General features: G+C 72.1%; 52 protein-coding genes and 1 pseudogene (1 of these 53 cut by a window edge). 23 read left to right on the top strand and 30 right to left on the bottom strand.

All coding sequences use genetic code 11. The features are described from left to right. Together ACGF0J_RS09610 and ACGF0J_RS09605 are read left to right on the top strand one after the other, a co-directional pair. Positions 1-84, top strand: the final stretch of a protein-coding gene (locus ACGF0J_RS09610) for a histidine kinase (protein ID WP_393143796.1). It extends 936 nt beyond the left edge of the window; only the last 84 of its 1,020 coding nucleotides appear in the window; its start codon lies off the left edge, out of view; the stop codon is at positions 82-84. A 3-nt stretch (positions 85-87) separates the two neighbouring features. Beyond that, positions 88-750, top strand: a complete 663-nt coding sequence (locus ACGF0J_RS09605) for a response regulator (RefSeq protein WP_393143794.1) — start codon at positions 88-90, stop codon at positions 748-750. 21 nt (positions 751-771) lie between these two features. Here the strand turns inward: ACGF0J_RS09605 and ACGF0J_RS09600 are convergent, their stop codons facing one another. Then, the gene (locus ACGF0J_RS09600) at positions 772-1,635 is read right to left on the bottom strand and encodes a universal stress protein (RefSeq protein WP_393143792.1); all 864 of its coding nucleotides are present in this window, start codon (positions 1,633-1,635) and stop codon (positions 772-774) included. A 184-nt stretch (positions 1,636-1,819) separates the two neighbouring features. Between ACGF0J_RS09600 and ACGF0J_RS09595 the strand changes: the two genes are divergently transcribed. The 7 genes and pseudogenes from ACGF0J_RS09595 (at position 1,820) to ACGF0J_RS09565 (ending at position 8,607) form a co-directional block, all read left to right on the top strand. Continuing rightward, entirely contained in the window at positions 1,820-3,037 is a 1,218-nt protein-coding gene (locus tag ACGF0J_RS09595) for an MFS transporter (protein ID WP_393143790.1), read from the top strand. 114 nt (positions 3,038-3,151) lie between these two features. Beyond that, on the top strand, positions 3,152-3,787 hold the full coding sequence (locus tag ACGF0J_RS09590; protein ID WP_393143789.1) for a TetR/AcrR family transcriptional regulator: 636 nt from the start codon (positions 3,152-3,154) through the stop codon (positions 3,785-3,787). 196 nt (positions 3,788-3,983) lie between these two features. Continuing rightward, the gene (locus tag ACGF0J_RS09585) at positions 3,984-4,355 is read left to right on the top strand and encodes a class I SAM-dependent methyltransferase (RefSeq protein ID WP_393143788.1); all 372 of its coding nucleotides are present in this window, start codon (positions 3,984-3,986) and stop codon (positions 4,353-4,355) included. Further along, positions 4,276-5,223 (top strand): annotated as a pseudogene (locus ACGF0J_RS09580) (Tn3 family transposase). The gene ACGF0J_RS09585 and the pseudogene ACGF0J_RS09580 overlap by 80 nt, the downstream one beginning before the upstream one ends. A 123-nt stretch (positions 5,224-5,346) precedes the next feature. Further along, complete coding sequence (locus ACGF0J_RS09575) at positions 5,347-6,744, top strand: S1 family peptidase (RefSeq protein WP_393143787.1); 1,398 nt, start codon at positions 5,347-5,349, stop codon at positions 6,742-6,744. A gap of 92 nt (positions 6,745-6,836) precedes the next feature. Next, positions 6,837-7,262, top strand: coding sequence for a hypothetical protein (locus tag ACGF0J_RS09570; RefSeq protein WP_393143786.1), 426 nt, complete (start codon positions 6,837-6,839; stop codon positions 7,260-7,262). Positions 7,263-7,608: 346 nt separating this feature from the next. Next, complete coding sequence (locus ACGF0J_RS09565) at positions 7,609-8,607, top strand: sigma-70 family RNA polymerase sigma factor (RefSeq protein ID WP_393143785.1); 999 nt, start codon at positions 7,609-7,611, stop codon at positions 8,605-8,607. A 408-nt stretch (positions 8,608-9,015) separates the two neighbouring features. Here the strand turns inward: ACGF0J_RS09565 and ACGF0J_RS09560 are convergent, their stop codons facing one another. Beyond that, on the bottom strand, positions 9,016-9,378 hold the full coding sequence (locus ACGF0J_RS09560) for a nuclear transport factor 2 family protein (protein WP_393143784.1): 363 nt from the start codon (positions 9,376-9,378) through the stop codon (positions 9,016-9,018). Between the two features lie 180 nt (positions 9,379-9,558). Beyond that, positions 9,559-10,605 (bottom strand): class I SAM-dependent methyltransferase, encoded by a 1,047-nt coding sequence (locus ACGF0J_RS09555; RefSeq protein ID WP_393143782.1) that lies wholly within the window; start codon positions 10,603-10,605, stop codon positions 9,559-9,561. A gap of 150 nt (positions 10,606-10,755) precedes the next feature. Between ACGF0J_RS09555 and ACGF0J_RS09550 the strand changes: the two genes are divergently transcribed. Next, positions 10,756-13,695 carry a BTAD domain-containing putative transcriptional regulator gene (locus ACGF0J_RS09550; RefSeq protein WP_393143780.1) on the top strand — a complete coding sequence of 980 codons (2,940 nt, stop codon included), beginning with the start codon at positions 10,756-10,758 and terminating at the stop codon, positions 13,693-13,695. 19 nt (positions 13,696-13,714) lie between these two features. Here ACGF0J_RS09550 and ACGF0J_RS09545 read toward each other — a convergent pair whose 3' ends face one another. From ACGF0J_RS09545 to ACGF0J_RS09530, 4 genes are all read right to left on the bottom strand, one after another. Further along, positions 13,715-14,509: a PIG-L deacetylase family protein gene (locus ACGF0J_RS09545; protein WP_393143778.1), complete on the bottom strand. Its 795-nt coding sequence runs from the start codon at positions 14,507-14,509 to the stop codon at positions 13,715-13,717. Continuing rightward, positions 14,506-15,837, bottom strand: coding sequence for an MFS transporter (locus tag ACGF0J_RS09540; protein ID WP_393143776.1), 1,332 nt, complete (start codon positions 15,835-15,837; stop codon positions 14,506-14,508). Before ACGF0J_RS09540 ends, ACGF0J_RS09545 begins: the two co-directional genes overlap by 4 nt. Positions 15,838-16,385: 548 nt before the next feature. After that, the gene (locus tag ACGF0J_RS09535) at positions 16,386-16,793 is read right to left on the bottom strand and encodes a hypothetical protein (RefSeq protein ID WP_393143774.1); all 408 of its coding nucleotides are present in this window, start codon (positions 16,791-16,793) and stop codon (positions 16,386-16,388) included. Between the two features lie 108 nt (positions 16,794-16,901). After that, positions 16,902-18,203 (bottom strand): MFS transporter, encoded by a 1,302-nt coding sequence (locus ACGF0J_RS09530; protein ID WP_393143772.1) that lies wholly within the window; start codon positions 18,201-18,203, stop codon positions 16,902-16,904. Between the two features lie 37 nt (positions 18,204-18,240). Here ACGF0J_RS09530 and ACGF0J_RS09525 point away from each other — a divergent pair, with 37 nt between their 5' ends. Continuing rightward, the gene (locus ACGF0J_RS09525; RefSeq protein ID WP_393143770.1) at positions 18,241-19,251 is read left to right on the top strand and encodes a DUF5937 family protein; all 1,011 of its coding nucleotides are present in this window, start codon (positions 18,241-18,243) and stop codon (positions 19,249-19,251) included. 38 nt (positions 19,252-19,289) lie between these two features. On the opposite strand, the gene ACGF0J_RS09520 is transcribed toward ACGF0J_RS09525, so the two are convergent. Beyond that, the gene (locus ACGF0J_RS09520; RefSeq protein ID WP_393143768.1) at positions 19,290-20,000 is read right to left on the bottom strand and encodes a 2-phosphosulfolactate phosphatase; all 711 of its coding nucleotides are present in this window, start codon (positions 19,998-20,000) and stop codon (positions 19,290-19,292) included. A gap of 184 nt (positions 20,001-20,184) precedes the next feature. On the opposite strand from ACGF0J_RS09520, the gene purB reads away from it, so the two are divergent. Continuing rightward, positions 20,185-21,615, top strand: a complete 1,431-nt coding sequence (purB, locus tag ACGF0J_RS09515; protein WP_393143765.1) for an adenylosuccinate lyase — start codon at positions 20,185-20,187, stop codon at positions 21,613-21,615. Positions 21,616-21,677: 62 nt separating this feature from the next. Next, positions 21,678-22,511 (top strand): GNAT family N-acetyltransferase, encoded by an 834-nt coding sequence (locus tag ACGF0J_RS09510; RefSeq protein ID WP_393143763.1) that lies wholly within the window; start codon positions 21,678-21,680, stop codon positions 22,509-22,511. A 78-nt stretch (positions 22,512-22,589) separates the two neighbouring features. Here the strand turns inward: ACGF0J_RS09510 and ACGF0J_RS09505 are convergent, their stop codons facing one another. Then, entirely contained in the window at positions 22,590-23,012 is a 423-nt protein-coding gene (locus tag ACGF0J_RS09505; protein ID WP_393143761.1) for a winged helix-turn-helix transcriptional regulator, read from the bottom strand. 89 nt (positions 23,013-23,101) lie between these two features. Between ACGF0J_RS09505 and ACGF0J_RS09500 the strand changes: the two genes are divergently transcribed. After that, positions 23,102-23,920 carry an NAD(P)H-binding protein gene (locus ACGF0J_RS09500; RefSeq protein WP_393143759.1) on the top strand — a complete coding sequence of 273 codons (819 nt, stop codon included), beginning with the start codon at positions 23,102-23,104 and terminating at the stop codon, positions 23,918-23,920. Between the two features lie 40 nt (positions 23,921-23,960). Here ACGF0J_RS09500 and ACGF0J_RS09495 read toward each other — a convergent pair whose 3' ends face one another. After that, complete coding sequence (locus ACGF0J_RS09495) at positions 23,961-24,386, bottom strand: hypothetical protein (protein WP_393143757.1); 426 nt, start codon at positions 24,384-24,386, stop codon at positions 23,961-23,963. 150 nt (positions 24,387-24,536) lie between these two features. Here ACGF0J_RS09495 and ACGF0J_RS09490 point away from each other — a divergent pair, with 150 nt between their 5' ends. Genes ACGF0J_RS09490 through ACGF0J_RS09480 form a run of 3 tightly spaced genes read left to right on the top strand, consistent with a single transcriptional unit; the run spans position 24,537 to position 26,918 of the window. Beyond that, positions 24,537-25,193 (top strand): DUF998 domain-containing protein, encoded by a 657-nt coding sequence (locus tag ACGF0J_RS09490; RefSeq protein WP_393143755.1) that lies wholly within the window; start codon positions 24,537-24,539, stop codon positions 25,191-25,193. A 46-nt stretch (positions 25,194-25,239) separates the two neighbouring features. Continuing rightward, positions 25,240-25,611: a YciI family protein gene (locus ACGF0J_RS09485; RefSeq protein ID WP_393143753.1), complete on the top strand. Its 372-nt coding sequence runs from the start codon at positions 25,240-25,242 to the stop codon at positions 25,609-25,611. After that, positions 25,608-26,918, top strand: coding sequence for an RNA polymerase sigma factor (locus tag ACGF0J_RS09480; protein WP_393143751.1), 1,311 nt, complete (start codon positions 25,608-25,610; stop codon positions 26,916-26,918). The genes ACGF0J_RS09485 and ACGF0J_RS09480 overlap by 4 nt, the downstream gene beginning before the upstream one ends. A gap of 54 nt (positions 26,919-26,972) precedes the next feature. Here ACGF0J_RS09480 and ACGF0J_RS09475 read toward each other — a convergent pair whose 3' ends face one another. Continuing rightward, on the bottom strand, positions 26,973-28,253 hold the full coding sequence (locus tag ACGF0J_RS09475) for an MFS transporter (protein ID WP_393143749.1): 1,281 nt from the start codon (positions 28,251-28,253) through the stop codon (positions 26,973-26,975). 11 nt (positions 28,254-28,264) lie between these two features. Next, on the bottom strand, positions 28,265-28,882 hold the full coding sequence (locus tag ACGF0J_RS09470) for an ArsR/SmtB family transcription factor (protein ID WP_393143747.1): 618 nt from the start codon (positions 28,880-28,882) through the stop codon (positions 28,265-28,267). A gap of 104 nt (positions 28,883-28,986) precedes the next feature. On the opposite strand from ACGF0J_RS09470, the gene ACGF0J_RS09465 reads away from it, so the two are divergent. Further along, a complete protein-coding gene (locus ACGF0J_RS09465) occupies positions 28,987-29,994 on the top strand; it encodes a DUF4037 domain-containing protein (protein ID WP_393143745.1) in 1,008 nt (335 codons plus the stop codon). Positions 29,995-30,067: 73 nt separating this feature from the next. Here ACGF0J_RS09465 and ACGF0J_RS09460 read toward each other — a convergent pair whose 3' ends face one another. The 6 genes from ACGF0J_RS09460 to ACGF0J_RS09435 all read right to left on the bottom strand — a co-directional run bounded on the left by ACGF0J_RS09460 (position 30,068) and on the right by ACGF0J_RS09435 (position 36,965). Then, complete coding sequence (locus ACGF0J_RS09460; protein WP_393143743.1) at positions 30,068-30,859, bottom strand: SRPBCC family protein; 792 nt, start codon at positions 30,857-30,859, stop codon at positions 30,068-30,070. Beyond that, a complete protein-coding gene (locus ACGF0J_RS09455; protein ID WP_393143741.1) occupies positions 30,856-31,278 on the bottom strand; it encodes a metalloregulator ArsR/SmtB family transcription factor in 423 nt (140 codons plus the stop codon). The genes ACGF0J_RS09460 and ACGF0J_RS09455 overlap by 4 nt, the downstream gene beginning before the upstream one ends. Before the next feature lie 97 nt (positions 31,279-31,375). Further along, on the bottom strand, positions 31,376-33,085 hold the full coding sequence (locus tag ACGF0J_RS09450) for an ABC transporter family substrate-binding protein (protein WP_393143739.1): 1,710 nt from the start codon (positions 33,083-33,085) through the stop codon (positions 31,376-31,378). Beyond that, complete coding sequence (locus ACGF0J_RS09445; protein WP_393143737.1) at positions 33,082-35,151, bottom strand: dipeptide ABC transporter ATP-binding protein; 2,070 nt, start codon at positions 35,149-35,151, stop codon at positions 33,082-33,084. The genes ACGF0J_RS09450 and ACGF0J_RS09445 overlap by 4 nt, the downstream gene beginning before the upstream one ends. Then, a complete protein-coding gene (locus tag ACGF0J_RS09440; RefSeq protein WP_393143735.1) occupies positions 35,148-35,987 on the bottom strand; it encodes an ABC transporter permease in 840 nt (279 codons plus the stop codon). The genes ACGF0J_RS09445 and ACGF0J_RS09440 overlap by 4 nt, the downstream gene beginning before the upstream one ends. After that, positions 35,988-36,965, bottom strand: coding sequence for an ABC transporter permease (locus ACGF0J_RS09435; protein WP_393143733.1), 978 nt, complete (start codon positions 36,963-36,965; stop codon positions 35,988-35,990). It lies immediately after the preceding gene. A gap of 546 nt (positions 36,966-37,511) precedes the next feature. Between ACGF0J_RS09435 and ACGF0J_RS09430 the strand changes: the two genes are divergently transcribed. Beyond that, positions 37,512-38,387, top strand: a complete 876-nt coding sequence (locus tag ACGF0J_RS09430; RefSeq protein ID WP_393143731.1) for an alpha/beta fold hydrolase — start codon at positions 37,512-37,514, stop codon at positions 38,385-38,387. Between the two features lie 30 nt (positions 38,388-38,417). Here ACGF0J_RS09430 and ACGF0J_RS09425 read toward each other — a convergent pair whose 3' ends face one another. Beyond that, positions 38,418-39,623, bottom strand: a complete 1,206-nt coding sequence (locus ACGF0J_RS09425) for an erythromycin esterase family protein (protein WP_393143729.1) — start codon at positions 39,621-39,623, stop codon at positions 38,418-38,420. A 794-nt stretch (positions 39,624-40,417) separates the two neighbouring features. Here ACGF0J_RS09425 and ACGF0J_RS09420 point away from each other — a divergent pair. Then, positions 40,418-41,329, top strand: coding sequence for a MerR family transcriptional regulator (locus ACGF0J_RS09420; protein ID WP_393143727.1), 912 nt, complete (start codon positions 40,418-40,420; stop codon positions 41,327-41,329). A gap of 135 nt (positions 41,330-41,464) precedes the next feature. Here the strand turns inward: ACGF0J_RS09420 and ACGF0J_RS09415 are convergent, their stop codons facing one another. From ACGF0J_RS09415 to ACGF0J_RS09400, 4 genes are read right to left on the bottom strand one after another with little or no spacing between them, the layout of a single operon-like run. Further along, positions 41,465-42,304: an NAD(P)H-binding protein gene (locus tag ACGF0J_RS09415; RefSeq protein WP_393143725.1), complete on the bottom strand. Its 840-nt coding sequence runs from the start codon at positions 42,302-42,304 to the stop codon at positions 41,465-41,467. Continuing rightward, a complete protein-coding gene (locus tag ACGF0J_RS09410) occupies positions 42,301-43,179 on the bottom strand; it encodes an alpha/beta hydrolase (RefSeq protein ID WP_393143723.1) in 879 nt (292 codons plus the stop codon). The genes ACGF0J_RS09415 and ACGF0J_RS09410 overlap by 4 nt, the downstream gene beginning before the upstream one ends. Continuing rightward, on the bottom strand, positions 43,176-43,628 hold the full coding sequence (locus ACGF0J_RS09405) for a nuclear transport factor 2 family protein (RefSeq protein WP_393143721.1): 453 nt from the start codon (positions 43,626-43,628) through the stop codon (positions 43,176-43,178). Before ACGF0J_RS09405 ends, ACGF0J_RS09410 begins: the two co-directional genes overlap by 4 nt. Beyond that, entirely contained in the window at positions 43,625-44,038 is a 414-nt protein-coding gene (locus ACGF0J_RS09400) for a nuclear transport factor 2 family protein (protein ID WP_393143719.1), read from the bottom strand. Before ACGF0J_RS09400 ends, ACGF0J_RS09405 begins: the two co-directional genes overlap by 4 nt. Positions 44,039-44,545: 507 nt before the next feature. Between ACGF0J_RS09400 and ACGF0J_RS09395 the strand changes: the two genes are divergently transcribed. Then, the gene (locus tag ACGF0J_RS09395) at positions 44,546-44,815 is read left to right on the top strand and encodes a helix-turn-helix domain-containing protein (protein WP_393143717.1); all 270 of its coding nucleotides are present in this window, start codon (positions 44,546-44,548) and stop codon (positions 44,813-44,815) included. Between the two features lie 209 nt (positions 44,816-45,024). Here ACGF0J_RS09395 and ACGF0J_RS09390 read toward each other — a convergent pair whose 3' ends face one another. Together ACGF0J_RS09390 and ACGF0J_RS09385 are read right to left on the bottom strand one after the other, a co-directional pair. Continuing rightward, a complete protein-coding gene (locus tag ACGF0J_RS09390; protein ID WP_393143715.1) occupies positions 45,025-45,798 on the bottom strand; it encodes an SDR family oxidoreductase in 774 nt (257 codons plus the stop codon). Positions 45,799-45,992: 194 nt separating this feature from the next. Next, a complete protein-coding gene (locus ACGF0J_RS09385) occupies positions 45,993-46,253 on the bottom strand; it encodes a hypothetical protein (RefSeq protein WP_393143713.1) in 261 nt (86 codons plus the stop codon). 112 nt (positions 46,254-46,365) lie between these two features. Here ACGF0J_RS09385 and ACGF0J_RS09380 point away from each other — a divergent pair, with 112 nt between their 5' ends. Then, positions 46,366-46,710 carry a hypothetical protein gene (locus tag ACGF0J_RS09380; RefSeq protein WP_393143711.1) on the top strand — a complete coding sequence of 115 codons (345 nt, stop codon included), beginning with the start codon at positions 46,366-46,368 and terminating at the stop codon, positions 46,708-46,710. A gap of 29 nt (positions 46,711-46,739) precedes the next feature. On the opposite strand, the gene ACGF0J_RS09375 is transcribed toward ACGF0J_RS09380, so the two are convergent. Next, entirely contained in the window at positions 46,740-47,138 is a 399-nt protein-coding gene (locus tag ACGF0J_RS09375) for an ACT domain-containing protein (RefSeq protein WP_393143709.1), read from the bottom strand. A 155-nt stretch (positions 47,139-47,293) separates the two neighbouring features. Further along, positions 47,294-49,456: a BTAD domain-containing putative transcriptional regulator gene (locus ACGF0J_RS09370; RefSeq protein WP_393143707.1), complete on the bottom strand. Its 2,163-nt coding sequence runs from the start codon at positions 49,454-49,456 to the stop codon at positions 47,294-47,296. A 250-nt stretch (positions 49,457-49,706) separates the two neighbouring features. Here ACGF0J_RS09370 and ACGF0J_RS09365 point away from each other — a divergent pair, with 250 nt between their 5' ends. Continuing rightward, positions 49,707-50,585: an alpha/beta fold hydrolase gene (locus tag ACGF0J_RS09365; protein WP_393143705.1), complete on the top strand. Its 879-nt coding sequence runs from the start codon at positions 49,707-49,709 to the stop codon at positions 50,583-50,585. 40 nt (positions 50,586-50,625) lie between these two features. Here the strand turns inward: ACGF0J_RS09365 and ACGF0J_RS09360 are convergent, their stop codons facing one another. From ACGF0J_RS09360 to ACGF0J_RS09350, 3 genes are all read right to left on the bottom strand, one after another. Next, the gene (locus ACGF0J_RS09360; protein WP_393143703.1) at positions 50,626-51,780 is read right to left on the bottom strand and encodes a tyrosine-type recombinase/integrase; all 1,155 of its coding nucleotides are present in this window, start codon (positions 51,778-51,780) and stop codon (positions 50,626-50,628) included. Positions 51,781-51,880: 100 nt separating this feature from the next. Next, on the bottom strand, positions 51,881-53,377 hold the full coding sequence (locus tag ACGF0J_RS09355) for a UDP-N-acetylglucosamine 1-carboxyvinyltransferase (protein WP_393143701.1): 1,497 nt from the start codon (positions 53,375-53,377) through the stop codon (positions 51,881-51,883). Positions 53,378-53,426: 49 nt separating this feature from the next. Next, positions 53,427-55,130, bottom strand: a complete 1,704-nt coding sequence (locus tag ACGF0J_RS09350) for an enoyl-CoA hydratase-related protein (protein ID WP_393143699.1) — start codon at positions 55,128-55,130, stop codon at positions 53,427-53,429. Positions 55,131-55,208 lie beyond the last annotated feature (78 nt).

Here is a 55,208-nt window from a genome sequence, read left to right as displayed (position 1 = left end):
GGCGCCGACCTCGGCATCGACAGCGCGCCCGCCGAGGGCACCCGAGTGTGCCTGACCGTACCCATCGCCGACCCACGAGAGTGACGCATGCACGCGCAGCCGACCCGGATCCTGCTCGCCGACGACCACGCACTGGTACGCCACGGGCTCCGACTCATCCTGGACGCCGAGCCCGACCTGAGCGTCGTGGCCGAGGCGGGAGACGGCGCCGAGGCCGTCGATCTGGCCACGGCCGCCGACGCCGACATCGATCTGGCCATCCTCGACATCGCCATGCCGCGGATGACCGGCATCCAGGCCGCCCGGGAGATCTCCCGTCGCGCGCCCGGCGTCCGGCTGCTGATGCTGTCGATGTACGACAACGAGCAGTACTTCTTCGAGTCGCTCAAGGTCGGCGCCAGCGGTTACGTGCTCAAGTCGGTGGCCGACCGCGACCTGCTGGAGGCCTGCCGCGCGGCCATGCGCGGCGAGCCGTTCCTCTACCCGGGGGCGATCACCGCGCTCATCCGCGACTACCTGCAACGCCACCGGGAGGGCGAGCCGGTCCCCGAAACCCTGCTCACGCCGAGGGAGGAGGAGATCGTCAAACTCATCGCGGAGGGTCACTCCTCCAAGGACATCGCCGACATCCTGGTCATCAGCGTCAAGACCGTCGAGCGGCACCGCGCCAACGTCCTGGCCAAGCTCGGCCTGCGCGACCGGCTGGAGCTCACCCGGCACGCCATCCGGGCGGGCCTGGTCGAACCCTGACGGGCGACGACGCCTCCGGCCTCACCCGCTCCGGACCACGACGACGGGGGTGCGCGCGTGGTGGAGGACGGCGTGAGCCGTTCCCCCCAGCGCCAGTGTGCGCGGCCCGCCGTGCCTGCTCCCCACGACGACGAGATCGGCCCGCGTGGACGCGTCGGCCAGCGCCTTGGCCGGATGGCCGTGCGCGACGTGCTGGACGAGCTCGACGTCCGGGAACCTGTCGCTCCACCCGGCGAGCGCCTGTGCCAGCAGCAGCGCCTCGTCCTGCCCCACGGCCTCGACGTCGTACACCACGGGCTCCACCACGAAGGGCGTCACGGTGCCGGGATGCGTCCAGGCGTGCACGGCGTGCAGCACCGAGCGTCTCAGTTCGGCCTCGTGGAAGGCGAACTCCAGGACGGCGTCCTGGCCGCGCCGCCCCGACACGCCCACCACGATCGTGCGGAAGTCGCCGTGTTGCGGCTCCCTGATGACGGCCACCGGGCACGGCGCGACGCCGGCGACACGGTGGCTCACCGAACCGAGGACCAGCTCGGCGAAGCCGCCCCGGCCCCGGCTGCCCACGACCAGCAGTTGCGCACCTTCGGCGGCGTGGAGGAGCACGTCCGCCGGCGACCCCGTGCCGACCTCCGTCGCCACCTGCAGGCGCGGCCTGCCCGCCCGGGCGCGGACCGCGGCCTGTTCGAGCTGTCGGCGCAGGGCGGCCTTCGCCTCGGTCTCCCACGCGGCCGGCTCCGGGACGAGCAGCTCGGCGGGCGACCAGCCGGGCGCGGCATGGACGACGCGGAGCGGGGCGTCACGGACCTCGGCCTCCTGCCCGGCCCAGGTCACGGCCTGCAGCGAGGACGCTGATCCGTCGAACCCGACGACGATCGGCTGGGTCATGGTCGTCACCTCGCACCTTCCCGTGCTTCCCCCGGCACGTGAGCCCTGACCTGGATATCGCCGTTCTGGGCCGACTTAGACGTGGGGCGTCGGCCTGCACCGGAGGCGCGGCGCTTGAATAGACGCGACGTTGAGTCTAGTCTTTGGTCGTCCATTCGAGAAAAGACACGAACGAGGTCTCCTCATGCCCGAGTTCCCCCCTGACGTCGCCGAGGCGGATGCCGCGACGCGCGGCCGCCGGACCACGAGAGCCGTGGTGACGGTGGCCTTCACCTTCTGGACCACCATGGCGGGGACGACCGCGCCGACGCCGTTGTATCCGCTGTACGGGCAGACCTTCGGGTTCTCGCCGTTCACCGTCACGGTGGTGTTCGCCGTCTACGCCCTCGGGGTCGTCGCAGGACTCCTGCTGTTCGGGCGGCTGTCGGACCAGATCGGCCGGCGTCCCACCCTCCTGATCGCCGCTGCGTTGTCGCTGTCCGCGGCCGCGATCTTCCTGATGGCGCAGAACGTCGCGGCGTTGCTGTTCGCCCGTGTGGTGTCGGGGTTGTCGGCGGCGTTGGTCACCGGTGCCGCCACGGCCGCGCTCACCGAACTGATCGGGCCCAACGCCCGGATCCGCCCCGCCACCCTGGCCCTGTTCGCCAACATGGGCGGCCTGGCCTGCGGCACCCTGCTCGCCGGGATCCTCGCGGACCTGGCGCCCGCGCCGCTCCGCACTCCATGGTGGGTCATCGGCGTCCTGGCGCTGCTGGGCCTGCTGGGGGTGGCCACGATCGGGGAGAGCGCCACCCGTCTGCCCGGCTTCACCTGGCAGGTGCAACCGCTCCACATCCCCGCCGAGATCCGGGCCGGGTTCCTGCGCTCCGCAATGGCGGCGGGAGCCGGCTTCGCCGTGCTGGGCGTGCTGACCGCCGTGACCGGGCTGTTCCTGGGCGCGCTGCACCAGTCCAGCCACACGCTGACCGGCCTGGTGGTCTTCGTCGCGTTCGCCTGCACAGCCCTGGGGCAACTGCTGGTCCGTGCCGTCAGGGCCGCCGTCGCCCTGCCCGCCGCATGCCTGGGCCTGGTCGTCGCGGCCGCTCTGATCGCCGCCGCCCTGGCCACGACCTGGCTGCTCCCGCTGCTGATCGGCGCGGCGGTCACCGGCGTGGCGACCGGGGTGGCCATCGGGTACGGCGTCGGCGCGATCGTCACCAGCGGCGCGCCGCAGTATCGCGGCGCGTCGGTATCGACGTTCTTCGCGATCCTCTACACCATGCTGGCGGTGCCGGCCATCGGGGTGGGAGTCCTCATCCGGGCCTGGAGTCTGCGCCCGGCCGGACAGCTTTTCAGCCTGGCGGTGGCGGTGCTGGCCGCGGGCGTGCTGCTCAGCCTGCTCGGCAGCCGGAGAAGGAGCTGATCGCGGCCCCGCGCCACGCCTGTGCCAGAATCGTGCCGCCGGGACGAATCCGAGAGGAGCACGACCATCCCCGCCGATCACGCACCCCAGCCCGCCACGGACGGGTCGGCCGTGGTGAGCCGGACAGGCCCCAAGCGCAGCGAGAGCATCCGGCTCGCCGTGCTCAACGCCGCCGACGATCTGCTGGTGGAGCGCGGGTTCGACGGCGTCACCATCGAAGGCATCGCCGCCCGGGCCGGCGTCGCCAAGCAGACCCTCTACCGCTGGTGGAAATCCAAGGTCGACATCCTCCTGGACACCCTGGCCGGTGACGCCCGGGACGGACTCGCCTGGCAGCTCGGCTCCGCATCGGCTGAGGAAGAACTCCAGCGGCAGCTACGGCGCATCAACGCCTTCTTCCACGAACCCGCCGGCCACGTCCTGCGGGCGCTGCTCGGCCACGCCCAGACCAACCCGGCCACCGCCCGGGCGTTGCGCGAGGGGTTCCTGCGCGAGCAGCGCGAACGGGACCGGGCCGGACTGCGCGCCGTGCTCGCCCGCCACACCGCCTGCCAGACCGCCCGCCAGACCGGCCGTCACCTGGACGACCACGTCGTGGACGGCCTGCTGGATCTCCTGCTCGGCCCGCTCTACTATCGCACCCTCGTCGGCGACCGCGCGGCCGAGCCGGCCATCCTGGACGCCACCGCCCACCTCGTCCTCGACACGGCCGCCAGGATCACTCGAAGCGATCAAGAACCGTCGGGTTGACCAGCGAGCCGCCCGCCCTGCGGCGGTGCGGCGTCGGCCGGCAGCCGTCCCCTGTCGCGTCCCGCACCGCGAAAGCCCTCGCCGCGAGAGGTGGTAGGGCCACCCCGGCGCCCTGACCTGCGCCGGGCGGGCGACGCCATGCGCAGGAGTCATCCGCCGACACTCGTCGGGCCCTGGCCGATTGCCTAGTGGGCGTATGCCCACTCCTCTTGCTGACGAGCCTCAGCGTGAGCTCCGCCGGGTGGCCGAGTCGTTCGGCGCGGACGCCGAGCACTACGACCGGACCCGGCCCCGCTACCCCGACGCCATGATCAGACGGATCGCCGCCGCCCCGGGACGCCACGTCCTCGACGTCGGATGCGGGACCGGCATCGCCGCCCGCCAGTTCCAGGCGGCCGGCTGCCAGGTGCTCGGCGTCGATCCCGACGCGCGGATCAACCTGCACGCGGCGGTGCGCACCGTGGTCAACGCGACGCTGGAGGCCCGGAATGTGGAGCTGTGGGGACCGGGCACCTCATGCGTCCGACTTCCGCAAGTTCGGATCGTGGTCGGCGAACATGATGACTGAATGGCACCAACGCTACGGAGGTGCCGGAATTATGGCGTATTGGCATGTAGAGCGCAGATCAGTGTGTATCTACAGGCAGGTCACCAGCACCTCCGCCTCCGAAGTCGCCTCATTGATCGAGGGCCTGCTGCGCCACCTGACCTCCGCCGAGATCGATCGCCAGTACACCGATACCCATTGAGCTTCCATCGTGGGGTTCGCCTTCGCGCCTTTGCTGGGCTTTCAGCTGCTGCCGAGGTTGAAGAACATCGGCTCCGCCCGGCTGTATCGGCCGAGGCTGGGCGAGGACGAGGCGTGGCCGGAGCTGGAGACGGTGCTGTCGAACAGGACGATCGACTGGGACGTGATCGGCCGTCACTACGATCAGATGATCAAGTATGCGACGGCACTGCGGCTGGGTACCGCCGAGGCCCACCAGATGCTGCGCCGCTTCACCCGCGGCGGACCCACGCACCCCACCTACCAGGCCGTCGAAGAACTGGGCCGTGTAATCAGAACGATCTTTATCTGCGACTATCTCGCGGAGGAGGCGCTGCGCCAGGAGATCCACGAGGGCCTGAACGTGGTGGAGAACTGGCACTCGGCCAACAAGGACCTCTTCTACGGCAAGGCCGGCGATCTCACCGGCGACGACAGGGAATCGGTCGAGGTGTCCGCCCTGGCCCTGCATCTGGTCCAGGCCTCGATCACATACCTGAACACGATCCTGATCCAGATCATCATGCGCGAGCCGAAGTGGCAGAGGAAGCTGACCGCCATCGACCGGCGCGGCCTTTCAGCACTGTTCTGGACCCATCTGAACCTGTACGGCAGGCTGGAACTGGACATGAGCAAGCACCTGGACCTGGATGAGCGCAGCGTGGCCTAACCTGAACGGTTCGTTTCTCAAGGCGGGAGTGTGCTTCTCCGGCCTGGCAGGGAGGGAGGGGCAATCTCCGCCCCCGTTGCTGACGAGGAGCGCAATTGCTTGCACATGACTCGATCAGAGGTGATGATCGCGCTCATGCGCTTACGCCTGCGAGGACGCGGGACGATCATGATGATCGCCGCGGTGGTTCTGCTGCTGTTACCGACAACTCCGGCGATGGCGGCTTTCGCAGCCACTCCGGGGATACCCGACCGTCCCACTCTCACCAAACTGTTCCAGCAGGCCGAAAGGACCGGCACTACCCTGGAACAAGAACTCGACGGCTACGTCGCGCAACAGGTGGCTTTGGGCAGAGGAGGCCCTTATCGAGGCAACCCCATGGGTGCCCCGGACGACGATCTGCCCACTCTGCCGCCCGACCTGGTGATCGACGGGATCCCCTTGGCCGAACTGGTGGACCTCAAACTCATCGCCAAGAGCGAAGGCATCTCGTTCGCCGACGCCATCGATCGCTTCGCGTGGCAAAGCCAATTCGTCAAGGCCGCCGATCAGATCGAACGGGCCTTCCCCGGCGACTTCGCCGGGGCCGTGTTCGCCCATGATGGCCGCAGCGGCTGGTTCGCCTTCAAGGGACCAGTTCCGGCTGCCGCCCAGTCCATAGCCAAGGCCCTTCCCCGGCCCACAAGGACGTTCGCCGACAGAGGTTTCTCCGAAGCGGAGCTCAAGCAGACGTTGGATCATGCCCACGACACCGTCATGGCTCAACCCGACGTCGTCTCCGTCGCCGGCAGTTACGAGATCCGGACCGGCGTCATCACCTTGGAGGTCCAGGTGAAGGGGACCACCTCCCGTGCAGGCGTTTGGGCTGCCACCTTGCAGGAACAGCTCACCCCGGCAAACCCGAAGATCTCGATCAATATCAGCATGCGCGATGCGCTGCCGGGCGGAAACGAAGACACCTACATGCGGGGCGGCGGCTATCTCGGCGACTGCACGGCAGGATTTACCCTCCGCAACGCGGACCGTTCCTGGCACGGCGTCTCAACCGCTCACCATTGTCCGGGCACCTATCGGACCTACGTGCAGCACTCCGGCCAAGGCGGTGATTCGACATCCACCACCCGGCGAGGCGAACATGCGGGCACCTATGGTGATCTTGCCTGGTATACCAGAGGCAGCCTGACCGTGGCTCGGACCTTCTACTACGACTGGAGCAGCACGCGGTACGTGGACGATGTCTGGTCACCGCGCACCGGCGTGCGCGTCTGCAAGTTCGGCATCACCACCGGAGCCGAGTGCAACGAGACCTACCAGCTCAACACCACGCGCGACAACTACAAGGGCCTGGTGGCGATCCACCGACACATCACCCAAGGCGGCGACAGCGGCGGTCCCTGGTACTACGGGGCCACCGCGTTCGGCATACACAGCGGATGGAAGAACATCAACCTCCTCAACCGCAGCCAGTTCACCCCTGCCAGAAACATCAACCAGTTCGGCCTCTACATCCACGAGCGCTGAACACGTGAACCGACGCTTTCCGACGTTCGTTTCAGAAGCGGGGAGCGTCGGTTCAGGGGCTTCGTGGCGAACAGGAAGGGCGGCGCATTTCCATGAGAACGCTGGCGAGGAGTGTCGTCCTGATCATTCTCCTGGCGGGATGTGCCTCCGCCACCGGGGAGATCCGCCGAGAAGGCACGGATCCGATCATCTTCGTCCATGATCTCGAGGGCGGGATGGAGATGAAGGTTGGTGGCACGCTCACGTACAACCCGAGCAGCAAGTGTCTCTTCCTCACCCACACCCAGGGCGGGAACGTGGAGATGGCCCCACTGATCTGGCCTGAGGGGACCGAACCCCTGCTCCACGCGGGCAAGCGAGGCGTCAACGTGCCGGGGAAAGGGCAGATTCTGCAAGGCGACCAGGTCGATGGAGCGGGAGGCGGCATCGACCCCGCCAGACTCGCCGGCATCACCCCTCCGCCTGGATGTCTCTCCGCCGAGAAGATCACTCCCATCGCCATCACGCAGTTCAACTGACAGGTGTGCCGAACGTTCGCACCGCTGGACTGCCCCTTGATGTGGCAGGGAACGGATCGTTCCCTGCCACATCAACGATCATCGGCCGGTTCCCACCTGCGCCGTCGTGGCTGCGGTTTAGGCTTGAATCCGACACGTTCCCTACCGCCTCGGCGAAGGGGGCTGGCGGTGACCACTCCCATCGTCCAGCTGCTGCCTGGCCCACAGTTGGGCGAGGCGGTGGAGGAGTTCCTGGCCCGGCCCCAGCTGGACGCCGACACCGTCCGCTCCTACCGCCAGGCGCTCGGCCGCCTGGTCGTCGACCTTGGCGCCCACACCACCATGGCGACGGTCACCCCCCGAGCAGGTGAGCGAGATCTTCACGCGCGCCTGGCCCCATCTGTCCGCGCGCACCTGGAACCGGCACCGCTCGGCCCTGCGCTCCTTCACCCGCTGGGTCGCCGGACGCCGGGCCGGACCGCTATTCCTCGCCGACCGCAAACCCGGGCCCGCCCGCACCCCCGCCAGCGCCGACCTGTGCTCGGACACCGGCCGCGCCCGCCTGTCCTACCAGCGCGCCGAACTGCTGTTTGCTTGGCTGCGGTGGGTAGGCGTCGATCTCGGCACCGTGCGGGAGGAGCGGGCCTATTTGGTGCGGATCGTCACCCGGCAGGCGCTGGACCGGCTACGCGCGCTCGGCCGGCGCAAGGAGTCCTATGTCGGGCCGTGGCTGCCCGAGCCGTTGCTGACCGCGCCTGACGTGGCCGAGGACGTCGAGCTGGCCGGGAGCGTCTCGATGGCGATGCTGCTGGTCCTGGAGACGTTGCAGCCGACCGAGCGGGCGGTTTTCGTGTTGCGCGAGGTGTTCGACCTGGACTATGACGAGATCGCCGAAGCCGTCGGCAGGAGCTCGTCAGCGGTCCGTCAGCTCGCCTACCGGGCGCGGGCGCACGTCGCCGCCCGCCGGCCCCGCGGCGTCGCCTCCCCGGCTGAGACCCGGGCCGCACTCCAGGCCTTCCGGCGGGCGGTCGAGACGGCCGAGTTGCAGAGCCTGCTCGACGTCCTCGCGCCGGATGTCGTCGCGCTGAGCGACGGCGGCGGAGTCAGGCACGCGCTGCTGCGGCCCGTCGTGGGGATCGACCAGGTGGCCCGTCTGCTGGCCGTCGGCTGTTGGAGGCGCGACGCGGACCGGTCGGTCGAGCTGGTCCAGAACAACGGCGCCCCCGGGCTGCTGGTGCGGGTGGAGGGGGAGATCGACGGCGTGGTGGCGGTGCGGGTGGAGAACGGCTACGGCACCGGCGCCTACCACGTGCGCAACCCCGAGAAGCTGTCGCATGTGCAGCGGGAGACCGTCGTGACGCGGTGAGCGCAGGCGAGATCTTGAGCGCCGCTGATGAACACCTGGGGACGCCACGAACTGAATCTACAATGTAAAGGCGGTCTGATGGAACAAGCCACCGCTCAGCCGACAGACCGATCCGGCCCCGAACACCTGGCGAGGGGAAGACGCGCCACCGGCCCGGGCCTGAGCTGGGCCGTCCCGGTCGCCGTGAACCCGCTGCTCGGCCGCGTCGCCGTCATCCCGCTGTGGGGGCTGCTGCTGTTCGCCCTTCGCGCATGGGCAAGGGCTGGAGCTGGGGCTGGGATACCGAGATCCAGCCCTTGATCTTGCCGGGACAGCGTGGCTTCCACGTTCGCCCGCCCCCTGTGGGGGCGGGCAAACCTCGCCGGCGACCGTCCGGCCGGCCGGTCGCCGGACGACGTGTCGGCTATGTCAATCAGCCGTGCCGGCGTGCACGGCGATGATCCGCCAGCCGTGCGTCTCGTCGTACAGCCAGGTGCGGGTGTAGCGCATCCTGGCCGCGAACGGCGCACCGGAGATGGTCCCTTCGAGGGTGCCGAGAAACCACGTCACCCCGGTGCGCCCATCGGTGAGCACCTTCAACTCCTCCTCGGCCACCTTCGTCACCACCTGCGCCCGAGTGCGGTGCAGCTCCAGATCGTCCGCCTTGGTGGCAACATTCGCACCGAAGGTGAAGATCAGCCGATCATCCAGCAGCCGATCCAGCGCCTCGACATCTCCAGCGAGCTGCGCGGCCTGGAGCCGGCGCTCGGCGTCCCGCAAGTCCTCCATCATGAGGCCCACCCTCCCAGCCGGCGCCGTGTCCGCGCCAGTACGTTCACGCTCGGCTGATCTGTGCAGTCCGATCCAAGGGCTCCGATCGTCGCAGAGCGGGTGCCGGGTCAGAAGGCTTCCCGATCCACGGCCGCACCACGCACACGCCGGGAAGGGGTTTTCGCGGCGTTGCCCACCGCCTCACGGCCGGACCTCGTAGACGAGGTTGAACGGCGTCTGCGCGGCCCGCCGGAACCGGGAGAAGCCCGCTTCGGCGGTCACCTCGCGGATCGCGGCCTCGCCGGCCTGTGCCCCCAGCGTGTACCCGCCCCGCTGGGACAGGCTGTTCGGGACGCACAGGAATGTGGAGGCGCTGTAGTACAGCCGTCCCACGGGCGTGAAGTTCTCCTCGACCCGGTCGGCGGCGAACGGCTCCACCAGCAGCCACGTGCCGTCCGGCGCCAGCGCCTGCCGCACCTGCTGGGCCGCGCCGAGCGGGTCTCCCATGTCGTGCAGGCAGTCGAACATCGTCACCAGGTCGTAGCCCGTGCCGGTGAAGGTCTGCGCGGTGGCCACCTCGAAGGTGACCCGGTCGGCGAGCCCGCTCTCGGCTGCCTTCTTGCGGGCCAGCGCCACCGACTCGGCGTGGTAGTCGAAGCCGGCGACCGCGGTGCGCGGGAAGGCCTCGGCCAGGAGCAGCGACGACGAGCCGAGACCGCAGCCGACGTCGGCGACCCGCCCCCCGGCGACGAGCTTGTCCTCCACCCCCTCCATGGCGGGGATCCAGTTCGGCACCAGCGCTGCGGCGTACCCGGGCCGGAAGAAGGCGTCACAGCCGACGAAGACGTCCTCGTCGTGCTCGTGCCAGCCGACCCCTTCCCCGGTGCGGAACGCCTCGGTGATGCGCGGCTCGGCCCGCAGCATACCCAGGTCGATGAGGAACGCCGCGGGCACGTTCGGCCCGGCCGGGTCCGCCAGGCAGAACGCCTGCTCCTCGGTCAGCGAGAACCGGCCGGTCGGCGGATCGTAGTCGACGTACCCGCCGGCGGCCTGGCCGCGCAGCCACTCGGTGAGGTAGCGCTGGTGGCAGCCGGTGCGCTCGGCGAACTCCGCGGGCGTCGCCGGTCCCTCGGCCAGCGCGCGGTACAGGCCGAGCCGGTGGCCGATCACGACGGAGCCGGCCGCGTCGGTCGCCGCCAGGTCGGTCACGAACCGCTCCAGGAACTGGTTCACCTTGTCGTGGTCCATCGTCGTCTCCCCTTCCCCCGGGGCCGGCTCGTGCCGGTCCCCTCTGAAAGGCTCCACGCGCCGTCTGTCACGGCTCTCGCACGGGGTTATCGTCGTCCTAACAGGACATGTCCCTCCTGGTCACAGGCATGCTGGAGAGGGGGAGGCGGCATGGCGGCCGGCCGTCAGCCGCCGCCGGTCCGGGTCGAGGTGCTCGGACCGCTGCGGCTGCTCGTCGACGGCACACCGGTGGACGTACCAGGTCCCAAGCGGCGTGCCGTGCTCGCGCTGCTCGCCCTCGCCGAGGACCGCGTCGTCACGGTGGACCGGCTCGTGGACGCGCTGTGGCCGTCGGAGGTGCCGGAGTCGGGGCGGCAGGCCCTGCACAACCACGTGTCCCGGCTGCGGGGGCATCTCGGCCCGGCGGCCGGACGGCTGGCGCGACGGCACGACGGCTACCGGCTCGACCTGGACGGCGACGGGCTCGACGTGGCGCGCGTGCGCGCGTCCCTGGCCTCGGCGCGCACGGCCGCGCCCCAGGACCCGGCCGGCGCGTTCGCCCTGCTGAGGGAGGCGTACGAACTGTGGCGGGGGCCGGTGCTCGCCGACCTCGCCGACGTCGAGCCGATCGCCGCCGCGATCGAGGAGTACGCGCGGCTGCACCGCGAGGTCACCGACGCGATGATCTCGGCCGCCGCCGGCGCGGGACAGGCCGACCGGGTCCTGGACTGCGCCGCCGCGTCGTGGGCCGCCGACCCGTTGCGGGAGCCGGCGGTGCTCCTGCTCATGCGGGTGCTGGCGGCCACCGGGCAGGCGCCCGAGGCGCTGCGCGTTGCCCGCGCGCACCGGCGCCGGCTGGCAGAGGAGACCGGCCTCGACCCGTCGCCGGCGCTGGGGGACCTCGAACGCGAGATCGCCCGGGGCACCCAGCGCACCCCGCCCTCCGCCGCACCGCCCTCCGCCGGCCACTCCGCCGCGCCCCCCGCTGCCGCGCAGCCCGCCGCCACCGCGACGCATCCCGGGCTCGGCGTGTTCGCCGGGGTGAGGGCGCCCGTCGACCCGGCCACCCCGCTGATCGGCCGCGCGCCGCAGGTCGCCGCCCTGCACCAGGTGCTGGCCGCCGAACGCCTGGTCACCCTCGTCGGCCCCGGCGGCGTCGGCAAGACCCGGGTCGCCCTGGAGGTGGCGCGGCAGAGCGGCTCCGCCCCGGTGCTGATGCTGGCCCCGGTCACCGACCCCGCCGCCATCGCCCACGCGCTGGCCGCGGCCCTGAACCTCCGGGTCGTCCAGGGTGACGTGCTGTCCGCCTGCGTCGCCCTGCTGGGCGACCAGCCCGGCCTGCTCGTGATCGACAACTGCGAGCACCTGCTCGACGGCGTCCGAGACCTGGCCGGAGCGCTCCTGTCCTGCTGTCCCCGCGTGCGCGTGCTGGCCACCAGCCGCGAACCGCTCGGCCTGGCAGCCGAACACGTCTCACGGCTGACCCCGCTGGCGCTGCCGCACTCCGGCGAGGACCCGTCGGGGGTCCCGTCCGTCGCGCTCTTCCTCGACCGGGCCCGCCGGGTACGCTCCGGCCCGCCGCCGACGCCGGCCGACCTGCGCGCGGTCGCCGACATCGTGCACCGGCTCGACGGGATGCCGCTGGCCATCGAGCTGGCCGCCGGCCGGCTGTCCACGTTCTCGCTGACGGACCTGCGCGACCGCCTCGACCGCTCGCTCGACCTGCTCGGCGGCGGCGCGCCCAGCGCCGACACGCGGCATCGGACGCTGCGCGCGACCATCGAGTGGTCCTACCGGCTGCTCACGGAGGACGAACGGCGGCTGTTCCGGCAACTGTCGGTGTTCGCCGACGGCGTCGCCCTCGACACCGCCGAACGGCTGGCCGCCGACCTGGGCGTGCCCGGCGATCCCGGCAGCGCGCTGGCCCGCCTCGTCGACACCTCCATGATCGACGCCCGGTTCGAGGGCGGCACCCGGTACCGCATGCTGGAGACGCTGCGGGCGTTCGGACTGGACCGGCTGGCCGCGGCCGGCGAGGCCGAGGCCGCGGCCGGGCGCATGCTGCGCTGGGCCGCAGAGCTGACCTCGTGGCTCGCCGAGACCATGACCACCGAACGGGAGCCGGACGCCGACGCCGTCCTGCGCCGCGAACTGCCGAACCTGCGGGCCGCGTGGCGGCTGGCCCGCGGCCGGCCGGAGCCGGACACCGCCGCGGCGATGGTCGTCGCGCTGTACGACGCGGTCGCCTACCGCGACCTCGTCGAGCTGCGTGACTGGGCGGAGGAACTGGCCGGCGACCCGGCGCTGGCCACCCACCCCAGCGCCCCGGCCGTGCTCGGCACCGCGGCGGAGGCCGCCTACCACCGCGGCGACTACCGCCGGGCCGACCGGCTCGCCCGCGCCGGGCTGGCCAGGGCTGCCGGCGCCGGCTCGTGGCACTGCCTGTCGGTGCTGTCGGTGGCCGACCTGGCCCGCGGCGCGTACGGCGACGTGGTCGAGCATTCCCTCGCCGCGGCCGAGGTGGCCGGGCCGCGGCGGGAGAACCTCGGGATCGCCGCCCTGGCGACGGCGTACGCGGGCGACCTGGACACGGCGCGCGCGCTGAACGAGCGGGGGCTGGCCGCCGCGGTGTCGCCCACGATGCTGTCGTGGGGCGCGTACGTCGCAGGGGAGATCGACAACGCGGAGGGTCGCAGCGAACCGGCGGAGCGGCACTACGTCCGCGCCATCGAGCTGGCGCGCGCCTCCGGTGCCAGTTTCCTCGTCGGCGTCGCGACCGTGGGGCTGCTCACCGTGCGGGCCCGCGCCGGGCGGGTGCCCGAGGCGCTGGGCGGCTATCGCGACGTCATCGACTACTTCGCCCGCAACGGAAACTGGACCCACCTGTGGGTGACCCTGCGCAACCTCGCCGGTCTGCTGCGCCGGCTCGGCGACGACGAGCCGGCCGCCCTGATCGACGCGGCGGCAGGGCAGGCGCCCGACGCTCCGGCCGTGGCCCCGTCGCACGGCGCCGCCCCGTCCCCCGAAGCCCCGGTGGCGCCCGTACCCGGCCGGGCCGCCGTCCTCGACCTCGCCAGGCGCGCGATCGAGCGGAACCTCGCCCGCCGGTGACGGGCGGGCCGGCTTGACCTCACCACTGGTTCGACCCCGGTGAGGACCCGGCTGATCGGCCCGGAAGCACGGGGGGTTCCTCGCCCGGTACGCATGCCCGTTCGGTGAACGCCTCGTCGCGAACCCACGCGGTGAACAGGTCCAGACCCAGGGCGGCGATGAGCTCGGCCGTCTGGGTCTGCTGCGCCGCCAGCGCGCGCACCTTGCGCCCCGCGGTCGGCGCGTCCAGCACGAGGTCGACCGCCAGCCGATGGGCGGGGGTGGTGACCGGATAGCCCGGGGGGAAGATGCCGAGGCTCGCGTTGAGCGTGTCCCAGCGGGCCGCCCGCCGCTCGGCGAACGTCGCGTACAGCAGCCGTGCCCCAGGCCGGGCGGCCCGCTCGAAAGCGGCGGTCGTCCAGGCCGAGACCGCCTGGTGGTCCGGGTGGCCGGTGATGCCGTCCGGGCCGAAGGTGAGCACGGTGTCCGGGCGGACCTGTTCGACGACCTCGCACAGCCGTGCGACCGCGCCGGCCGCCGGGACGTCCGCGCACCGGCCGTCCCGGTGGCCGAGCCAGTGGTGCTCGCCCACCCCGAGGATCTCCAGGCAGCGCGCCAGCTCGCGGGCGCGCGCCGCGGCCAGCCGTTCCGGCGGCCACTCCTCGGGGCGCGGGGTGCCCAGCTCGCCGCGGGTCGCGGTCACGCACACCACCCGCGACCCGGCGTCGCGGGCCAGCGCCATCAGCCCGCCGGACAGGTACGCCTCGTCGTCCGGGTGCGCCCAGACGCCCAGGACGGTGCCCAGCGCGGCGACGTCGGACATCGGCCCGGTCATGCCCCAGCCCCCCTGCCGTGTCGAGCGCTGTGTCGAGCGCTGTGTCGAGCGCTGTGTCGCGGGTCGTGTCGTCGGGCGAGGATCGCGTGCCCCGCCAGGGCGGCGCCGCAGCACGCCACGGCGAACGGCCACAACCGGCCCGCTCCGGCGGCGTCGACCACGAAGCCGCCGGACAGCGCGCCGGCCGCCGCCCCGAGCTGGATCGCGGAGCTGTTCAAGGCCAGCGGCAACGGTCCCGGCCCGGCGGCCAGCGCCAGCAGCCGGTGCTGCTGCGCGGGCACGAACGCCCAGGCCGCGACACCCCACCCGGCCATGACCACGAACGCCCCGGCCACCGTCGCCGCCAGGTGCGGCAGCGCCGCGAAGACGGCGCCCAGCAGGCCCAGCGCCGGAACGACGCCGCCGGACCAGGTCCCGGTCCGGCCGCCCGTCCGGCCGCCCGCCCGGTGGCCCGCCTGGTGGCCCGCCCGGTCGGCCGCGGTGCCGCCCCACCAGGCGCCCAGCAGGCCCCCCGCTCCGAACGCCCCGATGAACAGGCCCAGCCCGGCCGGTCCGGCCGCGGCCGGCAGCAGCAGCGGCAGGTAGGTGTACATGCCGAACGAGGCGGCCATCACCAGGATCGTCACGCCGAGCGCTCCGGCGACGGCGGGGGAGCGCAGCGGGCGCAGCCGCTCACGCACCGTCGCGCGCCCGAGCGGCCCGGCCCCGGCGCGGGTGCGCAGCAGACCGGCGACGGTGGCCGCCGCCAGCGCGGCGACCAGCGCGAACGCGGCCCGCCACGACAGCGCGGACGCCATCAGCACCCCCAGCGGAGCGCCCACCACCATGGCGGCCGACGTGCCGGCCAGGATGACGCCCAGCGCCCGCCCGCGCCGGTTCGCCGGCACGGTGGCGACGGCGGCCGCGCCGGCCGCCGGCACGTACACCGCCGCGGCGACCGCGCCCAGCGTCCGGGCCGCCAGCAGCGCCGGCAACCCCGGCGCGGCGGCCGCCAGCGCGGCCGCCGTCGCGAACAGCGCGGCCGACCAGACCAGCAGCCGCCGCGCCGGCCACGACCCGAGCAGCGCGCCGAGCACCACCGCGCCGACGGCGTACACCAGCGCGAACACCGTCACCACCAGCCCGGCGGCGCCGGCCGTGACGCCCAGGCCGGCCGAGATCCCGCGGAGAATCCCGGCGACGACGAACATGTCGGTCCCGATCGCGAACGTCCCGAGCGCGAGCGCCGCCACGGGCACCCACTCACCCCGCCCTGGCCGCTCCTGGCCCGGCGCGGTGGCGGGGGCGGTGCGCTCCCGCACCGCCGTGCCGATCCTGTCAGCGCGCATCTCGTCCTCCACGTCCCCGCACGCTCCGATCGTCGGGGCACCGCCTGGCACGGGGCTCTCACGGCGCTGTCGCGCGGCCGGCCCGACACCACCGACTGCACGCCGTCCGCGCCGACCTGCAGGAGCCGGCCGGCGGGCATGAGGCGGCGAGGGCGAACTACCGGCTGGCGGCCCGGCTGACCACGAGCCTGCCCGAGCAGCGCTACCTGCGCGACAGGGCAGGCGACCTCGACGGGAAGTTGCGCGCCTGACCTCAATTCTCGGCGCGTTCCACCACGTGATCGGTGCCGGTGGTCCGCGACACGTGCGCGATGGCGTCGAACGCCTCGAACACCGGCATGTCCAGGAAATAGTCGGCCATGCGCGAGTGCTGGAAGGAGCCGCGTCGTTAATGTGCGGACGGGCCGAGCGCAGGTCGGCGAGCGTCCAGAGCCGATCGGTGGGAAACGCCGCCTCGATGCTGCGCTCGGCGGGCGGCGGGAGCGGCGCGTCGTACCCTTGGGCGCGCTGGACGAGTGCCAGGCGCCGCAGGTGCCCCATCAGCCGGCTCAGCGCGCTGGTGAGCAGGTCCTGCTCACCAGGGTGGAGCACCTCATGCATTTCCCGGCATCGTCCCAGTGACAGGGCGATACCGTCTGCTGCGACCTGCTCCACGGTGCCGGGGCCGCCGCGGACCCAGCCGTCCAGGATCTGGCCCTGGGTGAACGGGGCTTCCAAGGCGTACACCTCGAACCGCACCGTTCGACCAGGAACCGCAGGATGCGGTGGCGTACCCGGTAGAACTCCCGGATGTGGTGGGAGCTCTCGCCAAGCGCCACGACGCGCGCGTCGCCGACGATGTCGCGCAGCGGTTCGAGGTCGTCCACGGGGAGCTGGAAGTCCAGGGTTTCGAGGGCACGGCCACGATCGCCGACCCAGCCGGCGAAACTCGTCTGGCGGCTGGTGTTCACGTTCATGCCCGACAGCGTGTCGTGGTGGGCCTGCCCTGGTCGTCATGCCTGGGGAGGGACTTGAGGGTACGGCTGGGGGAGCAGCGGCGTCCCTGATGACGACGTTGGACGTACTCAGGTGGTCCGTATCCCTTTACCGGAACGCGAGTCCGACGGAGTCGAGATCAACGATTCCTCACGCCGGCTCACCCGCGCGACTGCCGCCGCGCCGGTGCCGCCGGCGAGGAACAGTGCGGCCAGCGCGGCCCAGCCCACGGTTCCGTGCGCGATGGCGGTGGCGGTGACGAGCACCGGTGAGGTCATGGCGGCGATCGCGTAGCCGGTCTGGCTGAGGCCCTGGTAGGCGCCCGCGCTGCGCTGGTCGGCCAGTTCGAAGGCCATGGTCCAGCCGCCCGCCTCGCCCAGGATCTCGCCGAAGGCGTGGGCGAGGCCGGCCAGGAGCAGCAGGACGCAGGCGGTGATCACGTTTCCGTACCCCGCCAGCGCGTACAGCCCGCATGCGAGTGCGAGCAGCCACGACGCGCGCCGGACGGCGATCCCGGCGCGGCGCACGTCGTGGACGCCACGCGAGACACGCACCTGGAGTACGGCCACGACCACGGTGTTGAGGACGAGCAGCACGGACACGATGGCGGTGGGGGCGCCGGTGGAGGCGACCCAGAGTGGGACGCCGACGGTCAGCAGGCCGAACTGCATGGCCACGACGGCGTTGCACGCCACGCTCGCCAGATAGGTGCGGTCCTTGAGCGGTGACGGTCCTTCGGCGGGGGCGCCGGCCGCCCGGTTCTCGGCCGGGGCGGTCATCCGGGCAGCGAGTTCCGGCACCCGGGATCGCAGCCGTGCCAGCGGCACAGCGGCCGCCAGCAGCAGGACTCCGGAGGCGATCATCGCGGTCTGGTACGCCGCGGCGGTGCCCGTCAGGAGGGCCGCGGCGGCGGCCAGGGTGCCCAGGCCGATGAACACGTTCGTGACCACGCGCAGTTGTGCCCGGACCACCACTCGTTCCGGGCCGGTGTACCACCGTGCCAGCATCGCCTGCTTCGACGTGCCGCCCGCCGAGCGCATCAGCGCGGCCAGGCAGGCGACCAGGGTGAACGCGACGGCGTCCGATACGAGTGGGTAGGCGAGCATCGCCAGGCCGTTGAGGGCCGTCGCCACCGTCTGGACGCGATGCGCGCCGACCCGGTCGGCGAGCCACCCCGACGCGTAGGAGGCCGGCACGCCGGCGCCGCCCGCGATGCCCAGCCCGAGGCCCACCGTCGTCGCACCGAGGCCGATGACGAGCGTGAAGTACAGCGTGCTGACGGTGTAGAAGACGCCGCTGGACAGTGCGAACGCCATCGTGCTGAGGGTCAGCGAGCGGCCGACGCGGTCCTCGGGGAAGAAGGTGCTGATCACGCCACGTTTGTCCCGCATCGGGGGGACGGAAACCAATGATGTAGCGTATGGCTACATGGTCGCTGTAGGGAGCGGCGGGCTCATCGCGTACGAGCTCGCCGGGATGGACGTCGCCGACGTGCGCTTCGCCGCCTCACCGATCAACGAGCTCACCCTGTCGCTGCGCACGTTCCGCGACCCGGGACGCTTTCCCGTGCACCTGCCCTGGTTGCGGCGCACGGAGCACGTTCGATCCGGGCTCGACCTGCCGCTGCTGCGCGCCCTCACGAACGACTCGCTGTGGTCGCCCGACTATCTGACACCCCGGCCGCATGCTCCCCTCACCCGCATCGACGACGAACTCGCCGCCGTCGCGCGCGTGCCCCTGGACCGCATGCTCGACGACCTGCGCGCCCTGCATCCCGGGCGGCTGCCCGCACCGCTGCGGGGGGACCCGGCAACGGTCCGCGCGCGCATCACGGAGGCGCTGCGGACGTACTGGCGCACCTGTTTCGCGCCGTGGTGGCCGCGGATGCGTACGGTCCTGCAGGCCGACATCATCTACCGCGGGCAGGTCATCTCCGCGCACGGTCTGGCGGCGATGTTCGCCGATCTCAACGAGCGCGTCCGCCTGGAGGGGGGCGTCGTGCACGTTCGCCTGGTCAGCAACGCCGGCTACCGCCGCTCCACCGGCGGAGAAGGGCTCACCCTGGTGCCGACGCTCTTCAGCAGGGGGGTGACCGCCCCGATCTCGCCGGAGGAGCCACCTCTGATCATGTACGGCACGCGCGGCGCCGGAACGCTCTGGCAGGCGGAGGCCCGCCGGTCACCCGTGGCGCTCACCGGACTGCTCGGCGCGACGCGCGCCGGCCTGCTCACCGCGCTGGAGACGCCGGCGTCGTCGACGGAGCTCGCCGGTCGCCTCGGCGTGACCACCTCGGCCGTCAACCAGCACCTGCGGGCTCTGCGTGACGCCGGCCTGCTCACCAGCGCCCGCCATGGCCGCTCGGTCCTGTATCTGCGTTCGGAGCTCGGCGACGCCCTCATCGCGGGCGGCGCCGCGGCGGACTCCGAAGACACCCGGTGACCGGCCGCCGCCTCCTCCGAACGAGGCCTCGGCGGCGTTCAGGCCGGGTCCCCGCCGGTCGGCGAGGGCATGGCGAGCGGACGCAGGACCATGAGCGAGCCTTCCAGGCCCGCCACCATGGCGAAGGGAAACCGGTCGACCTCCAGACAGAGGGCGACGTCATCGGGATGGACTCCTTGACGCACCCCTTCCGCCAGTTCGGCGGCGGCGCGCGACCCGGCGGCGCGGCGGAGGAACTCGGCGGCGTCCACCCCGGTCTCGGTGACCCTGCGGGCGATGTACTGGGCGCAGGCCAGATCCTCGTCGGCCTGCCCGTCCTCGCCGGTGACCACGAACGCGACCCTGTCACTTCCGTGTGTCCGCAGCAGCTGAGCCGTCGCTCCCGCCACCACGAAGCCGGCGCACAGCGCCAGCGGTGCCTCCTTGACCGCAAGGGCGCCGACCGTGCCCGCCGTGGTCTTCTGCACGACGGTCCGCCCACCGAGGTCGACGGACCGCAGCAGGGCCGGTGAGTTGACCGCGTCGAAGCCGGGCGCGGGCGGACCGTCCTTGAGCGCCAGCCAGCCCGGGTGGCGAGCCTTGAGCGCCAGGGCCTCGTCCAGCGACCCGGCGAGAACGATCTTCTCCGCGCCCTGCGCGAAGGCCCAGGCGGCCACGGTGAAAGCACGCATGACGTCGACCACGACCGCCACGGGCGGGGTTTCGGTCAGATCGGCGATACCAAGGAAGCGGGCGTCCATTCCGGTCATGATCGCACATACCCGATCCGAGGGGGGTTTTCGCCAGTTTTCTGGTCAACGGGAGAGGAGTGCGGCGATGGCGTCGAGGAGACGGCAGCACGGGCTGGGAGCGTAATGATCTACAATGTAAAGGCGGATGGTCGGCACAGGCTCCTGCAAGATCAACGAGTACGGGTGCATAGACTTGTCCGACGTGACATCCAAGCCGCGTATCCCCGATGTTCTGGCCGCCCGTTACGCCTCGCCCGAGCTGGCCCGCCTGTGGTCGCCGGAGTACAAGGTGATCGCCGAGCGGCGCCTGTGGCTGGCCGTGCTGCGGGCGCAGGCCGAACTGGGCGTGGCGGTGCCCGAGGAGGCGCCGGCCGACTACGAGAAGGTCGTCGAGCAGGTCGATCTGGAGTCCATCGCGGCGCGCGAGCGGGTCACCCGCCACGACGTGAAGGCGCGCATCGAGGAGTTCAACGCGCTGGCCGGGCACGAGCAGGTGCACAAGGGCATGACCTCGCGCGACCTGACCGAGAACGTCGAACAGTTGCAGGTGCGCGACAGCCTGCTGCTGGTCCGCGACCGGGTCGTGGCGCTGCTGGCCCGCCTCGCCGCGCTGGCCGAGGAGCACGAGGCGACCGTGGTCGCGGGCCGTTCGCACAACGTGGCGGCGCAGGCCACCACGCTGGGCAAGCGGTTCGCGACGGCGGCCGACGAGCTGCTGGTCGCCTACCGGCGGCTGGAGGAGCTGATCGCCCGCTACCCGCTGCGCGGCATCAAGGGCCCCGTCGGCACCGCGCAGGACATGCTCGACCTGCTCGGCGGCGACCAGGCGAAGCTCGCCGAGCTGGAGGGCCGGGTCGCGGCGCACCTGGGGTTCGAACGGCGGCTGACGAGCGTGGGCCAGGTCTACCCGCGCTCGCTCGACTTCGAGGTGGTCTCGGCGCTGGTGCAGCTCGCGGCCGCGCCGTCGTCGCTGGCCAAGACGATCCGGCTGATGGCCGGCCACGAGCTGGTGACCGAAGGCTTCAAGGAAGGGCAGGTCGGCTCGTCGGCCATGCCGCACAAGATGAACACCCGCTCCTGCGAACGGGTCAACGGCCTGACCGTCGTGCTGCGCGGCTACGCCTCGATGGTGGGCGAGCTGGCCGGCGACCAGTGGAACGAGGGCGACGTGTCGTGCTCGGTGGTACGCCGGGTGGCGTTGCCGGACGCGTTCTTCGCCTTCGACGGCCTGGTCGAGACGATGCTGACGGTGCTGGACGAGTTCGGCGCCTTCCCCGCGGTCATCGAGACCGAGCTGGGGCGCTACCTGCCGTTCCTGGCGACGACGAAGATGCTCATGGCGGCCGTGCGGGCGGGCGTGGGCCGCGAACAGGCGCACGAGCTGATCAAGGAGCACGCGGTGGCGTCGGCGCTGGCGATGCGCTCGCAGGGCGCGGCCAACGAGCTGCTCGGCCGGCTGGCGGCTGACGAGCGGTTCCCGCTGGACCGGGCGGAGCTGGAGGCGTTGCTGGCCGACCGGGTGTCGTTCACCGGGGCGGCGGCCGACCAGGTGCGCGCGGTGTCGCGGCAGGTCGGCGAGGTGGTGGCGGCTCATCCGGAGGCGGCCGCCTACCGGCCGGGCGCCATCCTGTGAGAACGCCCGGCGGCCCGCGGCCCGTAGCGGAGGGGTACGGGTGGCCGGGCCGGTGACCGTTCGTGCTGCGTGAACTGCGGACGCCGGACGAGGTGCGGGCCGCCTGCGGGGACGACGACCTGCCCGTGTGGGGGGCTCAGGCGCTGCGCGACGGCGCGCGGGCGTGGGCGCTCGGCGACGCGGTGGTGACCGCCGCCCGCGACATCTCGCGCCGGGACCGGCTCGCGGTGTGGGGCGGCACGTCCTGCGCGGTGGAGCTGGTACGGCATGCGCTCGGCGAGGTCGGGCCGTCGTTCCGGCCGTTCGGCGAGGTGGCGCTGCTGGCCGAGGTGACGGCGAAGATCGACGGCCTGGAGGTGTCGGGCGGCTTCTCCTGGATGAGCCTGCCCGCCGGCGGCCCGGCGGGCGGCTCCCAGGACGGCCCGGCGGGCGGCTCCCAGGACGGCCCGGTTGACACCGTGATGGGCGGCCGGGAAGCAGGCTCTGCGACGGACGGCATGGAAGACACGGTCGGGTGGCTGGGGCCACGGGCCGACGAGGAGGTCCGGACCCTGCTGGCCGGACACGCGCCCACCTCCTACGCGGTGCCGGGCGGGCCCGGCGTGCGGCGGTGGGCGGGACTGCGCCTGGACGGCCGGCTCGCCGCGGTGGCGGCCGACGCGTGGAGCGCGCCGTCGGTGGGGTTCCTGGCGGGCGTCGCGACGGCCGCGCCGCTGCGCGGCCGGGGACTGGCCGAGCGGGTGTGCCGGTGGGTGTCACACGAGCTGGTCGCGGACCACGGCCGGGCGGCGCTCATGGTGGACGACGACAACCCGGCCGCGGTCAAGGTGTACGAACGGCTCGGCTACCGGCGCCGCCGCGTGCTGGCGGCGCACGTCGCCGGTGCGGCGCGGTGACAGGGGGCGCGGTGACGGCGGCCCGCCACCGCCGGTCGGGGGACCATGCCCCGCGGCATGCGGCGACAGCTGCTCTGGTCAGCGGATGTCGTGGTCGGGGTGGGCCTGGTCGTACGCGTGCCGCGCCTTGGCGATGACGGCACGGTGCGCGAGGGACCACTCGGCGAGTGCCTTGACCAGATGGGTCAGGCCGGCTCCGGTCTCGGTCAGGCGGTAGTCGACCTGGGCCGGGACAGTCGGGTACACGGTGCGTAGCACGAGGCCGTCACGTTCGAGCCTGCGCACGGTGAGGGTGAGCATGCGCTGGGAGATGCCGTCGATGGCGCGCTGGAGCTCACGAAAGCGGCGTGGCCCGCCGGCGAGTTCGACGATCACGAGCACCGACCACTTGTCGCCGATGCGATCCAGGACGTCGCGGATGCCGCAGTCGGGGTGGTCTTGGCGTCCGCACGGGTCGAGTGCGGCGGGGGCGGTGGTTACCGCGGTGTGCGTGAGTGACATCAAGCTGCCTCCTTGTGGCCGGTGTGCGTGTGGTCGAGGATCACAGCTTAGTTACTGATGAGAACCACTACGGAAGACGGTGATCGATCATGATTCTGGTGACCGGAGCGAACGGGAACCTCGGCTCGGCCACCCTTGCGGCGCTGCACGCCCGCGGTGCCCATGCGAGGGGCGGCAGCCGCACGCCGGGCGAGGGGATGCGGCGTCTCGACTTCGACGACCACGGGAGCCTCGACCTCGCCGGAGTGTCGACTCTGGTGCTCATCTCCGCCGGCTACGCCGAGGACGACCAGGTCGCCGCCCGGCACGCGGCGGTCCTGGACGCCGCCGCTCGTGACGGCGTCGGCCACGTCGTCTACACGAGCCTGACCACTGCCGGCGATCATCTCGGTTTCGCGCTGGCCCACCGCGCGACCGAGCGCCTGGTGCGAGCCAGCGGACTGCCGTGGACCATCCTGCGCAACGGCCTGTATGCCGAGCTCTTCGGCGCTCTGCTGATGTGGGCCGGTGACGGTGTGGAGTCCGCGTTCGGGGATGGCGCCTTGGCCGCGGTCTCGCGAGCGGACCTGGCCGAGATCGCGGCGGTGGTGGCGGCGGATCCCGCACCTCATGGCAGCCGCGTCTATGACCTCGTCGGCACGCCGATCACGGCTGGCGAGGTGGCCGGTGAACTCGGCGTCGCGCACCGCTCCATCAGCCTGGGTGAGTACCGGCACAGGCTTCTGGAGACGCCGGGACTGCTGCCGTTCCAGCCGCCGATGCTCGCCTCGATCGCCACGGGCATCCGGCACGGCTTCCTGGACGGTACCGCGCCCGACCTCACCGACCTCCTTGGCCGCGCAGCCCGCGATCCACTGGCCACGGCCGTCGCGGCCGCGTCCGCTGCCAGGCCGAGAGCGAGCGTCTAGCGGCGGCGAGACGACACGCGCTCAGCGAACGCTCGTCGTGTCAGGAGCGGGTCATGGTGGAGGGGTAGCCGCCCCCGCCGGGGTAGACCCATTCGCCGGTGACGGTGGTGCCGTCGGCGCTGAACGTGCCCCGGTAGTACGCCGGGCTGCCCTTGGCGCCGCCCCAGATGGTCAGCGTGTCACCGGCCAGCTCGTAGACGTAGTCGAGGGTGTTGCCGGTCGAGTCGTAGAAGCGCGACACCACGTCCGCGCCGGTCGGCTCGCCGAAGGGGCGCAGGTTCCCGATCACCTCCAGGCCGGTGACGGGCTGGCCGAACTGGGTGAGCTCGACGTGCTGGAGCAGGAAGAAACGGCCGGGCATCCACTCGTAGCGTACGGTTCCCTCGGCGCCGCCGGTGACCGTCCAGGTGCCGACCAGGCGGTCCAGGGCCTGCAGTTCGGTGCTCGGCTGGTTGGTGTCAGACATGTCGTCCTCCTTGGTGAGTGCTTGCCGGTACCTCGACGCGGGCTGCCGATCCTCGACATCCGCGCCATGTGAGGTGAATCACACCCTGGTGGTGTCGAGATCCCCGGCACGGGTCCGAGGTAGCGGCAGACGCGCACCAAGGAGGAACCCATGGCCACCGCCCCCGTCTTCGCATCCGAAGCACCCGAAGCACCCGAACGCCGCGCCTCCGGCCACCTGCTGCTCGCGGGCGCCCTCGCCGGACCGGTCTTCTTCGCCTCGGCCATCGTCCAGATGCTCACCCGTGAGGGCTTCGACATCACCCGCCACCCGATCAGCCAGCTCGCGACCGGAGGCCTCGGCTGGATCCAGATCACCACGTTCGTGGTGGCGGGGCTCGGCGGTGTGGCGCTGGCCGCGGGCATCAGGCGCACCCTCACCGAGGGGGTGGGCCGGCGGGCGCTGCCGATCTGCGTCGGCATCTTCGGCGTCGGCCTGATCGCCGCCGGCCTGCTGCCCATGGACCCCGAGAACGGCTTCCCGGCCGGCACCCCGGAGGGGCCGGTCGCCCAGATGTCCTGGCATGGCGTCGGGCACTCGGTCGCGGCCGCCGTCGCCTTCACCGCCCTGGCGATCGCCGCCGTCGTGCTGGCCGTCCGGTGCGCACGCCGCCGGGCCGTGCCGCCGGCGGTGCTGAGCGGCGCCGCCGCGCTCGTCCTGCTGCTGCCCATGTCGCCGGATCATCTGAGCATCCAGATCGCCGTCAACGGCGTGGTCGCCTTCACCTGGACGACCGTCCTGGCGCTGCTTCTGCGGCGCTCCGCCTGACCCCGGCTACCGTGGACCCACGCACCATCGAGAACAGGACCCACCCGTGAAATACCTGCTGCTCAGCTACACACCGGCCGCCGCCTGGGACGCCGCGACCGCCGACACCCCGTCCGAGGAGGCGCTGGCCGCGTTCGCCGCGTATCAGAGGTTCGAGCGGGAACTGATCGAGACGGGCGAGTTCGTCGGCAGCGAAGGGCTCGGCCACCCGGCCGTCAGCACCACGGTCCGCAGGACGCCGGAGGGCGTGATGGCGACCGACGGGCCGTTCGCCGAGCTGAAGGAGGTCCTGGCCAGCTTCGCCGTGATCGACGTGGCGAGCCAGGAGCGAGCCGTGGAGATCGTCTCGCGGATCGTCGAGGTGCTGGGCGAGCCGATCGAGATCCGGCCGATCATGGGGGAGGACTTCACGCCATGACCGGCCCCGCCGCGCGGTACCCGCGAGCCCCAGGGGTGGGCACGGGTCCGGCCGCGGAGGTCGAGCACCTGCTGCGCGTGGAGGCGCCGCAGGTGCTCGGCGCGTTGGTGCGACGCTTCGGCCAGTTCCACATCGCCGAGGACGCGGTGCAGGAGGCGCTGCTCGCCGCGAGCCGGGCGTGGCCGGTCGACGGTGTGCCGGACGACCCGCGTAGCTGGCTGATCCGGATCGGCTACCGGCGGATGGTCGACCTGCTCCGCTCCGACCAGGCCCGGCGCAGGCGAGAGCAGGAAGCCGGGACGGCCGAGCTGGCCATGCAGGAGCCGGCCCGCCGGGCGCGGCCCACGCCGGAGACCGACGACAGCCTCGCCCTGCTGCTGCTGTGCTGCCACCCCGCCCTCAGCGCCACCTCCCAGGTGGCGCTCACGCTGCGCGCGGTGGGCGGCCTGACGACCGCCGAGATCGCGCACGCCTACGGGACGACCGAGGCCACCATGGGCACGCGGATCAGCCGGGCCAAACAGCAGCTGGCCCGCGCCGGCGCCCGCTTCACCCCGCCCACCGACGCCGACCGCGACAGCCGGATGGCCGCCGTGACGCAGGTGCTCTACCTGATCTTCAACGAGGGTTACACGGCATCCGCCGGCCACCACCTCGGCCGGGTCGACCTGACCCGCGAGGCGATCCGGCTGACCCGCATGCTCCGCGCCTCGCTGCCCGGCGACGCCGAGGTAACCGGCCTGCTCGCGCTGATGCTGCTCACCGAATCGCGGCGGGCGGCCCGCACCCGCGCCGACGACGAGCTCGTGCCGCTGGACGAGCAGGACCGCACCCGCTGGGACCCTGAGCTGATCCGCGAGGGCACCGAGCTGATCGACAGCGTGTGGCGGGGGCGCGAGGTGGGCCCGTACCAGTTGCAGGCGGCGATCGCCGCCGTGCACGCGGCCGCCCCGTCGCCCGAGCGGACGGACTGGCCGCAGATCGCGGTGCTGTACCTGTGGCTGGAACGGCTCAACCCGACCCCGCCGGTACGGCTCGGCCGCGTGGTGGCGGTCGCCAAGGCGTACGGGCCGGCCCGGGGGCTGGCGCTGCTGGACGACCTCAACCGGCGGCACCGGCTGGATCGGCAACCGCTGACCCGGCAGCGAGAACGCGCGGTGCGCGCCCACCTTCTCCAGATGACCGGCGACGCGGCCGGCGCCGCGGCGCTCTACCGCGAGGCGGCGGCCTTGACCGACAACGAGGTCGAGCAGCGCTACCTCCTCGGCAGGGCCGATCGGTTGGACGGCCGGGCCCGCCCCCTGTAAGAGATGAGTCTTGGGTTCCCTGAGGTTCTACGAGATCGAGGGCCGTTGTCCTGCCTACCTGGATGTGATGTGCACAGCGCTCTCTTCGGTGGGGTCCGGGCCGGCTTGCGGACGCGCGTTGCGCAGTGCGGTCTCGACGCGGCGGTTGCTGGTCATGGTCGCGGTGACGGCGGTCATGGTGAGCAGGAGGCCGGCGGCGGCGTAGAGCGGGGTGCGCAGGTCATAGGCGGTGGCCAGCCAGCCGCCGAGCAAGGCGCCGAACGGGGCGGCGCACATGGCGAGCATGCGGGAGGTGGAGGCGACGCGGCCCATCAGGTGGGCCGGGACGATGGCCTGCCGGAGGGAGGGGCCGAGCACCATCGTGGCGCCCATGCCCGCCCCGCAGACGGCGAGCGCGAGCCCGGCCACGTACGGGTTCGGGGCGGAGGCGAGCCCCAGGATGGCGAGGCCCTCCATTGTGGCGGTGCAGGTCAGCGCGGTGCCGGTGCCCAGGCGCCGGCCGAGGAAGGCGGCGACGCCCGCGCCGAGCAGGCCGCCGATGGCCTCGGCGGTGAGGAGCAGGCCGAAGCCTAAGGCGCCGACGCCGAGACGTTCGCCGGCGAACAGGGCCAGGACGGTCTCCACGGCGAGGAAGGCGACGTTCCCGACCGCCGGACGGAGCGCGAGTCCGAGCAGCAGCCGGTCCTGCAAGACGTAGGAGGCCCCGGCCCGCGCCTGCCGGAGCAGCGACTCGCGGGCGCTTGCTGCCGGGCGCGGCATGGCGGGCAGCGACCGGACGAGCAGTGCGGACAGTGCGAACGACACCGCGTCGGCGAGCAGCGGAACCGAACGTCCGAGCGCGAGCAGTGCACTGCCCGCAGGTGGCCCGGCGAATCCGGACGCTGCGGTCTGGGCGCCGCGCAGGCGAGCGTTGGCGCGTTCCAGCTGGGCGGGGTCGCGGCCGAGCAGATCCGGCAGGTACGCCGTGGCGGCCGTGTCGAAGAACAGCCCGCCGAGGGCGAGCAGGAACGCGAGGGTCGCCAGCAGCGGGATGCTCAGCACGTCGAGCGCCGCCGCCGCAGCGGGTATGGCGAGCAGCACCGCACGCGCGGCGTCGGTGACCCACATCGTGCGGCGGCGGTCCCACCGGTCCACCAGCGCACCCCCGAGCACTCCGAACAGCAGCCAGGGCAGTGTCCCGGCGGCCGTGACGACGGCCAGCGCCATCGGATCCCGGGTCAACGTCAATGCCAGCAGCGGCAGCGCGGCATGCGTCACGCCGTCACCGAGCGAGGACACCGTCTGCGCGGTCCACAGTCGCCCGAAGCCAGCCGGCAACTTCGCCGCATCATTCATCGGATTCGGGATCATTCGGCGTCCTGCTCGACCTGCTGGCGCGGAGCCGGCCGGAACAGTGCGAAGACCAGCGACACGTCCGGAAGCGAGGGATCGGACAGCGTCCGGTACTCGTCCGCCAGCGCCTGCAGGCGTGCCCCCAGCTCCGTGAACTGCTCCTCGGTGAGTCGCAGATGTGCCATCCGTACGTGCCGCTCACCATCCACCGGCGACGCCTCCAGGTCCGCCACCGCATTCCGCAGCAGCACGTCCGGCTGTCCCGGCCCTGGATCCGGCAGCTCGATCGACTGCGCGGCCATCGCGTAGTACCGCTCGGTGACCCCTCTCACTTTCCGCGTCCGTACCACCTTCACCAGGCCGGCCCGCTCCAGCAGCCGCACGTGATAGCTGGAACTCCCCTTCGCAAGGCCCACCCGCTGGGCGATCTGAGTGATCGTCGCCGGTTCGAAGCGGAGCACGGCCATGATCCGGTGACGCGTGAGATTGGAGACGGCGCGTAGTTGCTCGTCAGTGGTGACGTGAAACGTCTCGGGGAGATCATCGGTAGACATGCAGACAATGGTCAACGATTCTTGACCATTGCGCAAGGGGTTCAGGCCCAGCATCTCGGCCTGTTCCAGCGAAGGCACCCCGCCCGGAACACCTGAAGCCGGGGCCCGGAAATTGAGGTGAGCCCGGGCGGGGCGTGGTGCACAGTTGACGAGTGATGTCCGATTTTGTGCCTGGTATCGAGTTGTCCCGAGCGTTCTACGCCGAGGCGGTGGCGCCGCTGCTGGCCGGGGTCGCGCACAGCGCCGCGTTGATCGGCCCGGGATCGGAGGTGCTGGAGTTCGACACGGCGCGGTCGGCCGACCACGACTGGGGGCCGCGGGTGCTGGTGTTCGCCGAGCCGGGCCGGGTGGCGGCGGTGGAGGCGCGGGTGGCCGCGGGGCTGCCCGAGCGGTTCGGCGGTTTCCCGACGGTGTTCGGCTACCACGGCGTGGTGCGCTCCGGGGTGGTGGTGACCGAGCTGGGGGCGTGGCTGCGCGAGCGGCTCGGCTTCGACCCGGCCCGGGGGGTGACGCTGCTCGACTGGCTGTCGGTGCCGTGGCAGGGGCTGGCCGAGGTGACGCGGGGGGAGGTGTTCCACGACGGTCTGGGCACGCTGGAGGCGGCCCGGGCGGCGCTGCGCTGGTATCCGGACGACGTGTGGCGCTACGTGCTGGCCTGCCAGTGGCGGCGCATCGCGCAGGAGGAGCCGTTCCCGGGCCGGTGCGCAGAGGTGGGCGACGAGCTGGGGTCGGCCGTGGTGGGGGCGCGGCTGGCGCGCGAGGTGATGCGGCTGGCGCTGCTGCTGCGGCGCCGCTACCCGCCGTATGCCAAGTGGCTGGGCAGCGCGCTGGCGCGGCTGCCGGGGTCGGCGGAGCTGGGGGAGTCGCTGGAACGGGCGGTGGCGGCCCGGTCGTGGCGTGAGCGGCAGGACGCGCTGGCGGCCGCGTACGGGCGGCTGGCGGCGTTGCAGAACCGGGTGGCGCTGGCCGAGCCGCTGGACGAGCGGGTGCGCGGCTTCCACGACCGGCCGTTCCGGGTGATCGGCGGTGACCGGTTCGCCGACGCGCTGCTGGGGTCGGTGTCGGACCCGCTGGTCAAGGGGCTGCCGCTGGTGGGCTGTGTGGACCAGGTGTCCGACAGCGTGGATCTGCTGCTGGCGCCGGGGCGGGCCAGGGCGGTGACCGCGGCGGCGCTCGGGCTGACCGCCTGAGCGGGCCGCCCGCGTGTCCGGGCGGCCCGCTGTGGGCGTGGTCTTCTGTGAGCGTGGTCTTCGGGTGGTGGGCTCAGGCGGGCAGCGCGGCCACGGTGCTGGCCAGGTCTTCCACGTGGGCGCGCCAGGCGGGCAGGGCGGCCGGGTCGCCGGTGTGGGTGACGATGAGGCGGGCGCCGTGACCGGTGCCCTCGGCGAGCTCCCAGCGGACCGTGCCCGCGCCGGCGCCGAACTCCAGGAGCTTGCCCGGCTCGGCGCGGCTCACCGGGCCGGTCTCGACGCCGGCGGCGGCGAACGGGGCGGGCGGGGGAGCGCCGACAGTGGCCCGGTCGCCGTCCAGGGCCTGCCACACCTGGGCGGCGGGCCGGGTGAGCTGGCGTTCGACGCGGACGGTGTCGCCGCGGGCGGCGCCGCTGGACAGGCCGAGGATGGCGACGTAGTGCTCGTGCAGCGCGGCGCTGTCGCCGGGCGCGGTCGGGCGCAGCCCGTCGAGCAGCCGGGCCAGGGCGGTGAAGCAGGTGTGCCAGCCGGAGGCGAAGCTGGCTGCGCCGTGGCGGTCGGCGAAGGTGTGGGTGAAGTCGAGCAGGGTGCCGCCGGCGGTGTCGGGGCTGATCTCCCAGCGCAGCTCGTCCTCGCCCCAGGTGAAGGCGAGCAGGCGGGGCGGGTCGTGCGCGAGCACGGTGCCGTCGGGGCCGAATCCGTAGCGGACGCGGTCGCCGTCGATACTCACCTCGGTGGGGAACCACTGGGCGAGGTGCTCGGGCTCGGTGAGCGCCCGCCAGACCTTGGCGGGCGGGTGGGTCAGGCGGCGCTGCATGTGCAGGACGCTGCGGCCGTCGGGCGTGGTGAGCAGACGCTCGTTCATGCGGGGTCCTCCATGGTGTCCGGCCTGGTGTCCGGCCTGGTGTCCGGCCTGGTGTCCGGCCTGGTGTCCGGCCTGGTGTCCGGCCAGTTGTCTGGCGCGTCCGGCCCGTTGTCCGGCGCGTCGGGCATGGTGTCGAGGTGGCGTTCGAGGCGGTCGAGGCCGGCGGACCACAGCCGCCGGTACGGGGTGAGCCAGGCGTCGATCTCGGCCAGCGGCTCGGGGCGCAGTTCGTACCAGCGGCGCTGGGCGTCCTTGCGCACGGTGACGAGGCCGGCCTCGCGCAGCACGCGCAGGTGCTTGGAGGTGCCCGGCTGGGTGAGGCCGAGCCGCTCGGTCAGCTCGGCGACCGGGCGGGGCCGTTCGAGCAGCAGGTCGAGGATCTGCCGGCGGGCGGGTTCGGCGAGCACGTCGAAACGCATGCCCTCAATATACCGTGCTGGTTATATGAAGATGCAGGCATAGAAAAGCACCCCCGGCCGGAGGACCGGCCGGGGGTGCGGGGCGCTGGGGGACAGGTCAGCCGGTGAAGCCGACCTGCGTCCAGTCGGGGGCCTTGTAGCCCCAGGGGCCGTAGTTGGCCAGGGTCTTCTTCGTCGCCTGGATGTCAGGGCGCTGGTACAGCGGGATGGTGTGCACCATGTCCCAGATGAGCTTGTCGGCCACGTTGGCCTTCTCGATGGCCTTGGCCGGGTCCATCTCGCCCACCGTCTCGTCGATGGCCGTGTCCAGGGCGGGGTCGCTACCCTTGGGGAAGTTGCTCTCCGAGCCGGTCTTGTAGATCTGCGGCAGCGAGCTGATCGGCAGCGGCGTGCCGATCCAGGAGAACGGCACCAGGTCGAAGTCGCCCTTGATGATGAAGTCGGTGAAGAACTTGTCGTCGGGGACGGGCCGGATGGTCAGCTTGATGCCGACCTCCTTGAGCATCGCCTGGGTGAGCTCGCCCTCGGTCTTGGCGTAGGGGACGCCGGCCGGCACGACGAAGCTCAGCGCGAACTCCTTGCCGTCCTTCTTGCGGTACTCGCCCTCCTGCTTCCAGCCGGCCGCGTCGAGGAGCTGCTTGGCCTTGGCGGGGTTGTACTTGCCGAGGTCGCCGGAGTTGTCGACGTAGCCCTTGTGGTTGTTCATGAAGACGTGGTTGCCGAGCGTCTGCAGCGGCCAGTCCATGTCCTTCAGGTCGGACTGGGTGATCACGTCACGGTTGATCGCGTACGCGACGGCGTGCCGGACCGACTTGTCCTTGAGGAACTCGGTCTGGTTGTTGACGGTGATGTGCCGCCAGTTCGGGCTGAGCGCCTTGCGGATGTCGACGTTCGGCACCTCCTTGGCCCGCTTGAGGTCGGCCGGGCTGCCCGGCGGGATCTCCACGGCGTCGAGCTCGCCGTTGGCGAAGGCGTTCACCGACGCGGCGGGCGTCTCGATCGTCCGGAAGATGATCTTGTCGAGCTTGGGCTTCTTGCCCCACCACTTGTCGTCACGCACGACGGTGAGCGTCTTGGTCCCCTCGTCGATCTTCTCGACCTTGAACGGGCCTGCCGTGACGGGGATCTTCTGCAGGTAGTCCTTCTCGTACGTCTCCGGGTCGCCGTTGGTGGCGGCCGGGATGAGGTGCGGCGAGCGGGACAGCAGGCCCTGCCAGTCGGGGTAGTTCTTGGCGAAGGTCATGACGGCGACCTTGTCGGAGTCGCCCTTGGTGACCGACTCGATGCGGTCCCAGCCGTCGGTGGAGGCCGGCTTGTACTTCTTGTTCTTGCCGCTGTTGGCCGTCCACATGGCCTCGACGTCCTTCCACGTGATCGGCTTGCCGTCCGACCACGTGGCCTTGTCGTTGATGGTCCACGTGACGACCTGCTTGCCCGACGAGGTGTCCACCTTCGCGTCGGTCAGGAAGTCCGGGTTCGGGGTGAACGTGGCGTTCTCGTCGGCCACCATCATCTGCGGCAGCACCGCGTCGAGCATCGTGGCCGTGTCGCGCTGGTTGCCGTCGACGTGGTTGGGGTTCCACTGGCTGGGCCACTGCCCGACCGCCAGCGTCAGCGTGCCGCCGTCCTTGACCTGGTCGTAGGCCACCGGGTTGATGCTGATGGACGGCGTCTCGGCCATCTGCTGCTGTGCCTGCTGCGACTGCTCGGCGCTGGGCTTCTTGGCGTCGCCGCCGCCACCGCCGCAGGCCGCGACGGCCATGGCGAGGACCGCGATCCCCGCCGCCGCCCGGTATCCAACCTTCACATTTCCTCCTGGTCTCCCGAGGCCGTGATGACCTCGATCTCCTCCGCGTAGTGGCAGGCCGCGCCGTGATCGGCGGCGCTCGCGAGCCGGACAACTGAGGGCTCTTCGTCCACACAGCGCCGCCGCTCGGCCTCGCCCAGCCGGGCGAACTTGGGGCAGCGGGTGCGGAACCGGCATCCCGATGGCGGGTCGGCCGGGCTGGGCAGGTCCCCTTCGAGCAGGATCCGCTTGCGGGTGCGTTCCAGCTCCGGGTCGGGGAGCGGGATCGCCGACAGCAGCGCCTGCGTGTAGGGGTGCGCGGGACGGTCGTAGACGTTCGCCACCGCGCCGATCTCGGCGATCTTGCCGAGGTACATGACCGCGACCCGGTCGGCCAGATGCCTGACCACGGCCAGGTCGTGCGCCACGAACAGGTACGACAGTCCCAGCGTGTTCTTCAGCTTCTCCAGCAGGTTGATCACGCCGGCCTGGATGGACACGTCCAGCGCCGAGACCGGCTCGTCCAGCACGAGCAGCTTCGGGTCCAGGGCCAGCGCCCGCGCGATGCCGATGCGCTGACGCTGCCCGCCGGAGAACCGCTGCGGGTAGCGTTCGGCGTGCTCGGGCGCCAGCCCGACCAGCGAGAGCAGCTCGGCCACCCGCGCCGCCACGTCCTTGCGGCCGTGGGCGCGCAGCGGCTCGGCGATGATGTCGCCGACCGGCATGCGCGGGTCCAGCGCCGCCATCGGGTCCTGGAAAACGATCTGCAGGTCGCCGCGCAGCGACTTCTTCGCCGCCCGGTCCAGGGCGGAACTGTCCTTGCCGAGCACGACCACCCGGCCGCCCTGCGGCGGCTCCAGCCGCATGATCTGCTGCAGCGTGGTCGTCTTGCCGCAGCCGGACTCGCCCACCAGCGCGAGCGTCTCACCCTCGGCGATGTCGAAGCTGATGCCGTCGACCGCGTGCACGGTGCCGACGCGCCGCTTGAAGACCGCGCCCTTCATCAGCGGGTAGTGCCGCACCAGCCCGTCCAGCTCCAGCACGGTCGGGCGCTGCTCGCGCGGCACGCGGACGACGTCGCTGGGCGGGATGACCGGCACGGGGAACACGTCGGTGCCGGTCAGGCCCTTGTGCTCGATCTCCCGCGAGCGGATGCAGGCCACGTGCCGGCCGCCGCCGATCGCGGTCAGCGGCGGCTCCTCCTCATCGCAGGAGTCGATGCGCATCGGGCAGCGCGGCGCGAACGGGCAGCCGGGCGGCAGCGCCGCGGGGGAGGGCGGATTGCCCTCGATGGGCACCAGCGGCCCCTCCTCGCCGTCGATCCGGGGGATCGACGCCAGCAGCCCCATCGTGTACGGCATGCGCGGCCGGTAGTACAGCTCGTCCACCGGGCCCTGCTCGACAGGCCGGCCCGCGTACATGACGAGCACCCGGTCGGCCATTCCGGCGATCACCCCGAGGTCGTGGGTGATCATCACGATGCCGGCGCCGGTCTCGCGCTGCGCGGTCTTGAGCACCTCCAGCACCTGCGCCTGGATGGTGACGTCCAGGGCGGTGGTCGGCTCGTCGCAGATGAGCAGGTCGGGATCGTTGGCGATGGCCATCGCGATCATGGCGCGCTGGCGCATGCCGCCGGAGAACTCGTGCGGGAACGACTTGGCCCGCACGTCCGGGTGCGGGATGCCGACCAGGTCGAGCAGTTCGACGGCCCGCCTGGCGGCCTTGTCCTTGGCCGTCTTCTGGTGGACGCGGACGGCCTCGGCGATCTGGTCGCCGATCGTGTAGACGGGGGTGAACGCCGACAGCGGGTCCTGGAAGATCATGCTGATCGCCTTGCCGCGGACCCTGACGAGCTCGTCCTCCTCGACGCCGAGCAGCTCGCGGCCGTGCAGCTTGACCGAGCCGCTGACCTCCGCGTCGCCCGGCAGCAGCCCCATGACGGCCAGCGACGTGACCGACTTGCCGGAGCCGGACTCGCCGACGATGCCGAGCACCTCGCCGCGCGAGACGTCGTAGCTGACGCCCCGTACGGCCTGGATGTCGCCGGGGAAGGTGACGGTGAGGTCGCGGACCTCAAGGATGCTCATGAGTTGCTCCCCGGGTCGAGGGCGTCGCGCAGGCCGTCGCCGATGAGGTTGATGCTGAGCACGAGCAGCACGAGCAGCCCGGCCGGGAAGGCGAACAGCCACGGATAGCCGGTGGCGTTGCGTGAGCCCTCGGCGATCAGGGTGCCGAGGGAGACGTCGGGCGGCTGGATGCCGAAACCGAAGAACGACAGCGCGGCCTCACCGATGACGGCGGCGCTGACGTTCAGCGTCGCGTCGATGATCAGCAGGGACGACAGGTTGGGCACGATGTGCCGGAAGATGATCTTCCAGCGGGGAATGCCCATGTAGACGGCGGCCAGCACGTACTCGCGCTCGCGCAGCGACAGCGTCATGCTGCGCACCACCCGCGAGGTGATCATCCAGGTGAACGCGGCGAGCAGCACCACGAACCACAGCCAGGATCCGCCGCGCAGGCGGGGCGAGATGATCGCGATGATGAGGAAGCTGGGCAGCACGAGCAGCAGGTCGACGCCCCACATGAGGAGCTTGTCGACCCAGCCGCCGAAATATCCGGCGAACGCCCCCACCACGGCGGCCAGCACGGTGGAGATGAGCGCCACCAGCAGGCCGATGATGATCGACTTCTGCATGCCGCGCAGCGTGACGGCGTACATGTCCTGGCCGATGCTGGTGGTGCCCCACCAGTGGTCGGCCGAGGGCGGCGACAGGAAGGCGAGGAAGTCCTTGTCGGTCCAGTCGTAGGAGCCGAAGAAGGGGCCGAGGTAGGCCAGCGCCACCAGCAGGACCAGGGAGATGAAGCCATAGCGGGCCTGCCTGTTGCGCAGCAGGCGTCCGATGACGACTTTGGAGCGCATCTAGCTCACCCGTACCCGAGGATCGAGGGCCGCGACCAGCAGGTCGGACAGGAAGGCGGCGGTCAGGACGCAGACGGCGGTGAAGAACGTCACGGCGGCGACGGAGTTCACGTCGTTCTGGTGGATGGAGTCGACCAGCCAGGCGCCCATGCCGTGCCAGGCGAAGATCTTCTCGGTGAAGATGGCTCCGGTGAACATGGTGCCGAAGGCGAAGGCGAAGTAGGTGGCCGAGGGGATCAGGGCCGTGCGCAGCGCGTGCTTGGTCAGAGCGGTCCGGCGACGCAGCCCCTTGGCCATCGCGGTACGGACGAAGTCCTGGCCGAGCACGTCGAGCATCATGTTGCGCTGGATGCGGCTGTAGAACGCGATCGAGCCGAGCGTGAGCGAGATGGTCGGCAGGATCAGGTGGTTGATCCGGTTGAGGAACTGGTCCCAGCCGCTGAGGCGCGGGTTGTACTCGCCGGTGTACTCGATCAGCGTGAACCCCAGGCCGCGGTTGACGTTGTAGGTCGCGATCGCGAGCAGGGTGGCGAGCAGGAACACCGGGATCGCCATGATGGTGAACGAGCTGACCCCGACGAACCGGTCGGTGAACCTGTACTGCTTGATCGCCGACAGCGCGCCCAGCCCGACCCCGATGACGAACCCCAGGACCGTGCCGATGAACAGCAGTCGCAGGCTGACCCAGATGCGCCGGCCCATCTCGTCGTTGACCGAGCCGCCGTTCCAGGTCTTGCCGAAGTCCCCCGTGACGACGCCTGAGGCCCAGGTGACGTACCGCTCGAAGACGGGCGTCTTGTCGTTGAGGTTGTAGGCGTCGAGCGTGGCGTCGATGACGTGCTCGGCGACCGGGGGCTGGCGGCCCTCGTAGGCGGCCCGGGGATTCATGGTGGTCGCGGCGAGCATGTACGCCAGGCTTGCTGCGATGGCGACCAGGACCACGTTGATCGCCAACCTGCGTAGCAGGTACTTGCCCATTACCCTCCGTTCGCGTTGACGGGGGTGTGCTGTGCCGGCCGGATGAGGTGCCCCCGCAACGTAAAGGCCGTCTTACGTGCTTGAGAACACTTGACGTGAGTCGACGACCACGCCGCAGAATATCCGGCAAATCGCAAGAGTCAGCAATACAGGCGACATAACAGTAAGATCACCGCATCGTAGATCATTTAGACCGTCCTTGATCATCTGTAGGGCGCTGACCTGCGAGTACGCCGCTTCCCGGGCGGGTGGCGAGGGTCCGGCGCGCGGGGCAGTGTCACAGGATCCGCACACAACCGACGATGGTTCGCGGCAAACCTGACGAGGTCCGCCGGGAGACGGACAGGCGTGGCCTCCGCCCAGGTGAGCGGGGCTGTCCAGCCGTTTCCGGCGCGAGGAGTCGGCGCCGCGTCGTCCCGCCGCGCCGCCGTCCTCTCGTCACGATCGGCTCATGGCCGGTTGCACCCGTGTCTCGATCGGACCCGGGGGTGCGCCGACGGCGAACGCGCCGCGCGCCGCCCCCGGCCGGATCGTATGGTCCGGGCCATGACGATGATCGATTCACTCGGGATCGCCTACGACCTCGCCGGACCCGTGGTGGAGGCCGCCGGTCCCGGAGACCGGCCGGCCGTGGTGCTCCTGCACGCCGGCGTGGCTGACCGGCGCATGTGGGAGCACCAGTTCCGGGCGCTGTCGGCCGGGCACCGGGTGATCCGCTACGACCGGCGTGGGCACGGCGAGTCACGCGACGCCGGGCCGCGCGTCTGTCACCACGAGGACCTCCTGGCCGTGCTGGACGCGCTGGGGGTGCGCCGGGCGGCGTTGGTCGGCTCCTCGATGGGCGGAGCCTACGCCGTCGAGGCGGCGCTGGCCGCGCCGGACCGGGTGACCGGCCTAGCGCTGATCTGCTCGGGCCTGGCCGGGCACCACTGGCCCGACGACATGCTGGCCCAGGCCCGCGAGCGCGTCCACAGCTCCGTGCCGGCCGACCGGCTGGCCCGCTATCGCGGCGGCGCCGCCGACAGCGTCGATCCGGCCGACGCACTGGCCATGGCCCGCGCGCACACCCTGTGGCAGGTCGCGGGCCCCGACCGGGGGCGTGCCGACCTGTCCGAGGAGGTGTGGGAGGCGGCCGTGGAGATGTGCCGGCTGGTGTTCCAGCGCATGTGGAGTGGCCCGCCCACGACCGAACGCCTCCTGGACCCGCCGGCGGCGGGCCGCCTGCACGAGATCGCGGTGCCGACCCTGGTGGTCAACGGGCTGGCGGACGTGCCGGGCATCCAGGCGGTCTCGGGCCTCCTGGCGGAGGGCGTCGCCGGGGCGCGCCGCCTTGACCTGCCGGACACCGGGCATCTGGCGCCGCTGGAACGCCCGTCGGAGGTGACGGACGCGCTGACCTCCTTCTTGAAATCTACAACGTAAAGGCGGCGGCATGTCAGCGACGATCACCCATCAGATGGCTCTGATGAAGACGATGGCGTCGGCCCGGTCCATCGTGGCCGGGTCGAGCGGGAGGTAGGTGGGGTCGGCCGGGACGCGGAGGGCCGGCTCCCGGTCGAGCGTGGCGGTGAGGCGGACGGGATCGATGACGGCGCGCTCGTCGGGCAGGGTCGACAGCAGCCCTTCGACAGTGCCGGGCGCAGGGACGTCGGAGCCGCGGGCGCCGAAGGTGGTGGCGGCGAAGGCGTACCGGTCGCCGAGGCGGCTGCCGACGATCGCCCCGGCGCTCCACCACTCCAGCGTCCGGCCCGCCAGGGAGCCCCACCCCGCCGGCAGCAGCCAGCGGCTCTTGTCTCTTTGCAGGTGGCGGTTGTGGGCGAAGGCGAGGGTGGGGCCGCGACGGGCCTCGCGATCGACGACGGCGTCGAGGTTGTCGGCCATCATCGCATCGCGCAGGCACATCAGCGTGCCGACGCGGGTGGTCGCGGTGTCGGCCATGGCGGCGTGGTAGCGCAGGAGCCCGGCCGCGGTGCGCGCGTACAAGCCGGCGCGCCAGCGGTCGCCCGGACCGGTGGCGGCCGTCAGATGGGGGGTGTGCGCGGTGAGCAGCGCGCGCAGGTCGTCGGCGATCAGGCGCAGGCGCCCGGCCTCGGGGCTGCGGCCGACGGACCGGGTGGGGTCCGTCGTGGCGGCCGGGTCGGTCCAGCGCTCGTCGGGGCCCAGCAACTCGTCGAGGGTCTCGCGGCTGCAGGGCAGGTCGAGGTGGGCGGCCAGGTAGTCGTACAGCGCGGTCAGAGCCGCGCGGGGGCCGGCGGGGCCGGTCATCTCCAAGGGGCCGTCGAAGCCGTAGAAGCGCAGCCGCTCGTCCGGCGGACGCTGCTCGTTGTGGGCGCGCATCCAACGCAGGAGCTCGCGGTTGGCGGGCGAGGTGCCGAGACGGTGGCTGAAGCCGTGACTCATCGCCTCGTCGAGGGTCCCGGTGCCGTCGGTGACGTACGCGTCGGCGGCCAGAGCCGACAGGCAGTCGCTCTCCACGGTGATCGAGCGGTAGCCCGCATGCTCGACGAGGTGACGGAAGAGCTCGTTGCGCAGTTCGGGGAAGGCTTCGACGCCGTGGGTGGGCTCGCCGAGGCCGAGCAGCCGGGTGGCGGGAGACAGCAGCGCGGTGAGGGCCGCGCCGGTGAAGGGACGTGCGGCGTCCCGGATCGAGACTGTCATACCTTCGACTGTATCTGTGACCTTTAAGTGTAAACTTACGCGCAATTCGTGCTGGTGATGCATTGCAGACCTTCCAACTGCGGTGAGCCTCCGGTGTCGGGCTGCGCGGCTTACCGTGGTCTTCCGCTCCACGTACGCCAGCGCACGGCGTACCCGAGGGCGGGGGGGCGGGGCCATCCCTGTAGTGCCCAGTCGCCCGGCCGTGCGGAGGTTGTTCGCGGCGGCGAGCCAGGCGACCACGTGTTCTCGTGCCGCAAGCGGCGGAGCGCGACCGACGGCTGTCGCAACGAGAGGTACAGGGCCTCGCCCACGCGCCCGCAGCCGGCGCGCCGGTCCACCCAATCGGCCGTGTCGTCGACTGTTTGAGATCTACAATGTAAAGGCGGAGGCTTTTTGCAAAATCAACTAACTAAACGACAAAACCATCACCTGCCGAGGCAGCCACGCCAGGGCCTCGCCGACCAGGCGCCCCTGGTCCACGTTCGCCTGCATGCCTGCCTGGTGGGGAGCCTCCAGGGCCGATAGCCCAAGTCGACGTTCACCCGCCGATCCGTCACATACAGCCCCTCGGCGGGCGGATCTCGTGCGCGCAGGCGGAAGCCGACATGATCTCGGCGGCAGCACCCCTCTGCGATGTCCACCACCTACCGCGCCATCGCGGCCGGCAGCACGCGCCCCCGTAAGAACTGGGGACGCCTGCTCCCAGGCCGCTCAAGTCGGCCAGGGGCGGCGCCCCCACCGGGCGTGCGGACACCGCTGGACTCTCCCACAGAGGGAGACGGCATGCTGGACGCGTGGAGGATGATCTGCTGCCGATCGGGCAGTTCGCCCGGCTGAGCCGGTTGAGCGTCAAGCAGTTGCGGCACTACGACGAGCTGGGGCTGCTGGTGCCGGCTCATGTGGACGACGACACGGGCTACCGCTACTACCGGGCCTCGCAGGCCCGGGCGGCGTTGTCGATCGGGTTACTGCGTTCGCTGGACGTGCCGCTGGCCGTGGTCGGCGAGGTGTTGTCGGGTTCGGCTGGTGCGCTGGCGTCGGTGCGTGATGATCTGGAGGCCGAGCTGGCCCGGCGACGTAGCACGTTGGCGACGTTGGAGCAGGTGATGGCGCAGGGGTTGCCGTGGGCGCCGGTGCGGCTGGTGACCGAGCCGGCGCGCCGGGCGCTCGTGGTGCGCGGACGGGCGGCGGGTCCCGCCGATATCGGCCGGGCCACCTCGGAGGGGATGGCGCGGTTGATGGCTGTGGCGTTCGGCGACGGTGGCGGGGCCGGCGGCTCACCCGACGCGTCACCCGGCGGGTCGTCCGGCGGGTCGTGCGGTCATGCGGGCGGGCCGGCGGATGGGGCGCCGGCTCTGGTCGCCGCGCCCGGCCAGGGTGCGGCGGTGCAGCTCGTGGGGCTGTTCCCTGCCGACCTCGACGACCCCGTCGAGCTGGCGGTCGCCCTGGTGGTGGCGCCCGGCCTGGCGCGCGAGGTGCCCCGGGGCGCCTCGATCGAGGTGCTGCCGGGTGGGGTGTTCGCGTCGGCGACGCACGTCGGCCCGTATGACCAGATCTCCCTGACCGCGCACGCGGTGCTGGCGTGGTGCGCCGAGCGGCGCCATGAGCCGCGCGGTCCGATTCGCGAGGTGTATGTGTCGAATCCGGCCGTCACCCCGCCTGACCAGCTTGTCACTCATCTCATGATCTGTGTGGAGGAACGATGACCCCTCAGCTGACCATGCACGTCCCCGTGACCTGCCTGAACGTCACGGGGATGGGCGAGCCGGGCGGGGCCGAGCACCTGTCTGCCATGCTTCGCCCGGCTGAGGGGCGTTCGTGGCCTGTCACGGGGGTGCGGGCTACGCCGAGGCCGCGTCCTGGGCGAAGGCCGCGCGATGGGTGAGGGCCCATTGGCGGAAGGTGCGCGGTGGTGTCCCGGTCACCTTCTCCACGGTGGGGTGGATCTGGGACTCGTCGAGGGTTCTGTCGCTGTAGAAGCTGAAGAACGCTGTGATGTACTCCTCCGGCACCCGTCCGGCCATGTCGGCCCTGGCTTCCTCATCGGACAAGGCGTGGAAGCGCAGGTCGCGGCTGAGCACGTCGGCCAGTACGGCGAGCCGCTGCGCCGGTAGCAGGCGTTCGGGCCCGCTGAGCGGATAGCTGTGTTCCTCGTGGCCGGGGTCGAGCAGTGCGCGGACGGCCACGGCGGCGATGTCGTAGGGGTCGACGGAGGCGCTCGGCACGTCGCCGAAGGCGTCGGCGACCACGTCGCCCATGCGAAGCTGCGGTAGCCAGCGCAGGGCGTTGGACATGAACGCGCCTGGACGCAGGACCGTCCAGGCCAGCCCTGACTCGCGCACCGCCGTCTCCGAGCGGATCATGTACTGCGAGACGGCATTGCGGGTGTCGGAGGACACCGCGGCCAGGCTGGACAGCAGCACCACCCGTTCGACGCCGGCCTGTCGCAGCCGGGCCAGCAGGCCGGGCATGTCGCGGTAGCCGGGCAGCAGGAAGACTCCGCGTACGCCGTCGAGGGTGGCGGCGGTGAGGGAGCCGGGCTGGTCGAGGTCGCCTGTGGCCTGCTGGACCGGCAGGTCGGCGGGGGTGCGCACCAGCGCGCGGACGGGCTCTTTCGCGCGGATGAGGGCCTGGACGACTTCGCCGCCGACGTTTCCGGTGGCTCCGGTGACGAGGATCACCGCAGTGTCCTGCCGAGGTGTGCGGCCACGGTGTCGGCTGACACCGTCACCTGAGGTTCGGCGTCGTAGAAGTCGAACTGGGTGCCCTGGGTCCACAGGATGTCCTTGGGCCCGGCCAGCCCGGCGTGGAAGCGCTGTGCGCCGTCGGGGATGGCGGCGTCCTGGCTGTGCACGAGCAGGGTGGGTTGGGTGATCTGCGGGGCCAGCGCGATGGAGTCGTAGGTGAGCCAGTCCGGCCACGCCATGACGGCGAACCGGTTGGGCCAGGCGGGGATGCCGCCTCGGGCAGGGTTGAGGTAGAAGTCGATGTCGTAGGGCATGGCTGCGTGTGGGTCGGTGGTGCTGACGACCGGCACGTAGTCGATTTCGCCGGTCTCGTCGTAGCGGGCTCGGGCCTCCCGCCCGAGTTTGATCTTTTCGGCCACCGCTTGGGCGCCTCCGTAGGCGTTTTCGCAGATGGCGGCGTCGTGCAGCCATGGCGCCACCAGTGCCAGGGACTTGACCCGGGGGTCGTGGGCGGCGTTGCCTGCCATGTACATCGCCGCGGCGCAGATGCCGAGCGCGCCCAGCCGGTCGCCGTCGACGGCCGGGTGGGTGGCCAGGAAGCCGACCGCGTGGTGGATGTCGCGGATCTTGCGTGCGGGGTTCTCCACGTCGCGTGGCTCGCCGCCTGATTCGCCGAAGCCGGTGAAGTCGAATGACAGGGCGGCGTATCCGCGTTCGGCCAGGCGCTGGGCGTAACGGTCGGCCATCAGCTCCTTGACGCTGGTCCAGGTGCCGGCCACCACCACGCCGGGCGGCCGTTCCACCCCTTCGGGGAGGTGCAGGTTGCCGGTCAGGGTCGTGCCGTCACTGTCGAAAGTGATCTTGTTCATGCGTACTCCAGGGTGGCCTTGGTGATCAGTCCGTCGGAGATGTCGAAGTGGTAGTGGGCGCGGAAGCCGCCCACGCCGCCGGGTTGGAAGCGGACCAGCATGGTGACGCCGCCGGCGCGGGGGGTGTGCTCCAACAGGGTGTAGCGGCCGCCGATGACCTCGTTCGCGGCCCACTGCCGGATGGCGTTCCGGCCGCGGATCTCCCGGCCGACGTCGACGACCAGTGCTTGGGGGGCGAAGGCGGCGGCGAGCGCGTCGGTGTCCTTGGCCGTCACCGCGTCCAGGTAGCGTTGCGCGGCCGGGTCGAGCGGGCCGCGCGAGGTGGTCGGCGAGGGGAGAGGCTGGACGGCGTCCGTGGCGACCGCGCGCAGAAAGTCGCTGCTGGCCACGGCCACTACCCCGCCGATGATGACGGCCGCTGCCGCTCCTGCGATGGTGCGTGTCCTCATCGGGTGCCGTCGCTCCAGGAGGCGGTCATCACGACCGCGGTGATGCGCCAGCCGTCGCTGGCGCGCGTCAGGGTGAAGCGGTAGGTGCCGCCCAGCGTCCACAGGGTGTCGTCGGGTTTGTGGTGGGTGGCCTGGAAGGAGGCGGTGCACGTCGCGGTGTCGCCGTTGACGGTGACCAGGTGGTTGCCGAGGAGATGCTGGGTGGCCGTGTAGGCGCTGAGTGCGCTCCGCCAGCCTTGCGTGATCTGTGCTGGGGTGAGGATCGCGGGCTCGCCGCCGTTGAGGCTGGTGTAGTCGAGGGTCACCTTGTCGGCGAACACCTCGGCCAGTTCGTTCCAGTCGCGTTGGTCGGCGTGCCAGGCCATGCGGGTGCAGGTGTCGATGACGTCGAAGCGGTCCATGGGGTTCATGGGGTTCAGGCTTTCGTGTCCCGGGGTGGCGGGGGAGATGGAGAAGTTGCAGGCCTGGTGCAGGAAGCTGCACCGGGGTTTCACCGTCGGCGGTGATTCTTCGCCCGCAGGGTGGTCTGGAAGGGGGTGGCGTGTTCGGCGCGGGTACGGCGTCGGATCGGCCGGGGGCGCCGGCCGATCCTCCACGACCTGGTTGTCAGGCGCTGCCCGCTGTGACGGCCGCCGCCCCGCCGTGCGGCCTTCTTCCGGTGTGTTGCGGCTGTCCGCCGGGGGCGGGTGGGGCCGTGACCGGGTTGAGCGTGTCCTTTGGCAGAGGAGGGGGCAGAGGAGGGGGCAGAGGAGGGGGCAGAGGAGGGGTGGGTGGCGGCGGTTCGCGGATGACGGCGTGCGGGGGCTGGGCGGCGACGCGGCTCGCTTGCTCGCGTGGCGTCGATCCGGTCGGGGTTCTGAGCGCCACCGGACCGATAACTATACCGGTACTGTGGTTCTCGCTATAGACTGGGCCGCATGGTACGACCGCCCCTGACCCCCGAAGAGCGCCTGCGCGGCGAACAGCTCGGCCGGCTCCTGCGCGAGGCTCGGGGCGGGCGCAGCATCGTCGAGGTCGCCGCGGCCGCGGGCATGTCCGCCGAGACTCTACGCAAGATCGAGACGGGCCGCATCGCGACGCCCGCCTTCTTCACCATCGCCGCACTGGCCGACGTGCTCGACGTCCCCCTTGGCCTTCTCGCCGCCCGCTCCGCCCCGGCTGTGTCCGCCCCCGTGCTACCCACCTGACCTTCCGCACCGTGCCGCCCAGCACCGTGCCGCGCTGTGTCGAACTGTGCCCTGCTGTGCTGGGTCGGTCGTGCTGAGTGACGCGTGCTGCGTCCGGTCCGCTGTTGACGGCCCGCGCGGGTTGTCCTGGGCCGGTCACGCTGGGTCCTGGCGCGGCCGGCCCAGGGGAGTCGCTGTCATGGCGAGGCCTATGCCGCGCGCCCTTGCTCTTACGGGCCGGTCTGAAGGTAGGCATCCCAGGTGATCTCGCCGGCGGGCCGTGTCTGCGTGGTCAGGTGGCCGGCCCGGAACCGCCGGCCCAGCCTTCCCGGCAGCCGTACCCGCAGGATCTTCCGGCTCAGGCCACGTGCCCGCAGCCACACCTCCGCGGCCTCGGCCATCGTCAGCACCTCCGGGCCGCCGTACTCCTCGATCTTCCCGGACGGGCCGCGCTCCACCAGGGACGTGAGGTGTCGCGCCAGGTCTCTGACGTCCACGGGCTGCGCGCGGATCTCGGGATCCACGACCAGTGCTCCCAGCCGGGCCATCGCGCGCAGCGCTTGGTCGACGAACTCGTGGAACTGTGTCGCCCGCAGGATCGTCCACGGCACGCCGCCCTCCTTGACCAGCCGCTCTGCCTCTACTTTCGTCCTGAAATAGCCCCAGGGAACGTGGTCCGCGCCCACGACCGAGGTGTAGATGAGGTGTCGCGCGCCCGCCTGGCGGGCGGCCGCGAGCAGCGCCGACGTGCCGTCCAGTTCGACGCGTCGGGTGTAGCGGCCCTTGTACGGTGCCGAGGCCAGGTGCACGATCACGTCCACCCCCGACACGGCCTCGGCCATGCCGTGACCGTCGGTCAGGTCGGCCACGACCCACCGCACACCCATGCTCGGGGCTCGCGCGGCGCGGCTCGCCGCTCGCACCTCGAAGCCGGCCCCGGTCAGGTCGTTCAGTACGGCGCGGCCGAGCCGCCCGCTGCCGCCGGTGACGAGTACAGAAGTCATGTCAGTCGGACGAGACGAGCGGCCTGAATGTGACAAGTGCGCGGATGGTGAGCGCGGGGATCGGGGACCCCGCTGTGCTCAGGTGAGGGAGCTGTGGGTGATCGTCGCGTTTCGGCGTGGTGGCGGTACGACGCCGGCAGCGGCTCCCAGATGCCGTGATCGGAGCCTCCGGCCCGGGACCGTACGGTGCCGGGTCAACCGATGAGGTTCTCGATGCCGATCCCCGCGGCTGCGAGGACGGTGGACAGGGACGTGATGGCGAGCACGACGAGAGCACACCCGCCCGAGGTGGGTTTCGGTGAGTTCATTGCGGCGGCGGTCTTGTGGTAGAGCTTCACGGCGGGGTCGTTCTCGTCGTCGTAGTCCCCGTCGTGGTAGCTGATCATCTTCGCGGCGCACAATGCGCACAGCTGTCCTTGCGACACCTCGTTGCCGCAGCCGTTGCACTTCGCCATGCTGTCAACCTCCGCGTGGTCTGGTGATCGGAGCGTATAGATCAAGGCGGAGCCTCGCATCCCTTATGCATGCTCCACGTACCGCAATCATTGGCCCTGCTCCCGGGCCCGTGTGTTCGACGACCGGGGCATCCCGAACGAGCTGTCACCTGGTTTCGAGGTCTCAGCCTGGACGCCGCGCTGCGGTGGCCGGGCTCGCCCAGGCACGGCAGCCCGCGAGACGGGCGACAGCCGGCGCTTCGCCGCGCCCATGACCGAGTGGTGGGCCGAGGATGCGCAGGAGCTGCGAGCCGCCCTGCCCTGCGACCCCGGCGCGATATTCATGATCGACCTACTGAACGGCCAGTACTTCCTCCTCGACGGCAGACCGGCCTGGTCAACGGGCTGCCGTCGAGGAGGACTGGACAGCGGCGCGGACGCCTCGACGCGGTGGCGCAGATCCGGCCGAGGGCAGTGAGGGTCGCCCTGCCGTAGCGGTCCTGACGGTCAGGCGGAGCGTCGAGACAGGTCCTGCAGCACCTCGACTGCCAGGACGGCGCTCTCGTACGGCACGAACAGGTGGTCATGGCGCAGACCGGCGACCACGTTGCAGCTCACACCGGCCTCGGCGAGGGCCCGGGCGACGGCGGCGGTGAGGCCGACCGCCGCCAGCGCCGAGTGAACGCGCAGCGTGATCCAGCAGGCCACGTAGTCGTACGCCAGCCCGGCCGCGTCAGCTTCCTCCTGCCGCACCACCAGGGTGAGGCCCTCCTCCTCGGCGACCGTGACGACGGGGGTGACGCCGGACGGCACCCCGTCGCCTGCCGTGGTGAACACGTACCGGCCCGTGTTCAGCGCCGGTCGCATGCCGCCGAGGAGTTTGCGCAGATCACTCTCACCCGCCATGACGAGCACCCTACGCCCCGCGGCCGCTGACCTGCGCGGGGCCGTCACGAGCGGACGCAGGATGGACGCCAGCGGACGCCAGCGGACGCCAGCGGACGCCATGGGCATCGAAGGCGCCCGCACCGCGCCGGCCGCCGCCCACCGGGACAGATCAGTCAGCCGTCCGACGCCTTCGCTCGGTGCTCCGCGGCCTGCCGGGTACGGCCCAGAGCCGCCGCCAGGTCGGCCAGATGGCGGGCCACCGGGCCGAGCGTCAGCACGCCGCTGCCGGCCCCGGCCAGTTCCCCTTCGGCCGGCAGCAGCTCGGCGTGGACGCGTTCCACCACCGCCCGGTCGCCGAGGGCCACCGCCGCCCGTCCGGTCAGGCACCACAGGGCCTCCATCAGCAGGTCACGCGGCGGGTCCGGCACCTCCCGCAGCGCGGCGGCGGCCTGGCCCCGGCGGCCCTGTGACAGCAGCGCCAGCGGACGGATCCAGGGCACGTACGGGCCCCATCCGGCACTCTCCCCGGCGAGCCACGCGCTCGGCGACGGGCCGGCCCGCGCCGCCGCCCGCACCTCCGGCACCTCCGGCACCTCCGGAACTCCGCCGTGCCTCTCGCTCTGCGCCTCACCGGGCAGGCCGGCGGGTCCCGTGCCGTGCTGCCTGTCACCCGGACTCGCCGCTGAGGCGCGCAGCCCGTACCGCACGCGCGCGCACAGCAGCGCCAGCGGCAGCAGGCCCTGCTCCAGGCCCGGCATCCCGGCCCTGTCCAGCAGCTTCGCGGCCTGCCGGTAGGCCGCCTCCACCTCGCCGAGCGGCTCCTGCCCGGTCTCGGCCAGCCGCGTGACCCGGTACCAGCGGGTGAACACCCCCGCCAACGGCAGCTCGTGCCGCTCCGCGAGCCCGTCCACGACCGCCGCGTGGCCGTCGGCGCCGGCGAGGTCACCGAGGCCGGCGCGGGCCTGCATCCGCACCAGGTGCGCCAGCACCTCGAAGGTGACCAGGCCGTGCCGCGCCGACAGGGCCACCAGCTCGGCGCCGAGGTCGTCACGGCGGCGCGCCAGGCCGGTCCGGTCGAAGCTCTGCATGAACACGCCGTTGAGGGCGAAGGCCAGCAACGCCGGGTCGTTGAGGCCGCGGGCGATGCGTTCGGCCTGCCGGGCCGCCGACGGGCCGCGCGGCGCGTGGCCGCCGCGTGACTCCACGGCGATCGTGGCCAGCAGCCGCGCCCGGGCCGCCTCGTGACCGGCGGGAAGAGCGGCCAGGGCGCGTTCGGCCGCCGTGACCACGTGCGCCGCCTGGCGGGGGTCGTCGGAGCGGGTCCAGATGGCCGGGACGTCGTAGGCGCCGATCACCCGGGCCGTCAGTTCGGCGTCGCCCAGCTCCTCGGCGGCGGCGATGGCGGCGACGCGGTGCTCGCGAGCGGCCCGCAGGCCCCCTCCGCCGGTCACCGCGAGGGTGCGCAGCAGGCCGACCGTGGATTCCAGCCGGGCGCGGGCACCCGAGGCGACAGTGCGGTCGTACAGGGCGGCGGCCCGGGCCCACACGCGCTCGGCCGTCTCGCCTGGGTCCGGGGCCGGATTCAGGTGGTCGGCCTGGTGAAGGATGTCGCCTTCGAGGCGGCGCAGGCGGGGGCCGGGGTCCACGCCGAGCTGGTCGACGAGAAGGGTGCGGGCGCGGCGGAGCACGGCGAGCGCGTCGCCCTGCCTGCCGCTGCGGTACAGCGCGAGGGCCAGCAGCCGCCAGCCTTCCTCCCGCCAGGGGTGTTCGGCCACGTGGGCGTCGAGGTCCGGGACCGTCTCGGCGGCCCGGCCGAGGTCGAGCCGGGCGTCGGCGAACCGTTCGACGGCGTGCAGCCGCAGCTCGGCCAGGCGGGAGCGTTCGGCGCGGGCCCAGTCCTGGTCGGCGAACTCGGCGTAGGCGGGGCCGCGCCACCACCCGAGCGCCTCCCGCAGCCGGGCGGCGGCGCCGGCCGGGGGGAGTGCCGCGGCGGTGGTGACGGCGTGTTCGAAGCGCCAGGCGTCCACCTCGTCCACGCCGGCGCGCAGCACGTAACCGGGGCCTTCGGTGACCAGCAGCCGGGCGGGGGTGCGGGGTGGCCGCGCGGGTTCGAGGGCGCGGCGCAGGGCGGCGACGAACGTCCGTACGGCGCTGACCGCGCCCTGCGGGGGGTCGTCCCACAGGTCGTCGACGAGGCGGGTGACCGGGACGACGCGGCGGCGGGCGACGATGAGCCGGGCCAGGACGGCGCGGTGGCGTGGTCCCTTCAGCGCGACGGGGTCTGCGGTGGCGTCCCAGGCCGTCACCGGTCCGAGGACTCCGAACGTGACGCTCACCCCGCCGCCTTCCCCGGCGCCGTCTCACGCCGTCTCACGCCGTCACGGCCGTGCCGTCACGGCCGTGCCGACCCGGCCGTGCGGTCCCTCATCGGGGTGACCATGCCGTCCGCCGTCCGCCCGCCGTCCAGCCGCCGCCGCTGTGCCGGTCGCCCTCCTTTCGGTCACGGTAGCGCGCTGACCGGATGCTCATTCACGCCCGCCAGGCTGGAGCCGTCCGTTCAACCCCAGCAGAAAGGGTGTTCCAGTCATGGCGTGCGCCATCAACGGTTTCGACTACCGCCGCGTCCCGGTCGCCGACGGCGTGTCCCTGAACGTGGCCGTCGCCGGTTCGGGCACTCCGGTCGTGCTGTTGCACGGTTTCCCGCAGACCCACCTGATGTGGCGGCATGTGGCCGCCGATCTGGCCGCCGATCACACCGTCATCTGTCCCGACCTGCGCGGGTACGGGGCCAGCGACAAGCCCGCCGTCACCGGGCCCGGCACCTATGCCAAGCGCACGATGGCGGCCGACGTCGTGGCCCTGGCGCGGGCGCTGGGGCATGAGCGGTTCGCGCTGGCCGGGCACGACCGGGGGGCGCTGGTGGCCTTCCGCGCCGGGCTCGACCATCCGGCGGTGATCAGTCATCTGGCCTGCCTGGACGTGCTGCCGACGCTCGACATGTGGGAGGTGATGCGCGGTGTGGGCGCGGCGGTGGGCTTCCACCTGTATCTGATGGCCCAGCCGCCCGGCCTGCCCGAGCAGATGATCGCCGCGAGCGCGGACGCGTTCTTCGGCCACTTCCTCGACGGTTGGACGCGGGAGCCCGGGGCGATCCCGGCCGAGGTCCGTGCCGCCTACCTGCGGGCCTGCCGGGAGGCGGTGCCGTCGATCGTGGCCGACTATCGCGCCTCGGCCGGTGTCGACGTCGAGCACGACCGGTTGGATCGGGAGGCGGGTAACCGGCTGCGGATGCCGGTCATGGTGCTGCAGCAGGACTGGGGGGCCGCGCTCGGGTTCGACGCCGCCGGGCTGTGGGGTGCGTGGGCGTCGGATCTGCGGCACGCGACCGTCACCTGCGGTCACTTCATGGCAGAGGAGGCGCCGGCCGACATTGCCAAGGCCCTGCGGGACCTGCTCACCGGCTGACCGCCCCGCAGGGGAGACGCGGGGCGGGGCGGTCGGGTGGTCAGCCGGGCGGGTCGGCGTCGGCGTCGGTGTTGGCCGCGGGGGCGGGGGGAGAGGCGGGGGGAGAGGCGGGGGGAGAGGCGGGGCGGAGCAGCGGGTGGACGCGCATGGCGACCTCCAGCTCGCCCGGCAGCTCGTCGCGGTAGCGGCCCAGGGTGGACAGGTCGCTGTGGCCGAGCACCCGCCGCACGGCGTCCATGTCGACCGCGTCGGCCAGCAGGTGGGTGGCGGTGGTGTGCCGTAACCCGTGGGGGGTGACCGTGCGGCGCTGCGCGGGGTCGACACGGGCCTGCACCCGGTCGATCACCCCCTGGACGTCGCCCCGGGCCAGCCGCCGCCCCCGCCACGACAGCAGCAGCGCCTTGTCGGTCACCGCGGCGCGGCCCCGCTCCAGGTAGGCGTCGAGGGCGTCGGCCACGACCGCCGGCAGGGGGACGTCGCGGGTGCGGCCGCCCTTGCCGAAGATGCGCCAGTAGCGGACCCCGTCGTTGGTGAAGAAGTCTTCGACGTTGGCGCGCACCAGCTCCGACACGCGGGGGCCGACGGTCGCCAGCAGGAGCACGATCAGCGCGTCGCGCAGCTCCGTCCGCTGGTCGCGGCGGCCCTGGCGGGGCGCGCGCTCCAGGGCCCGGGCCGCGCCGAGGAGGCCCTGCGCCTGCTCGCGGGTCAACGCCCGCCGCTCGGGCCGCAGCCCGCCGCGTTGCCTGGCGGTGACGGTGGAGGCCGCCATGGGGTCGATCTGCACCCAGCCGGCCAGCACGGCGTGCTTGAACAGGGTGGAGATGGAACGGCGGAAGCGCGCCTGCGACGACGGCGACTGCGAGGACCGGGACGGCGCTCCCGATGCCGCGCCGCCGGTCGGGCCGCCGGTCGGGCCGCCGGTCGGGCCGGCGGACGGGCTGTAGGACGGGCCGGCGGGGCGGCGGCCGTCGGGTTTGCGGGCGAAGGCCAGCAGCACCGCGTCGACGTCCTCCCCGGTCAGGTCGTCCAGCACCCGCTCGCCCCCGGCCAGGGCCACGAACGTCGCCACGTCGCGCGCGTAGACCTCTGCCGTGGCCGGCGACAGCGCTCCGGTGAGCGTCTTGGCGCGCACCAGCTCCACGTAGCGGTCAGCCGCCTCAGCCACGCTCACCCGGTCGAGCTCCGCAGGCCGCACCGTCCCCCCTCGTCTCGTGGACAGCGATCCGTACAAGATCCGGTGAAGACGGTAGCGGCCGGCACCGACAAAAGTTGCCGTGACAGGCGCCGCGGCGTGCTCAGATGTCGCGGAAGGTCTCGATCCGGGCCCCGAGGGCGTTGAGGCGTTCGGCCAGGTCCTCGTAGCCGCGGTTGATGACGTACACGTTGCGCAGGACCGAGGTGCCCTCGGCGGCCATCATGGCCAGCAGGACCACCACGGCGGGGCGCAGCGCCGGCGGGCACATCATCTCGGCGCTGCGCCAGCGGGTGGGGCCCTCGACGAGCACCCGGTGCGGGTCGAGGAGCTTCACCGACGCGCCCAGCCGGGTCAGCTCGGTCAGATAGATGGCCCGGTTGTCGTAGACCCAGTCGTGGATGAGTGTCGAGCCCTGCGCCGCGGCGGCGATGGCCGCGAAGAACGGCACGTTGTCGATGTTCAGCCCCGGGAACGGCATGGGGTGGATCTTGTCGATGGGGGAGACGAGCTTCGACGGCCGCACCGTCAGGTCGACCAGGCGGGTACGGCCGTTGGCCGCCGCGTACTCGCCGCCGCGGTCGTGGTCGAGCCCCATCTCCTCCAGCACCGCCAGCTCGATCTCCAGGAACTCGACCGGCACGCGGCAGATCGTCAGCTCGGAGGAGGTGACGACGGCGGCGGCGAGCAGACTCATCGCCTCGACGGGGTCCTCGGAGGGGGAGTAGTCCACGTCGCACTCGATGTCGGGGACGCCGTGGACGGTCAGCGTGGTGGTGCCGATGCCCTCGACCTTGACGCCGAGCTGCTCCAGGAAGAAGCACAGGTCCTGGACCATGTAGTTGGAGGAGGCGTTGCGGATGACGGTGACGCCGTCATGCCGGGCGGCGGCCAGCAGGGCGTTCTCGGTCACGGTGTCGCCGCGTTCGGTCAGCACGATGGCGCGTGAGGGTGACACGGCCGGGTCGACGCGGGCGTGGTAGAAGCCGCCGGTGGCGGTGATGTCGAGGCCGAAGTGCCGCAGGGCCGACATGTGCGGCTGGACGGTGCGGGTGCCGAGGTCGCAGCCGCCCGCGTACGGGATGCGGAACTGGTCGGTGCGGTGCATCAGCGGGCCGAGGAACATGATGACGCTGCGGGTGCGGCGGGCGGCGTCGGTGTCCATCGCCTCGAGTTCGAGACGGGCCGGGGGGATGATCTCCAGGTCGTTGCCCTCGTTGATCCAGCGGGCCCGCACGCCGATGGAGGCGAGGACTTCGAGGATGCGGTAGACCTCCTCGATGCGGGCCACCTTGCGCAGGATCGTCCGGCCGGAGTTGAGCAGCGACGCGCACAGCAGGGCCACGCAGGCGTTCTTGGACGTCTTGACGTCGATGCTGCCCGACAGGCGCCGGCCGCCGATCACGCGCAGGTGCATGGGGCCGGCGTAGCCGAGGGAGACGATCTCGCTGTCGAGAGCCTCGCCGATACGGGCGATCATCTCAAGACTGATGTTCTGGTTGCCGCGCTCGATGCGGTTGACCGCGCTCTGGCTGGTGGCGAGGGCGTCGGCCAGTTGAAGCTGTGTCCACCCGCGATGCTGGCGGGCGTCCCGGATCAACCGGCCGATCCTCACAAGGTAATCATCCGTCACAAGATCCGACCATATCTCACATATGAGATGCGGTGGCGCTCGGCACCCCCGACCCGCCGACGAGCTCGCGATGGGCGGCCAGATGCTCCGGCGTGGCCTCCGGCTTGCGCTTACGCACGAACGCCTGCCGCGCCCCGCGGAAGCCGTGCCGGTCGTCGAACATGTCGCGGCTCATCTCGGCCAGCTCCTCCGCGCGGTAGGCGTCCAGGGGCTTGCGCAGCTCGTCCTGCTCGCGCGCCGCCTGCTTGGCGGCCAGCATCTCCTCGTAGCCGGGGTCGCGCGCCAGCCGCTCGGCCTCGGCCAGCACCGCCCGCTCGAAGTCGAGGCGCGGCCCGGGCAGCGCCTGGTCGGCCAGGCCCAGCGCGACCGCCTGCGCCGCGCCGATCGGCAGCGCGTCGCGGGTCAGCCGCCGCGCCTGCGCCGCGCCCACCCGCCGCGGCAGCACGTACGTCCAGTACTCCGAGCCGAACAGCCCCATCGTCCGGTAGTGCGGGTTGAGCACCACGCCCTCGCGCACCAGCACCCGGTCGGCGCCGAGGCCCATCATCACCCCGCCCGCGCCGGCGTTGCCGCCCAGGGAGGTGACGACCAGCTGTCCGGTGCATTCGATGATCCGGCGGCAGACCTGGTTGATGGCGTTGATGTTCATCCACGCCTCCATCTCCGGATGCCGCGCGGCCTCGATCACGTTGAGGTGGATGCCGTTGGAGAACACCTCGCCGCCGCGGACGACCAGGACGCGGGTGTCCTGCTCGGCGGCGTAGCGCAGGGCGGAGGCCAGGTGCCGGCACTGGTCGGTGGACATGGCGCCGTTGTAGAAGTCGAAGCTGACCACGCCGACCCGTTCGCCCCGGTCGTAGGTGACCTCGCTGTAGCCGCTCGCGTCGGCGGCGGCGGCCAGGTGGTCGCCGAGCACCGTGGCGGCGGGCAGCTTGATCGCGCCGGGCTCGTCGAGGCGCAGGTGGCCCACCCACACGGTGCCGTCGCCGGTGTGCACGAGCACCGCGTCCTCACGCCGCCCGGCCACGGTTCCCGGGGTGCCGGACAGGGCGGGGCCGCGGTAGACGTCGAAGATCCGTACCGGTAGGTCGCACAGCAGGGCGCGGCCGCCGGGCGCTCCGTCGGCGGCGCGCACGCGCCGCAGGATCGCGTCGGTGGGCTCGGTCCAGGAGAACTGCCGGTCGGCGTGGCGCATGGCCGGCCGGAGCCGGCCGCGCACCTCGGGCCGGTCGTAGTCGAGGGGGGCGGGGGCGAAGGAGGGGTCGGCGGCCTTGGCGGCGACCTCCAGCACGAGTTCGACGGCGGCGTCGGCGACGGGCCCGTTGTAGAGGGCGGACTTGCGGGGCGGCTCGGCCGGCATGGGGAAGGTGCGGTAGCCCCAGATGGGGCCGGCGTCCATCTCCTCGACGGCCTGCAGGGCGGTGACGCCCCATTCGGGTTCGGCGTCGAGGATGGCCCAGTCGAGGGAGGAGGGGCCGCGGTCGCCGGGCGGGCCGGGGTGGATGATGATCGTCCGCTGGGTGCGCCACAGCCGGGAGGGGACCTTCTCCTTCAGGAAGGGGCAGATCACCAGGTCGGGTTTGGCCAGTTGGGCGGCCTCCAGCATCACCTGCTCCGACAGCGCCAGCTCGATGCTGACGTCGTGTCCGGCCCGGCGCAGTTCCAGCCAGGCGCGCTGGGTGAGGCCGTTGAACGAGGAGCAGAGCAGCAAGATACGCAAGGGGGAGCTTCCTTCGGGCGGTCGTTCGAGCGGGGCGGGCGCGGGCCCGCGGTGCGGACGGGGTCGTGCGCGGGCCGG

This window comes from Nonomuraea sp. NPDC047897 (assembly GCF_043204415.1).
In the GTDB taxonomy this organism is placed as follows: domain Bacteria; phylum Actinomycetota; class Actinomycetes; order Streptosporangiales; family Streptosporangiaceae; genus Nonomuraea.
The sequence above is the reverse complement of the archived record's forward strand: the minus strand, read 5'-3'. Positions and strand labels throughout refer to the sequence as shown.

Excerpts from the sequence above, each read along its gene's own strand:
- ACGF0J_RS09575 (WP_393143787.1), top strand. The coding sequence starts at position 5,347 with ATGATCGCGCTCATGCGCTTACGCCTGCGAGGACGCGGGACGATCATG.
- ACGF0J_RS09605 (WP_393143794.1), top strand. The coding sequence starts at position 88 with ATGCACGCGCAGCCGACCCGGATCCTGCTCGCCGACGACCACGCACTG.
- ACGF0J_RS09425 (WP_393143729.1), bottom strand. The coding sequence starts at position 39,623 with ATGACAGTCTCGATCCGGGACGCCGCACGTCCCTTCACCGGCGCGGCC.
- ACGF0J_RS09595 (WP_393143790.1), top strand. The coding sequence starts at position 1,820 with ATGCCCGAGTTCCCCCCTGACGTCGCCGAGGCGGATGCCGCGACGCGC.
- ACGF0J_RS09395 (WP_393143717.1), top strand. The coding sequence starts at position 44,546 with ATGGTACGACCGCCCCTGACCCCCGAAGAGCGCCTGCGCGGCGAACAG.
- ACGF0J_RS09555 (WP_393143782.1), bottom strand. The coding sequence starts at position 10,605 with ATGGACCACGACAAGGTGAACCAGTTCCTGGAGCGGTTCGTGACCGAC.
- ACGF0J_RS09460 (WP_393143743.1), bottom strand. The coding sequence starts at position 30,859 with ATGAACGAGCGTCTGCTCACCACGCCCGACGGCCGCAGCGTCCTGCAC.
- ACGF0J_RS09525 (WP_393143770.1), top strand. The coding sequence starts at position 18,241 with ATGGTCGCTGTAGGGAGCGGCGGGCTCATCGCGTACGAGCTCGCCGGG.
- ACGF0J_RS09375 (WP_393143709.1), bottom strand. The coding sequence starts at position 47,138 with ATGGCGGGTGAGAGTGATCTGCGCAAACTCCTCGGCGGCATGCGACCG.
- ACGF0J_RS09530 (WP_393143772.1), bottom strand. The coding sequence starts at position 18,203 with ATGCGGGACAAACGTGGCGTGATCAGCACCTTCTTCCCCGAGGACCGC.
- ACGF0J_RS09410 (WP_393143723.1), bottom strand. The coding sequence starts at position 43,179 with ATGAACAAGATCACTTTCGACAGTGACGGCACGACCCTGACCGGCAAC.
- ACGF0J_RS09500 (WP_393143759.1), top strand. The coding sequence starts at position 23,102 with ATGATTCTGGTGACCGGAGCGAACGGGAACCTCGGCTCGGCCACCCTT.
- ACGF0J_RS09600 (WP_393143792.1), bottom strand. The coding sequence starts at position 1,635 with ATGACCCAGCCGATCGTCGTCGGGTTCGACGGATCAGCGTCCTCGCTG.
- ACGF0J_RS09430 (WP_393143731.1), top strand. The coding sequence starts at position 37,512 with ATGACGATGATCGATTCACTCGGGATCGCCTACGACCTCGCCGGACCC.
- ACGF0J_RS09495 (WP_393143757.1), bottom strand. The coding sequence starts at position 24,386 with ATGTCTGACACCAACCAGCCGAGCACCGAACTGCAGGCCCTGGACCGC.
- ACGF0J_RS09490 (WP_393143755.1), top strand. The coding sequence starts at position 24,537 with ATGGCCACCGCCCCCGTCTTCGCATCCGAAGCACCCGAAGCACCCGAA.
- ACGF0J_RS09545 (WP_393143778.1), bottom strand. The coding sequence starts at position 14,509 with ATGACCGGGCCGATGTCCGACGTCGCCGCGCTGGGCACCGTCCTGGGC.
- ACGF0J_RS09390 (WP_393143715.1), bottom strand. The coding sequence starts at position 45,798 with ATGACTTCTGTACTCGTCACCGGCGGCAGCGGGCGGCTCGGCCGCGCC.
- ACGF0J_RS09475 (WP_393143749.1), bottom strand. The coding sequence starts at position 28,253 with ATGAATGATGCGGCGAAGTTGCCGGCTGGCTTCGGGCGACTGTGGACC.
- ACGF0J_RS09535 (WP_393143774.1), bottom strand. The coding sequence starts at position 16,793 with ATGAACGTGAACACCAGCCGCCAGACGAGTTTCGCCGGCTGGGTCGGC.
- ACGF0J_RS09570 (WP_393143786.1), top strand. The coding sequence starts at position 6,837 with ATGAGAACGCTGGCGAGGAGTGTCGTCCTGATCATTCTCCTGGCGGGA.
- ACGF0J_RS09385 (WP_393143713.1), bottom strand. The coding sequence starts at position 46,253 with ATGGCGAAGTGCAACGGCTGCGGCAACGAGGTGTCGCAAGGACAGCTG.
- ACGF0J_RS09400 (WP_393143719.1), bottom strand. The coding sequence starts at position 44,038 with ATGAACCCCATGGACCGCTTCGACGTCATCGACACCTGCACCCGCATG.
- ACGF0J_RS09520 (WP_393143768.1), bottom strand. The coding sequence starts at position 20,000 with ATGACCGGAATGGACGCCCGCTTCCTTGGTATCGCCGATCTGACCGAA.
- ACGF0J_RS09365 (WP_393143705.1), top strand. The coding sequence starts at position 49,707 with ATGGCGTGCGCCATCAACGGTTTCGACTACCGCCGCGTCCCGGTCGCC.
- ACGF0J_RS09505 (WP_393143761.1), bottom strand. The coding sequence starts at position 23,012 with ATGTCACTCACGCACACCGCGGTAACCACCGCCCCCGCCGCACTCGAC.
- ACGF0J_RS09540 (WP_393143776.1), bottom strand. The coding sequence starts at position 15,837 with ATGCGCGCTGACAGGATCGGCACGGCGGTGCGGGAGCGCACCGCCCCC.
- ACGF0J_RS09435 (WP_393143733.1), bottom strand. The coding sequence starts at position 36,965 with ATGGGCAAGTACCTGCTACGCAGGTTGGCGATCAACGTGGTCCTGGTC.
- ACGF0J_RS09445 (WP_393143737.1), bottom strand. The coding sequence starts at position 35,151 with ATGAGCATCCTTGAGGTCCGCGACCTCACCGTCACCTTCCCCGGCGAC.
- ACGF0J_RS09440 (WP_393143735.1), bottom strand. The coding sequence starts at position 35,987 with ATGCGCTCCAAAGTCGTCATCGGACGCCTGCTGCGCAACAGGCAGGCC.
- ACGF0J_RS09585 (WP_393143788.1), top strand. The coding sequence starts at position 3,984 with ATGCCCACTCCTCTTGCTGACGAGCCTCAGCGTGAGCTCCGCCGGGTG.
- ACGF0J_RS09405 (WP_393143721.1), bottom strand. The coding sequence starts at position 43,628 with ATGAGGACACGCACCATCGCAGGAGCGGCAGCGGCCGTCATCATCGGC.
- ACGF0J_RS09455 (WP_393143741.1), bottom strand. The coding sequence starts at position 31,278 with ATGCGTTTCGACGTGCTCGCCGAACCCGCCCGCCGGCAGATCCTCGAC.
- ACGF0J_RS09480 (WP_393143751.1), top strand. The coding sequence starts at position 25,608 with ATGACCGGCCCCGCCGCGCGGTACCCGCGAGCCCCAGGGGTGGGCACG.
- ACGF0J_RS09550 (WP_393143780.1), top strand. The coding sequence starts at position 10,756 with ATGGCGGCCGGCCGTCAGCCGCCGCCGGTCCGGGTCGAGGTGCTCGGA.
- ACGF0J_RS09560 (WP_393143784.1), bottom strand. The coding sequence starts at position 9,378 with ATGATGGAGGACTTGCGGGACGCCGAGCGCCGGCTCCAGGCCGCGCAG.